The organism is Symbiopectobacterium purcellii, from assembly GCF_052050035.1.
GTDB classification, from domain to species: Bacteria; Pseudomonadota; Gammaproteobacteria; order Enterobacterales; family Enterobacteriaceae; genus Symbiopectobacterium; species Symbiopectobacterium purcellii_A.
This window is the reverse complement of the sequence record NZ_CP189882.1, coordinates 4,954,167-5,009,097: the sequence shown is the minus strand read 5'-3', so window position 1 is coordinate 5,009,097 and position 54,931 is coordinate 4,954,167. Positions and strand designations below refer to the sequence as shown.

At 50.0% G+C, this 54,931-nt stretch carries 53 protein-coding genes and 25 pseudogenes (2 of these 78 only partly in view); 45 read left to right on the top strand and 33 right to left on the bottom strand.

The genetic code is table 11. The features are described 5' to 3' along the window. The 7 genes and pseudogenes from ACQGXV_RS33885 to ACQGXV_RS33855 form a co-directional block, all read left to right on the top strand. Positions 1-13, top strand: the 3' end of a protein-coding gene (locus tag ACQGXV_RS33885) for a hypothetical protein (RefSeq protein ID WP_440864452.1). It extends 242 nt beyond the left edge of the window; only the last 13 of its 255 coding nucleotides appear in the window; the start codon falls outside the window, past its left edge; it ends in the stop codon at positions 11-13. A gap of 23 nt (positions 14-36) precedes the next feature. Next, on the top strand, positions 37-816 hold the full coding sequence (locus ACQGXV_RS33880; protein WP_440864451.1) for a helix-turn-helix domain-containing protein: 780 nt from the start codon (positions 37-39) through the stop codon (positions 814-816). Then, complete coding sequence (locus ACQGXV_RS33875) at positions 813-2,219, top strand: DnaB-like helicase C-terminal domain-containing protein (RefSeq protein WP_440864450.1); 1,407 nt, start codon at positions 813-815, stop codon at positions 2,217-2,219. Before ACQGXV_RS33880 ends, ACQGXV_RS33875 begins: the two co-directional genes overlap by 4 nt. A 102-nt stretch (positions 2,220-2,321) precedes the next feature. After that, positions 2,322-2,759: a recombination protein NinB gene (locus tag ACQGXV_RS33870; RefSeq protein WP_440867790.1), complete on the top strand. Its 438-nt coding sequence runs from the start codon at positions 2,322-2,324 to the stop codon at positions 2,757-2,759. Continuing rightward, a pseudogene (locus tag ACQGXV_RS33865) lies at positions 2,756-3,271 on the top strand (phage N-6-adenine-methyltransferase). The gene ACQGXV_RS33870 and the pseudogene ACQGXV_RS33865 overlap by 4 nt, the downstream one beginning before the upstream one ends. 2 nt (positions 3,272-3,273) lie before the next feature. Continuing rightward, a complete protein-coding gene (locus ACQGXV_RS33860) occupies positions 3,274-3,735 on the top strand; it encodes a hypothetical protein (RefSeq protein WP_440864449.1) in 462 nt (153 codons plus the stop codon). 151 nt (positions 3,736-3,886) lie between these two features. Further along, positions 3,887-4,231, top strand: coding sequence for an antiterminator Q family protein (locus ACQGXV_RS33855; protein WP_440864448.1), 345 nt, complete (start codon positions 3,887-3,889; stop codon positions 4,229-4,231). Between the two features lie 2 nt (positions 4,232-4,233). On the opposite strand, the gene ACQGXV_RS33850 is transcribed toward ACQGXV_RS33855, so the two are convergent. Further along, on the bottom strand, positions 4,234-4,599 hold the full coding sequence (locus ACQGXV_RS33850; protein WP_440864447.1) for a hypothetical protein: 366 nt from the start codon (positions 4,597-4,599) through the stop codon (positions 4,234-4,236). 319 nt (positions 4,600-4,918) lie between these two features. Between ACQGXV_RS33850 and ACQGXV_RS33845 the strand changes: the two genes are divergently transcribed. Beyond that, the gene (locus tag ACQGXV_RS33845; RefSeq protein ID WP_440864446.1) at positions 4,919-5,674 is read left to right on the top strand and encodes a BRO-N domain-containing protein; all 756 of its coding nucleotides are present in this window, start codon (positions 4,919-4,921) and stop codon (positions 5,672-5,674) included. 283 nt (positions 5,675-5,957) lie between these two features. Here ACQGXV_RS33845 and ACQGXV_RS33840 read toward each other — a convergent pair whose 3' ends face one another. After that, entirely contained in the window at positions 5,958-6,170 is a 213-nt protein-coding gene (locus ACQGXV_RS33840) for a YdiH family protein (RefSeq protein WP_440863188.1), read from the bottom strand. Positions 6,171-6,335: 165 nt separating this feature from the next. Here ACQGXV_RS33840 and ACQGXV_RS33835 point away from each other — a divergent pair, with 165 nt between their 5' ends. Next, the gene (locus tag ACQGXV_RS33835; protein ID WP_440867789.1) at positions 6,336-6,590 is read left to right on the top strand and encodes an HP1 family phage holin; all 255 of its coding nucleotides are present in this window, start codon (positions 6,336-6,338) and stop codon (positions 6,588-6,590) included. Next, positions 6,587-7,033: a lysozyme gene (locus ACQGXV_RS33830; RefSeq protein WP_440864445.1), complete on the top strand. Its 447-nt coding sequence runs from the start codon at positions 6,587-6,589 to the stop codon at positions 7,031-7,033. The genes ACQGXV_RS33835 and ACQGXV_RS33830 overlap by 4 nt, the downstream gene beginning before the upstream one ends. 4 nt (positions 7,034-7,037) lie before the next feature. Here ACQGXV_RS33830 and ACQGXV_RS33825 read toward each other — a convergent pair whose 3' ends face one another. After that, entirely contained in the window at positions 7,038-8,012 is a 975-nt protein-coding gene (locus tag ACQGXV_RS33825; RefSeq protein ID WP_440863602.1) for an IS30 family transposase, read from the bottom strand. Between the two features lie 551 nt (positions 8,013-8,563). Here ACQGXV_RS33825 and ACQGXV_RS33820 point away from each other — a divergent pair. Further along, a pseudogene (locus tag ACQGXV_RS33820) lies at positions 8,564-8,731 on the top strand (IS5/IS1182 family transposase); the annotation flags it as partial. Positions 8,732-8,791: 60 nt separating this feature from the next. Here the strand turns inward: ACQGXV_RS33820 and ACQGXV_RS33815 are convergent. Then, positions 8,792-9,775 carry a hypothetical protein gene (locus tag ACQGXV_RS33815; protein ID WP_440864444.1) on the bottom strand — a complete coding sequence of 328 codons (984 nt, stop codon included), beginning with the start codon at positions 9,773-9,775 and terminating at the stop codon, positions 8,792-8,794. A gap of 394 nt (positions 9,776-10,169) precedes the next feature. Between ACQGXV_RS33815 and ACQGXV_RS33810 the strand changes: the two genes are divergently transcribed. Next, on the top strand, positions 10,170-11,069 hold the full coding sequence (locus ACQGXV_RS33810; protein WP_440862939.1) for a transposase family protein: 900 nt from the start codon (positions 10,170-10,172) through the stop codon (positions 11,067-11,069). 12 nt (positions 11,070-11,081) lie between these two features. On the opposite strand, the pseudogene ACQGXV_RS33805 reads toward ACQGXV_RS33810, so the two are convergent. After that, positions 11,082-11,395, bottom strand: a pseudogene (locus tag ACQGXV_RS33805) (IS5/IS1182 family transposase); the annotation flags it as partial. Between the two features lie 235 nt (positions 11,396-11,630). Here ACQGXV_RS33805 and ACQGXV_RS33800 point away from each other — a divergent pair. Beyond that, positions 11,631-12,083, top strand: coding sequence for a hypothetical protein (locus tag ACQGXV_RS33800; RefSeq protein WP_440864443.1), 453 nt, complete (start codon positions 11,631-11,633; stop codon positions 12,081-12,083). 181 nt (positions 12,084-12,264) lie between these two features. On the opposite strand, the gene ACQGXV_RS33795 is transcribed toward ACQGXV_RS33800, so the two are convergent. From ACQGXV_RS33795 to ACQGXV_RS33775, 5 genes are all read right to left on the bottom strand, one after another. Continuing rightward, positions 12,265-13,476 (bottom strand): IS256 family transposase, encoded by a 1,212-nt coding sequence (locus ACQGXV_RS33795; protein WP_440864442.1) that lies wholly within the window; start codon positions 13,474-13,476, stop codon positions 12,265-12,267. Positions 13,477-13,548: 72 nt separating this feature from the next. Continuing rightward, positions 13,549-13,872, bottom strand: coding sequence for a hypothetical protein (locus ACQGXV_RS33790; protein WP_440864441.1), 324 nt, complete (start codon positions 13,870-13,872; stop codon positions 13,549-13,551). Positions 13,873-13,945: 73 nt separating this feature from the next. After that, a complete protein-coding gene (locus ACQGXV_RS33785) occupies positions 13,946-14,260 on the bottom strand; it encodes a single-stranded DNA-binding protein (protein WP_440864440.1) in 315 nt (104 codons plus the stop codon). A gap of 15 nt (positions 14,261-14,275) precedes the next feature. Next, complete coding sequence (locus ACQGXV_RS33780; protein WP_440867788.1) at positions 14,276-14,809, bottom strand: IS630 family transposase; 534 nt, start codon at positions 14,807-14,809, stop codon at positions 14,276-14,278. After that, positions 14,733-15,098, bottom strand: a complete 366-nt coding sequence (locus ACQGXV_RS33775) for an IS630 transposase-related protein (RefSeq protein ID WP_440862584.1) — start codon at positions 15,096-15,098, stop codon at positions 14,733-14,735. The genes ACQGXV_RS33780 and ACQGXV_RS33775 overlap by 77 nt, the downstream gene beginning before the upstream one ends. A 108-nt stretch (positions 15,099-15,206) precedes the next feature. Between ACQGXV_RS33775 and ACQGXV_RS33770 the strand changes: the two genes are divergently transcribed. Continuing rightward, positions 15,207-15,356 carry a hypothetical protein gene (locus ACQGXV_RS33770; RefSeq protein ID WP_440864439.1) on the top strand — a complete coding sequence of 50 codons (150 nt, stop codon included), beginning with the start codon at positions 15,207-15,209 and terminating at the stop codon, positions 15,354-15,356. Between the two features lie 131 nt (positions 15,357-15,487). Here ACQGXV_RS33770 and ACQGXV_RS33765 read toward each other — a convergent pair whose 3' ends face one another. The 6 genes and pseudogenes from ACQGXV_RS33765 to ACQGXV_RS33740 form a co-directional block, all read right to left on the bottom strand. Next, on the bottom strand, positions 15,488-16,456 hold the full coding sequence (locus ACQGXV_RS33765; protein ID WP_440862981.1) for an IS110 family transposase: 969 nt from the start codon (positions 16,454-16,456) through the stop codon (positions 15,488-15,490). A 223-nt stretch (positions 16,457-16,679) separates the two neighbouring features. Further along, entirely contained in the window at positions 16,680-17,198 is a 519-nt protein-coding gene (locus tag ACQGXV_RS33760; RefSeq protein WP_440864438.1) for a BRO-N domain-containing protein, read from the bottom strand. Between the two features lie 248 nt (positions 17,199-17,446). Continuing rightward, a complete protein-coding gene (locus ACQGXV_RS33755) occupies positions 17,447-18,421 on the bottom strand; it encodes an IS30 family transposase (RefSeq protein ID WP_440862690.1) in 975 nt (324 codons plus the stop codon). 119 nt (positions 18,422-18,540) lie between these two features. Then, a complete protein-coding gene (locus ACQGXV_RS33750) occupies positions 18,541-18,807 on the bottom strand; it encodes a hypothetical protein (RefSeq protein WP_440864437.1) in 267 nt (88 codons plus the stop codon). 62 nt (positions 18,808-18,869) lie between these two features. After that, positions 18,870-19,793 (bottom strand): IS5 family transposase, encoded by a 924-nt coding sequence (locus ACQGXV_RS33745; protein ID WP_440864436.1) that lies wholly within the window; start codon positions 19,791-19,793, stop codon positions 18,870-18,872. A 241-nt stretch (positions 19,794-20,034) separates the two neighbouring features. After that, positions 20,035-20,340: pseudogene (locus ACQGXV_RS33740) on the bottom strand (Rpn family recombination-promoting nuclease/putative transposase); the annotation flags it as partial. Positions 20,341-20,550: 210 nt separating this feature from the next. Here ACQGXV_RS33740 and ACQGXV_RS33735 point away from each other — a divergent pair. From ACQGXV_RS33735 to yeiB, 3 genes and pseudogenes are all read left to right on the top strand, one after another. Further along, positions 20,551-20,676, top strand: a pseudogene (locus ACQGXV_RS33735) (IS256 family transposase); the annotation flags it as partial. Between the two features lie 183 nt (positions 20,677-20,859). Beyond that, on the top strand, positions 20,860-21,528 hold the full coding sequence (gene folE, locus ACQGXV_RS33730; protein WP_440864435.1) for a GTP cyclohydrolase I FolE: 669 nt from the start codon (positions 20,860-20,862) through the stop codon (positions 21,526-21,528). Between the two features lie 68 nt (positions 21,529-21,596). Beyond that, positions 21,597-22,763: a DUF418 domain-containing protein YeiB gene (gene yeiB / locus ACQGXV_RS33725; RefSeq protein ID WP_440867787.1), complete on the top strand. Its 1,167-nt coding sequence runs from the start codon at positions 21,597-21,599 to the stop codon at positions 22,761-22,763. Between the two features lie 40 nt (positions 22,764-22,803). Here yeiB and sanA read toward each other — a convergent pair whose 3' ends face one another. Both sanA and rimO read right to left on the bottom strand, forming a co-directional pair. Further along, positions 22,804-23,577 carry an outer membrane permeability protein SanA gene (gene sanA, locus ACQGXV_RS33720; protein WP_440867786.1) on the bottom strand — a complete coding sequence of 258 codons (774 nt, stop codon included), beginning with the start codon at positions 23,575-23,577 and terminating at the stop codon, positions 22,804-22,806. 177 nt (positions 23,578-23,754) lie between these two features. Continuing rightward, the gene (gene rimO, locus ACQGXV_RS33715) at positions 23,755-25,092 is read right to left on the bottom strand and encodes a 30S ribosomal protein S12 methylthiotransferase RimO (RefSeq protein ID WP_440864434.1); all 1,338 of its coding nucleotides are present in this window, start codon (positions 25,090-25,092) and stop codon (positions 23,755-23,757) included. A 235-nt stretch (positions 25,093-25,327) separates the two neighbouring features. Here rimO and ACQGXV_RS33710 point away from each other — a divergent pair, with 235 nt between their 5' ends. The 5 genes and pseudogenes from ACQGXV_RS33710 to ACQGXV_RS33690 form a co-directional block, all read left to right on the top strand. Beyond that, positions 25,328-25,693 carry an IS630 transposase-related protein gene (locus ACQGXV_RS33710; protein ID WP_440862584.1) on the top strand — a complete coding sequence of 122 codons (366 nt, stop codon included), beginning with the start codon at positions 25,328-25,330 and terminating at the stop codon, positions 25,691-25,693. Continuing rightward, entirely contained in the window at positions 25,617-26,150 is a 534-nt protein-coding gene (locus tag ACQGXV_RS33705; RefSeq protein WP_440862665.1) for an IS630 family transposase, read from the top strand. Before ACQGXV_RS33710 ends, ACQGXV_RS33705 begins: the two co-directional genes overlap by 77 nt. Before the next feature lie 149 nt (positions 26,151-26,299). Next, positions 26,300-26,806 (top strand): annotated as a pseudogene (locus ACQGXV_RS33700) (PQQ-dependent sugar dehydrogenase); the annotation flags it as partial. A gap of 186 nt (positions 26,807-26,992) precedes the next feature. Next, positions 26,993-27,392: pseudogene (locus tag ACQGXV_RS33695) on the top strand (PQQ-dependent sugar dehydrogenase); the annotation flags it as partial. 87 nt (positions 27,393-27,479) lie between these two features. After that, positions 27,480-27,569 (top strand): annotated as a pseudogene (locus ACQGXV_RS33690) (PQQ-dependent sugar dehydrogenase); the annotation flags it as partial. A 41-nt stretch (positions 27,570-27,610) separates the two neighbouring features. Here the strand turns inward: ACQGXV_RS33690 and ACQGXV_RS33685 are convergent. After that, positions 27,611-28,229: pseudogene (locus ACQGXV_RS33685) on the bottom strand (glutathione S-transferase family protein). Between the two features lie 132 nt (positions 28,230-28,361). Then, positions 28,362-29,206, bottom strand: a protein-coding gene (locus ACQGXV_RS33680; protein ID WP_440864433.1) for an IS5 family transposase whose coding sequence is annotated in 2 segments (ribosomal slippage) — positions 28,362-28,861 and positions 28,861-29,206 — 846 coding nt in all. Because the reading frame shifts where the segments join, the coding sequence is not laid out codon by codon here. A gap of 191 nt (positions 29,207-29,397) precedes the next feature. Here ACQGXV_RS33680 and ACQGXV_RS33675 point away from each other — a divergent pair. From ACQGXV_RS33675 to ACQGXV_RS33660, 4 genes and pseudogenes are all read left to right on the top strand, one after another. Then, positions 29,398-30,247, top strand: a pseudogene (locus ACQGXV_RS33675) (MetQ/NlpA family ABC transporter substrate-binding protein). Between the two features lie 88 nt (positions 30,248-30,335). Continuing rightward, positions 30,336-31,352, top strand: coding sequence for a methionine ABC transporter ATP-binding protein (locus ACQGXV_RS33670; RefSeq protein WP_440867785.1), 1,017 nt, complete (start codon positions 30,336-30,338; stop codon positions 31,350-31,352). Beyond that, a pseudogene (locus tag ACQGXV_RS33665) lies at positions 31,345-32,098 on the top strand (methionine ABC transporter permease). Before ACQGXV_RS33670 ends, ACQGXV_RS33665 begins: the two are co-directional and overlap by 8 nt. A 431-nt stretch (positions 32,099-32,529) precedes the next feature. Beyond that, positions 32,530-33,705, top strand: coding sequence for a serine hydrolase (locus tag ACQGXV_RS33660; protein ID WP_440867784.1), 1,176 nt, complete (start codon positions 32,530-32,532; stop codon positions 33,703-33,705). A gap of 317 nt (positions 33,706-34,022) precedes the next feature. On the opposite strand, the pseudogene deoR reads toward ACQGXV_RS33660, so the two are convergent. Together deoR and ACQGXV_RS33650 are read right to left on the bottom strand one after the other, a co-directional pair. Beyond that, positions 34,023-34,662 (bottom strand): annotated as a pseudogene (gene deoR, locus ACQGXV_RS33655) (DNA-binding transcriptional repressor DeoR); the annotation flags it as partial. 239 nt (positions 34,663-34,901) lie between these two features. Further along, positions 34,902-36,306: pseudogene (locus ACQGXV_RS33650) on the bottom strand (aspartate:alanine antiporter); the annotation flags it as partial. A gap of 57 nt (positions 36,307-36,363) precedes the next feature. Between ACQGXV_RS33650 and ACQGXV_RS33645 the strand changes: the two are divergent. From ACQGXV_RS33645 to ACQGXV_RS33630, 4 pseudogenes are all read left to right on the top strand, one after another. Further along, positions 36,364-36,866, top strand: a pseudogene (locus ACQGXV_RS33645) (IS5 family transposase); the annotation flags it as partial. A 74-nt stretch (positions 36,867-36,940) separates the two neighbouring features. Beyond that, positions 36,941-37,545: pseudogene (locus tag ACQGXV_RS33640) on the top strand (transposase); the annotation flags it as partial. A gap of 192 nt (positions 37,546-37,737) precedes the next feature. Continuing rightward, positions 37,738-38,304, top strand: a pseudogene (locus tag ACQGXV_RS33635) (IS3 family transposase); the annotation flags it as partial. 2 nt (positions 38,305-38,306) lie between these two features. Then, positions 38,307-38,672, top strand: a pseudogene (locus ACQGXV_RS33630) (aldehyde dehydrogenase family protein); the annotation flags it as partial. A gap of 21 nt (positions 38,673-38,693) precedes the next feature. Here ACQGXV_RS33630 and ACQGXV_RS33625 read toward each other — a convergent pair. From ACQGXV_RS33625 to ACQGXV_RS33610, 4 genes and pseudogenes are all read right to left on the bottom strand, one after another. Continuing rightward, complete coding sequence (locus tag ACQGXV_RS33625) at positions 38,694-39,227, bottom strand: IS630 family transposase (protein WP_440867179.1); 534 nt, start codon at positions 39,225-39,227, stop codon at positions 38,694-38,696. After that, positions 39,151-39,363, bottom strand: coding sequence for an IS630 transposase-related protein (locus ACQGXV_RS33620; protein WP_440867783.1), 213 nt, complete (start codon positions 39,361-39,363; stop codon positions 39,151-39,153). The genes ACQGXV_RS33625 and ACQGXV_RS33620 overlap by 77 nt, the downstream gene beginning before the upstream one ends. Before the next feature lie 127 nt (positions 39,364-39,490). Beyond that, the gene (locus ACQGXV_RS33615; RefSeq protein ID WP_440864432.1) at positions 39,491-39,946 is read right to left on the bottom strand and encodes a transposase; all 456 of its coding nucleotides are present in this window, start codon (positions 39,944-39,946) and stop codon (positions 39,491-39,493) included. A 96-nt stretch (positions 39,947-40,042) separates the two neighbouring features. Then, positions 40,043-40,333, bottom strand: a pseudogene (locus ACQGXV_RS33610) (aspartate:alanine antiporter); the annotation flags it as partial. 361 nt (positions 40,334-40,694) lie between these two features. On the opposite strand from ACQGXV_RS33610, the gene ACQGXV_RS33605 reads away from it, so the two are divergent. Next, positions 40,695-41,063: an inner membrane protein YbjM gene (locus tag ACQGXV_RS33605; RefSeq protein WP_440867782.1), complete on the top strand. Its 369-nt coding sequence runs from the start codon at positions 40,695-40,697 to the stop codon at positions 41,061-41,063. 63 nt (positions 41,064-41,126) lie between these two features. Here the strand turns inward: ACQGXV_RS33605 and ACQGXV_RS33600 are convergent, their stop codons facing one another. After that, complete coding sequence (locus ACQGXV_RS33600; protein WP_440864431.1) at positions 41,127-41,390, bottom strand: GrxA family glutaredoxin; 264 nt, start codon at positions 41,388-41,390, stop codon at positions 41,127-41,129. Positions 41,391-41,652: 262 nt separating this feature from the next. On the opposite strand from ACQGXV_RS33600, the pseudogene ACQGXV_RS33595 reads away from it, so the two are divergent. The 4 genes and pseudogenes from ACQGXV_RS33595 to ACQGXV_RS33580 form a co-directional block, all read left to right on the top strand. After that, positions 41,653-42,227, top strand: a pseudogene (locus ACQGXV_RS33595) (nitroreductase family protein); the annotation flags it as partial. A gap of 89 nt (positions 42,228-42,316) precedes the next feature. After that, on the top strand, positions 42,317-43,291 hold the full coding sequence (locus tag ACQGXV_RS33590) for an IS30 family transposase (protein WP_440864430.1): 975 nt from the start codon (positions 42,317-42,319) through the stop codon (positions 43,289-43,291). A gap of 43 nt (positions 43,292-43,334) precedes the next feature. Next, positions 43,335-43,659 (top strand): annotated as a pseudogene (locus tag ACQGXV_RS33585) (hypothetical protein); the annotation flags it as partial. 18 nt (positions 43,660-43,677) lie between these two features. After that, positions 43,678-44,025: pseudogene (locus ACQGXV_RS33580) on the top strand (30S ribosomal protein S6--L-glutamate ligase); the annotation flags it as partial. A 23-nt stretch (positions 44,026-44,048) separates the two neighbouring features. On the opposite strand, the gene ACQGXV_RS33575 reads toward ACQGXV_RS33580, so the two are convergent. Together ACQGXV_RS33575 and ACQGXV_RS33570 are read right to left on the bottom strand one after the other, a co-directional pair. Next, complete coding sequence (locus tag ACQGXV_RS33575) at positions 44,049-44,582, bottom strand: IS630 family transposase (protein ID WP_440867276.1); 534 nt, start codon at positions 44,580-44,582, stop codon at positions 44,049-44,051. Then, positions 44,506-44,871 (bottom strand): IS630 transposase-related protein, encoded by a 366-nt coding sequence (locus ACQGXV_RS33570; protein WP_440863997.1) that lies wholly within the window; start codon positions 44,869-44,871, stop codon positions 44,506-44,508. The genes ACQGXV_RS33575 and ACQGXV_RS33570 overlap by 77 nt, the downstream gene beginning before the upstream one ends. 36 nt (positions 44,872-44,907) lie before the next feature. Here ACQGXV_RS33570 and rimK point away from each other — a divergent pair. The 8 genes and pseudogenes from rimK to rumB all read left to right on the top strand — a co-directional run. After that, a pseudogene (gene rimK, locus ACQGXV_RS33565) lies at positions 44,908-45,457 on the top strand (30S ribosomal protein S6--L-glutamate ligase); the annotation flags it as partial. A gap of 89 nt (positions 45,458-45,546) precedes the next feature. Next, positions 45,547-46,026 (top strand): YbjN domain-containing protein, encoded by a 480-nt coding sequence (locus tag ACQGXV_RS33560; protein WP_440867781.1) that lies wholly within the window; start codon positions 45,547-45,549, stop codon positions 46,024-46,026. Positions 46,027-46,411: 385 nt separating this feature from the next. Next, the gene (gene potF / locus ACQGXV_RS33555) at positions 46,412-47,521 is read left to right on the top strand and encodes a spermidine/putrescine ABC transporter substrate-binding protein PotF (protein ID WP_440864429.1); all 1,110 of its coding nucleotides are present in this window, start codon (positions 46,412-46,414) and stop codon (positions 47,519-47,521) included. A 162-nt stretch (positions 47,522-47,683) separates the two neighbouring features. Beyond that, positions 47,684-48,817 carry a putrescine ABC transporter ATP-binding subunit PotG gene (gene potG, locus ACQGXV_RS33550; RefSeq protein ID WP_440864428.1) on the top strand — a complete coding sequence of 378 codons (1,134 nt, stop codon included), beginning with the start codon at positions 47,684-47,686 and terminating at the stop codon, positions 48,815-48,817. 12 nt (positions 48,818-48,829) lie between these two features. Then, the gene (potH, locus tag ACQGXV_RS33545) at positions 48,830-49,810 is read left to right on the top strand and encodes a putrescine ABC transporter permease PotH (RefSeq protein ID WP_440864427.1); all 981 of its coding nucleotides are present in this window, start codon (positions 48,830-48,832) and stop codon (positions 49,808-49,810) included. Beyond that, positions 49,807-50,652 (top strand): putrescine ABC transporter permease PotI, encoded by an 846-nt coding sequence (potI, locus tag ACQGXV_RS33540; protein ID WP_196906831.1) that lies wholly within the window; start codon positions 49,807-49,809, stop codon positions 50,650-50,652. The genes potH and potI overlap by 4 nt, the downstream gene beginning before the upstream one ends. Before the next feature lie 79 nt (positions 50,653-50,731). Then, positions 50,732-51,208: a YbjO family protein gene (locus ACQGXV_RS33535; RefSeq protein ID WP_440864426.1), complete on the top strand. Its 477-nt coding sequence runs from the start codon at positions 50,732-50,734 to the stop codon at positions 51,206-51,208. A 97-nt stretch (positions 51,209-51,305) separates the two neighbouring features. Further along, a pseudogene (gene rumB, locus ACQGXV_RS33530) lies at positions 51,306-51,569 on the top strand (23S rRNA (uracil(747)-C(5))-methyltransferase RlmC); the annotation flags it as partial. Positions 51,570-51,626: 57 nt separating this feature from the next. Here the strand turns inward: rumB and ACQGXV_RS33525 are convergent. Continuing rightward, positions 51,627-52,391: pseudogene (locus ACQGXV_RS33525) on the bottom strand (IS5 family transposase). 104 nt (positions 52,392-52,495) lie between these two features. Between ACQGXV_RS33525 and ACQGXV_RS33520 the strand changes: the two are divergent. Both ACQGXV_RS33520 and ACQGXV_RS33515 read left to right on the top strand, forming a co-directional pair. Then, positions 52,496-52,861: an IS630 transposase-related protein gene (locus tag ACQGXV_RS33520; protein ID WP_440863104.1), complete on the top strand. Its 366-nt coding sequence runs from the start codon at positions 52,496-52,498 to the stop codon at positions 52,859-52,861. Beyond that, entirely contained in the window at positions 52,785-53,318 is a 534-nt protein-coding gene (locus tag ACQGXV_RS33515; protein ID WP_440862665.1) for an IS630 family transposase, read from the top strand. The genes ACQGXV_RS33520 and ACQGXV_RS33515 overlap by 77 nt, the downstream gene beginning before the upstream one ends. Positions 53,319-53,341: 23 nt before the next feature. Here ACQGXV_RS33515 and ACQGXV_RS33510 read toward each other — a convergent pair. From ACQGXV_RS33510 to artQ, 3 genes and pseudogenes are all read right to left on the bottom strand, one after another. Further along, a pseudogene (locus ACQGXV_RS33510) lies at positions 53,342-53,770 on the bottom strand (transporter substrate-binding domain-containing protein); the annotation flags it as partial. A gap of 174 nt (positions 53,771-53,944) precedes the next feature. Then, positions 53,945-54,613, bottom strand: a complete 669-nt coding sequence (gene artM, locus ACQGXV_RS33505) for an arginine ABC transporter permease ArtM (RefSeq protein WP_440864425.1) — start codon at positions 54,611-54,613, stop codon at positions 53,945-53,947. Beyond that, positions 54,613-54,931, bottom strand: the end of a protein-coding gene (artQ, locus tag ACQGXV_RS33500; protein WP_440864424.1) for an arginine ABC transporter permease ArtQ. The gene runs 398 nt beyond the window's last position; 319 of the gene's 717 nt are visible here — the last part of the coding sequence; the start codon falls outside the window, past its right edge; the stop codon is at positions 54,613-54,615. Before artQ ends, artM begins: the two co-directional genes overlap by 1 nt.

Sequence of the window (54,931 nt, the reverse complement as noted above, 5' to 3'; positions counted from 1 at the left end):
GAAACGCAAATGAGCATGTCATTGATGGCTAAGGCCATGAGTATCAAGGTTGGCAATCCGCTACGCAAGCTGGTTCTCCTTAAGCTGGCTGATAATGCCAACGACAAAGGGGAGGCATGGCCGTCCATCCCCCATATTGCTCAACAATGTGAAATGGCAGAACGCACCGTTCAGGGCCATGTTCAGGCTCTGCAAAAGAGTGGCTTCCTCTGGATAGAAAAACGCAAGGGAAGCAACGGGATTAATCAGTCAAATATTTATCACCTTACTTTAGATAAAGGGGAAAATGAATCACAGAACAGGGGTGATATTCCTGACCCCTCTGATGGTGCATCTGCTGCACCCTATGGTGAATCTCCTGCACCCTATGGTGAATCTCCTGCACCACATGGTGCAAATACTGCACCAGGGGATGGTGCATCTGCTGCACCCAGAACCAGTCACTCTTTTGAACCTGTCATAGAACCTAAAACCCCCTTACCCCCTACCGGGGGCGATGAAGGGTCTTCCCTGCAAAGCAAAAAAACCAAAACAGCACCACCTGACTATCAGGCGGTACTTCAGGCTTACAACGATGCCGCGGGAAATCGCCTGCCCAATGCCTCGACCCTGAACGATGCCCGCCGCCGCGCTATCAAGCGGCTGTTGGGCGAGCTGGCAGAGCCCACGTCAGAGGCCGCCGGAAAGTATTTTCAGTACTTCATGGAGACCGCCAAGCCGTTTTACTTTGGTGAAAATCCCCGTCAGTGGCAGGCCAATTTTGATTACCTGCTACGCAGCGATACCCTGCTGAAAACCCGTGAGGGGGCCTTATGACCCAGAGTATACCGACCGTGCCGTACAGTCTGGATGCCGAAGAAGGGGTGATTGGTAGTCTGCTACTGGATGCGCAGAGCGACAATGCTCAGAGCGTGATGGCTTTTCTCAAACCCGAATCGTTCCACAGCAGTCATTGCCAGGCGATATTTTCCGTGCTGAAGGAGATGAATACACACCGCAAGACCATCGACAGCCTCACGGTGAACGACGAGTTAGAAAACCGTGGTTTGCTCCATCTGGTGGGCGGATTTTCCTACCTGGCCCAGATAGCAAAAAATACGCCCAGTGCCGCTAATGTGGTGGGATATGCCAATGTCGTGCGGGACAAGGCCACAGAACGTTTTGCACTGCGTCAGGCTAACCAGATCACGGCGTTATTTTACGAACGGAACGGCATGAGCGCAGCGGAAAAACTGGACGTTGCCCAACGTTTGATAACCGAAGCAACCGACTATGCTCAAACCGGCAACCGAAAGGGATTACGGCGCATTGACGAGGTTGCCGACCGATGGATACTGGCGATTGAAGCGCGCTGTGATCATCCCGAGGCCCATCGCGGCCTGTCAACAGGGATACCCGACCTAGATAAACTGCTGTACCCGAAATTTATCGTCAAAGGCTCGCTGTTCGTGATAGGTGCGCGACCCAAGATGGGGAAAACGACGGTGATGACCGAGATGGCTCTGCATATGGGGGATGTCGCGAAGCTCCCCGTCGCCATGTTCAGTCTGGAAATGCCAGAAGAGCAGATTTTTGAGCGCATGGTAGGGCAGCAGGCACACGTGAACACCGACATGTTCTATCAGGGAGCGAAAAATCAGGAAGACTGGAAAAAGGTTTACGCGGCGGTTGAACGGATGCGCAATCACCCGCGGATCTGGCTGGACGATCAACCGGGGATGACGCTGGCGCACATCCAGGCAGAGTGCCGGAAACTAAAACGGAGCGAAGGGAAAATCGGCATGATTGGCGTGGATTACCTGACGCTGATGACGACCGATAAAGCCGATACCAATGCGCTGGCGTTTGGCAATATCACCAAGGCGCTGAAGAACCTTGCCAAAGAACTGGATACCGTCGTGGTGCTACTGACCCAGCTAAACCGCAATCTGGAAGAGCGCGCCAACAAACGCCCCATGCCCAGTGACAGCCGGGAAAGTGGTCAGATTGAGCAGGATTGTGATTATTGGTTGGGTATTTACAAAGATCACGTTTACGACGACCACGCCGACGAAACACTTACCGAACTCATTCTTCGCCTCAATCGGCATGGTAAGACGGGGACAGTGTACGTTGACCAACGAGATGTAGAAATTTACCCCTGTGACCAGCAAGAGGCTGAGCGGCGAGCCGGTAAACAGGCGAACAGAAAGCCGCTGAAAGAAGTCATGGGATTTTAATTCAAGGAAAATAGGGATGACAGCATATCTAACAGAATGCATCGTGGGACTGCTGGCAATGGCAGCCCTTTTTGTTTGGGCGGATAAATTCAGAGGTGGGTGATGGATAAAAGACGCTTCCTGCTGCGTGATGAACGAATACGAAAAAAACTGAAAGCGTTTATTGATTCCCTGCCCACCGACCCACACCGCCCCCTCGAAATTACCATCAACGATGCTAAACGGACATTACCGCAGGACGACCTGTTCCATGCGTTATGCACCGATGTCTCGCGTCAGGTGGTGTGGGCCGATAAACCGCGCCCGCTGCTGGACTGGAAGGCGCTGTTTGTCTCGGGACATGCCATCGCTACCGGCAGGCCGGGGGAGGTGGTTACCGGGCTGGAGGGGGAGTTTTGCAGCCTCCGCGAGAGCACGGCTCAGATGGGCGTAAAGCGCATGAACAGTTTGATTGAGTACGCCCTGGCTTGGTCGGTCGGCAACGGCGTCAGGCTGCGCGAGGTGCGTTATTCAGGGGATTATTTTGGGAGAGTCCGATGACACTAAAATCACACACCAGACCAGAGCACAAGGACACATGGCGAACCCCGCCCGAGGTCTTCCAGGCGCTGGATGCGGAGTTTGGCTTCTACCTCGATGCCGCCGCTGACCACGACAATACCCTGTGCCGTCTGTATCTGACGCCAGAGGATGATGCCCTTTCCTGTGATTGGAGTAGCAACGGAGCCATCTTCTGCAATCCCCCGTACAGCAATATCCTCCCCTGGGTTGATAAAGCTGCTGAGCAGAGCCGCAAGCAGAATAAAACGGTCGTTATGCTGCTGCCTGCTGATACCTCGACGGGATGATTCGCACAGGCACAGAAAACGGTTGATGAGGTGCGGTTCATCACCGAAGGCCGATTGTCGTTTATCTGCGCTGAAACGGGCAAAAAAGGCAAGGCGGGTAACAGCAAGGGCAGCGTGTTGTTCATCTGGCGACCGTGGCGCACAACCCCAAAAGGGATGACCGTGGTAAGCAAACACACGCTGATTAACAGGATGTGGAGGTAGCTATGGCACTAAAACGCGATAAGCATGACGCGGTATTTTCCGAGCTTATACGTGAGAGAACCAACTGGCAGTGTGATTATTGCGGTAAATATTTCCATCATGACCACGGCAGTCTCCATTGCTCCCATTTCAAGTCCCGCCGACACAAAGCGACCCGATACCATCCCTTCAATGCGTTCGCACATTGCGCTGGTTGCCACCGTAAATTAGGCGAAGACCCCTATGAGTTCACGATGCACGCCAACATCACTTATGGGGAGATGGTCATTGACCGCGTGGCGCATCTGGCAGCAGTGCCGGTGCGGTTAAAGCCGTGGCAGATGAATGAGATTTATCAGCACATGAAAACTGAGCTCAATCGACTGCGGGAATTACGGGCTGGCGGCAAAATCTGGCGCATCGAGTTCACGCTACCTGCTTGGTATCAGGAGGGCATTACCTATCGCATGGGGGCAGCGGCATGAGACAGCGTGTGCGACTGACGGCGCAAGATATCCCGCTTATCCGGGCGCTACTGGACTCCGGTATGCCGGTAGCGGAGGTGGCGAGGAAATTCGAGACCAGCAAGCAGCATATCTACAGCATCAGGAATGGCAAAAACTGGGGGGCGGTGAAATGGGAGATATTCGATACCTGTTAACGGCATGGGGAAACTGGAGCGGCTCACGTATTGGCACCGAGTACAAGGCAGCATGGCCCCTCGTTACGGCCAGTAGCGATATCCGGCCCATGCTGTCTGATGCCGACGGTGAGATAGTTGACCGGGCGTTAGGGCGGCTCAAGCACTTCGATCAGCTGGGCTACAATATCGTCGTGGCCTATTACAAGGGCAAGGTGTCGTGCCAAATGATAGGTCACGCTATGCAACCACATCGTCACCGCACCTATGTGAGCAAGGTGCTCGAAAGGGCTGAAGCTTACATTGCCGGTCGTGTTGCTGAACTTTTGGAGGCGGCTTGATGTTACACTGAAGCTACAAAAAACGCCTTGATTATTAGCGAAATCATGCCAGCAACAAGTGCGCTAAGCATCCAGCGGATGAGTTTTTGCTCGGAGCGAATACCTGCCATTTCAAGCTGCAAATCTTTGCGCACTAAAGCGATTTGAGAATCTATCTTGGCGTCAGTTTTCTCGAAGCGAGCGTCCATATCTTTACGGACGTCAGCTATATCGCGCTTTACCTCTGCAATATCAGCCTTGGTAGCCACATCCGCCACCTCATGAGATTTGCGTACAGCAATAGAAATCGCCTTGGCCTGGTCTTTCGGCAACCCTGCACTTTCCAGCGTCTCGACGAATTCTTGAGTATCAAACGCGACTTGGCCCATAGCGGATCCTCCTGTGTTAAGCCAAGTGTAACCCAGTAATCTTATTGACGGAAGATCAACCCATGCGCTATAGTCAATCCGCACCTGTAAATCCAGGTGTCAGGTGTAGGAACCTGACTATCTAAGAAGGCGCATAACACGCCAGAAGCGTGTTTTTTTATGCGTCAACCTGCCATATCAGAATAATGGTGGGTTGGATAGGGAAGCCGTAAGGCTGGCCGGGTCCTTCTTAGCCGGTATTCCTACCCCTGTTCAGCTCACCACCCATGAGTGTAGGAACTCCAAGTGGTGATAATCCTTAACTAAGAAGGAAGTCACTATGAATAGCCTAATATTTCGCAATACCGTTCTCGAAACCATCTCCCACAACGAGCAGATCTGGTTTACCTCTGCCGAACTTGCTAAAGCTTTACACTACAAGAAAACAGACGCGATAACTCAAATTTATACTCGTAACCTCGACGAGTTTACATCCCAGATGTCAACGACACTCAATCTGAGGGTCGTTAGAAAAACAGGAACGGTTGAAATGAGTAACCGTATCTTTTCCCTTCGCGGCGCTCATTTAATAGCAATGTTCTCCAACACACCGATCGCCAAAGAATTTCGCAAATGGGTGTTGGATATCCTCGACAGCAAAGTGGGCCAGCCTGTTCATCAGCCTGAGGCGCTAGAGTTATTCACTGACGACGATACATCCCATCTTGCGCGGCTTATCTGGGGCATGGCGAACGGCTTTCGATTTGAGCGTTCGTGTAGCAATGCTATCTGGCATGCACTGCGTTATGCCGCTGGCGTGCCTTCCCCACAGCATTTTGGCGTCAGTCATATCCCGATACTTGCGGAAGAGTGCCAACGTATCTACAGTTTCACTAATGCGCTGAAAGAAGTCATGTACGATGCTGAAAAGCAAGCTGTCCGACGAGTTCTCAAGAATCGTGAGGATGCTGACGCCGTAGTATCTGAAATGAAACAGCTGCTTGATGAAACCAATCAATCGCACAATCTGTTGCTGACGAATACCTTAGCACGATGGCAACAAGCGGATATCCAGCAGTTTCTACAACGCCATTAACTCTTGACGTTAAATAACTGATCAAACGATCAGTTAAATTCTTGACGTGAGCACCTGAGCTACATATAATTTGCCCATGCTGCGGCAAAAGCGCGCAGGACATGAAGCCTCAACTCCCTCTGGTGGTTGGGGCTTTTGTCTATTGACAACAACTAATTGTTAAATAAAATCAGTCGGGTCGCATATCTGAATTTGTTGGTTTGTCCATATCAGTTTGGCTCAGCTGTGCGATAAGGCCCCGGTTAATTCCGGGGCTTTTCCTTTCTAAAAGTTTCAGCGTTGACTATTTAGTGTTGCATTTTGATTTTGGACAAAAGCGCGACAGAAATTCACAAAGCGCTGTTGTTTTATCATTGGAGCCTGATGAGTGAAGTAATGCGCTGAATTCTGATTCCAGCTGTTCAAATCTCTTCAGGTAATCGGTAGGGCTTAGCTCCTCGGACAGTCTGCGAAGATATTCAAACGCAAGTTGGCGGGCTGTTGGTTTATTGTTCATTGCGGTGTCCTTCTCGTTATGACTCGGCAGTTTGGTGCAGCACTCCACAGTAACACGACTTAATCATAATTCTTGTTTAATAAATATCCTAAGGCTGAGCCATTGCTCGGTCTTTTTTATTCCCTTCAATCACACAGCGCCATCCGAAAAATCGGCGGTGAGGCTATGACACGAATGAGCACGCTCTACAGCAGGCTTTCATACGGAAGCGGAACGGGGCTAATGGGCCTTGGCGCGTCTGCCCGAGCCTACGCCCAGGCAACTAAAGAAAGCGTATGGCTGCTGGCGGACAAAATGGCCGGGTTAAGCCTTGGCGACTGGGCTATTATTGTCGGTATGGTCTGCACAATAGGCACCTTTGCTATCAACTGGTACTACCGCAGGAAGGAATACTGTTTTAGGACGAAACACGACCAATGAATCCCGAACTCCGTAAACGATTGATAAAAGCCACAGCAGGCGGCGCTATAGCATTAGCGACCGTGCTAATCCAATGGCACGAAGGCGTACGCTACACACCCTACCGGGATTCCGGCGGCGTGTTGTCGGTCTGCTATGGTCATACCGGTAGCGATATCGTTCCAGGTAAGCGCTACACCGCTGCTGAATGCCAGGCCCTACTGGATAGCGACCTGAAAGCGGCAATGGCCGTCGTTGACGCCAATGTCACTGTACCACTGACGGAGAGCCAGAAAGCCGCACTCGCCTCCTTCGTTTACAACGTGGGGAGCGGGGCATTTGAGCGCTCAACGTTGCTGAAGAAGCTCAACGCCGGAGACACATCAGAAGCTTGTGATGAACTAAAGCGCTGGGACAAGGCAGGCGGTAGCCCCATTCCCAGCCGAAACGCAACAAAACGGTAGGGCATTATGCCGCCTGTAAGTGCGTTAAAAATACCTCATTTGGAGAACGATAACCCAGCGATTTTCGGCCTCGCGTATTGAGCAGGTGTTCGAGTGCTGCAACCTTGCGATGGGTGACATAATTGAAGTCCGTTCCCTTCGGGTAAAAACGCCGTATCAGCCCGTTGGTATGCTCATTCAACCCGCGTTCCCAGGAATGATATGGCCGGGCAAAGTAGACCGGTGCCCCCGTGACTTTTGTAATTTCCCCGTGCTGGGAAAATTCAGAACCGTTGTCAGCAGTCAGGGTTTTAAACTCGCAGAAGGTATTGGCAACGATGTCCCTGAAGGCCGCTACCACTGTCTCTGCTCGCTTGTTGGGCAGTTTGCGAATGATGACCAGCTTGACGGCTTTATCGACCACCGTCAGCAGGAATGATTTCTGATCTTTGCCAAAGATGGTGTCAATCTCGAAATGCCCGGGTTCCTGCTTGAGGTCAGCAACGGCCGGCCGCTGCTCAATGCCAACACGGTTGGGAATAGGACCGCGTTTGTTCTCATCGGTCTGATAGTTATACCGTTTACCCCGATGAGGGAGCTGCTGATACAGCTCACCGCCGGCCCGGCGCTCCTGCTGGATATAGCGATAGAGCGAGTTCTTGCTGACGGACAGGCCAAATTCCAGGACCAGGCGCCCACTGATGACCTCAGGTGAGGTGTGGGTAGACAGCGCCGTTATGATAAAGTCCTGAATGTGCGGTTCAAGCTGGTTAATCACGCTGTCCGGCCGTGTTTTCTGCCGCCGCCCTCTGGCCAACGTTTCGGCCCTTCTGCAGGAATAGACCCCGTTGAAAGCGGCGTCGGTATTGCGTCTGAGTTCCCTGCTGATGGTAGAACGAGGAAGCTCCAGTTCCCGGGCGATGGTGGCCTGGTTAACCCCATCACCACGCCGCTTTTCGATGTAGAACCGTTCTTTGTGAGTCAGATGTTTTCCCTGCATGCAACGGGATCTCCAGTAGGGCCAGAACGGTGATTTTATCCGACTCTGGCCAGTGGGTCACTTTGTTGCGTTTCGAGTGGGAATGGGGCGTATTTGAACTACTCACCACCAAGAGACGCTAACCTCTGATTGGTGGTGAACTGAATGGAGTTAGCGTTACCGGATACAACCAACCGGCCAGCCTTTCGGCTGCCCCATCCAGTCCACCATAGAGATGTAGCTGGATTGCGACGTAAAAAAACACGCTCGCGGCGTGTCATGTTGTCGCGGTTGTATCTGTCGGAACGCTAATCCCGGCACCTGAATTTGCAGATGCAGAGCGACTATAGCGCATGGGTTCTCCTTGCGTCAATAACGGCTTTGTTGAATAATTTAAGATGCTGATTTATATAAGCATTATAAAATTTCAACGACTAATTTTTCCTCTCGGAATGCTTTTTATTGTGCTAACTATTTGATTTGTCGTTCTAACAAAATACATTCTCTGTAAATGCATTCTAACTAAAGAAGATGTAAATCAAACGGTTAAATTATTCAACAAAGCCGTCAATAACCGCCGTTCAGTGGCAGAAACAGCGATGTTCCGCATCAAAACTCTGTTGGGTGGCCACCTGAGCCTGCGTGACTATGAGGCTCAGGTAGGTGAAGCAATGGCGATGGTCAAAGCACTGAACCGTATGACGTTGTTGGTTATGCCACACAGCGCCAGGATCGGATAACAGGTATAGCAGAGGGAGCCATCCTGTCGGCTAATTGTGATTTATTCAACAAAGACTATATTAGGAAGGCCTTGTAATTGCTTTCGCACATGAGGAGATTGTGGGCATCATGTAACCCTTGCCTGATACTGCGTCGAGAATCTTCTTCTCTTTCGTCGAGCGAGTAATACGAGCCTTATTATTGCTTGATCTATTGCTGGCGTTAGTCTGCGGATCTAACGATGCTTGATGGGACTGTGATGTTGGCTTAACAATCGTGGCCCTTTTTCTTTTGACATTGACCACCGTAACCGGCAGCGCTGAAGAGACGCTGGGCAAGGCCGTGCTCTGAATCGGGGTCTGTGATGTTGCCTGGAGATCGTCAGTCAAACGCGAGTAGTGTTGATAATTGCCCTTGGACCTGATGCGTTGACTGAACTCTGCCATGGTGGCGTGATGTTTTTCCGCAAATGTTTGCAACGTTGCGCTTTTCTCTGCGAGTCGATGTTGCATTGCCCGTATTTGTTTGCCGTTCTTCTCTAAGCTTTTTACTATATTTTTAGTTTTGACGACTATTTCAGTTATCTGCGCACTGCTCTGCGGGTGGATAAGTCCTTTGTGCGTTGGTTTACATGCGTCGTTCATGGTGCTATTGGATAGCGAAGAAGGTGAATTCTTTAATGCATTAAGACCAGGATGTGTGGACCAATTGATGGGTGGCAGCTCTTCATCAGTATGCAGCAACGTTTTAGCAAATTCAATGGAAGCAAGGTCGTTGGCCTCAGATCTAGTAAGAGCAGATGATATATCCGCGAGGGAGTGGTTATTATCTTGGCAAATATTTTTGGCCAGCTGCAGTGCTTTATCTTTGTTAACAGCCTCGCCTAAGTCTTTCGGCGTTGACGTTCCGATATTTAACTTGCCTCTGGGGCTACAAATACTGGGTTTAAACATGACATTCGAATTATTGCCGCACACAAAAGTTTGAGATAATCTCCCATGCCGGTTGATTAATGGCGGTGTTTTATTTACCTCTCGGGTTACGCTGGTATGAGAAGAATTCATCGACTGATGAAAATAAGTTATGCCTGGCATAAAATTTACCTTTTAAAAGTAATGAATCTAGAGATTATGGAACAACGAGCTATATGTTTACGCATAGACACGTGCCTTTAATATCAATTTTCGCTCATTTACGCTTTAAGCGCCTCTATCTCCGCCTGCTGCACTTTCACTTTCGCAGACAGGTCTTTTATCGCTTCAATCGGCTTTGTTGAATAAATCACAATTAGCCGACAGGATGGCTCCCTCTGCTATACCTGTTATCCGATCCTGGCGCTGTGTGGCATAACCAACAACGTCATACGGTTCAGTAAACTAGTTGCTGAATAGAGACTTGCATTTTTTGTCAGGCTATTGAGAATAAAAAGAGGTTTAACTTAGAGAATAAAGGTTTGAAATGATCAACAAAGAGCGGTTGTTACGAGATAATCGTTTATGTAAAGCAATCATTGGATTATCAGTCGAAGAATTGAAAAATTTAGCCGCTGAATTTTCAGCTTGTTATTTGATTTATCGGAAAAAGAATCGAAAAGATCACGAGCGTCAGATGGGTGCAGGGCAGAAAGGATTTATCCCAACCCCATTAGATAAACTGCTTTTTATTTTATTGTATTTAAAATGTTATCCGACCTATGATTTGCAAGGACTTCTTTTTGGTTTAGATAGAACACGGGTATGTCGCTGGGTAAAAATATTATTACCGGTTTTAGAGATGACCTTGGGGCGAGAATGTGTTTTGCCCGCTCGTCAAATTCGCTCTGCTGAGGAATTTTTTCGCGCCTTTCCTGGAGTTAAAGACGTCTTTATTGATGGGACAGAGCGACCTGTCCAAAAGCCTAAGAATCTGCGTCGGCGAAAAAAAATGTATTCGGGAAAGAAAAGACAGACCACTCGAAAAGGGCTTATTATGACTGACGAAACAAGGCAAATTGGATTTATCCCCATGAGCAAAAATGGGCGCCGTCACGATAAACGCTTACTCGATAAAGTCGATATAATTCGCCATATTCCTCCTGAGGTAACCATCTGGGCAGATACCGGTTTTCAAGGTATAGATAAACAGCATCCTAATACACAAATTCCAAAAAAAGGAACTCGAAAAAGACCTTTATCGCCTGAACAAAAACAAGAAAATAAAATAATCTCGGGCATCCGTATTACAGTTGAACACGCCATCGCGGGTATCAAGCGCCTCGGTTGCATGACCCAAATTTTACGGAATCGTAGACCCTTTATTGATGATACCTTCTTACTCCTTAGCGCCGGTCTTTGGAATTTCCATCTCAGAACAGCGTAAAATTTACTTCAATCACCGAAACACCCTTATTTCACTATTAAGCAACACGCTTAGTGCTTTGACCATCGCCATTGCTTCACCTACCTGAGCCTCATAGTCACGCAGGCTCAGGTGGCCACCCAACAGAGTTTTGATGCGGAACATCGCTGTTTCTGCCACTGAACGCCGGTGATAACCCACTTTCTTTTTCAACATATCATTACTCCCGCTCAGACGCTGATTCGCCACCGCATGGTTACGTTCATGGTACCTGTACGGCCAGTATTGCGCCCCGCTTCGGGTGGGATAAGGGGCCTGATTTTCTTTCTCAGCAACGCATCGTGGCATTTTCAATGACAACTAATTTAGACATATAGCCAACCGACTTAAAAATGATTACATCCTATGCCCTGATATGCGGCAAAGAAGCATAGCTGGCTGTTATCAAAATAATGTCGCTTGGCTATAACGATTTCTCCATAGTTAAACGGATGTGGTTAAAGGTATTAGCAGACTCACTTGTAAAATTTTGCAGATTGGCGGTCAGATCGCTTACACTTGGCTTAACACAGGAGGATCCCTATGGGCCAGGTTGCATTTGATACTCAAGAGTTCGTCGAGAAGCTGGAAAGCTCTGGTCTTAATAGAGAGCAGGCAAAGGCTATAACCCTTGTCGTGCGTCAGTCCCATGAGGTTGCAGACCTTGCTACCAAGCGTGACCTTGAAGACGTGCGCAAAGATTTAACTGTTCAGATAGCCGATGTGCGTAAGGATATTGACGCTCGCTTCGAGAAGAACGAAGCTCAGATGCAGGCTCGCTTCGAGAAGAACGAAGCTCAGATGCAGGCTCGCTTCGAGAAAACTGAAGCTCAGATAGCCGATGTCCGTAAGGATATGCAATTAGTCCGCAAAGACTTGCAGCTTGAGATGGCCGGTATCCGCTCTGAGCAGAAGTTAATTCGCTGGATGCTGAGTGCTGGAATTTTGGGTATTCTCTCTCTGGTTGTGAAAGCTTTTCTCGTCACGGCTCTCTAATTAATTATGCCACTACGGGTTGTTAGCTCATATGCGGGATCAACTAAAATATGCAGTAGAAAGAAAAATGAGCAGGAGCAATGAAAATATGCAGGTGGTGCCCATATCGGGAGGTGTGCAGATCCTGCACAACCCACAATATTGGAGTCTGTAAAGAATTTTGTGTAAATGGCTCCATTGCTTAACCGGAGATTCGTTCTCCATACATCAACATGAATTGGCTCATAGCAGGTTTCCAGTCTCTGATTGGCAAGGTCCATTTAGCAGAGATATTATGCAAGGCTAGATAGAGTAATTTTATCACCGAGTCATCCGTTGGAAATATTCGTCGCGTTTTCGTTATCTTGCGCAATGAAGCATTTAACGACTCTATTGCGTTGGTGGTGTAGATAACCTTGCGGATCTCCGGCGGAAAGTCAAAAATGACGATGAGACGTTCCCAATTATTTCTCCACGACGGGCTGATCGTCGGGAACTGCTCATCCCATTTGGCCGCGAAGGCATCCAGGGCCTCTTCAGCGCCCTCTAGCGTTGCGGAACTATAGATGGTGCGCAGGTCAGCAGCAACGGCCTTACGCTCTTTCCAGCCGACGTAGCGCAGCGAGTTCCGCACCTGATGCACAATGCAGAGCTGTACCCGCGTATGCGGGTAAACAGCTTCAATGGCATCAGGAAAGCCTTTCAGGCCATCGCAGCAGGCGACGAAGATGTCCTTTAGCCCACGATTTTTCAGTTCTGTCATCACAGATAACCAGAACTTGGCCCCCTCAGTTTTGGCTATCCATAGCCCCAGCAGCTCTTTTTCGCCCTGGCCGTTGACGCCGAGGGCCAGATAAACAGACTTGTTGGCCACGGCTCCGCCGTCCTGGCTTTTGACAACAATACAGTCAAGGTAAACAATGGGATAAAGCGCATCCAGCGGCCGTTGCTGCCAGCGCTTAACTTCATCCATCACAGCATTGGTCACTTGAGAAATGAAGCCAGCGGAAACATCGACCCCGTAGACTTCTTTAAAGTGTGCCTGAATATCACTGGTTGATAACCCTCTGGAATAGAGAGAAATAATGCGGTCATCGAAGCCGTTAAGCTGTTTTTCGTGCTTACCGATCAGTGTCGGCTCGAAGGTACTGTTGCGGTCGCGCGGAATATCGAGCTCGATCTCCCCATTTTGGCTACGTACGCTCTTGGATGTCTTGCCATTGCGGGATTTGCCTGAATGATTACCTGCCGGGTCATGCTTAGCATACCCAAGGTGCATCTCCATCTCAGCTTCAAGAACCCGTTCCGCCAGTCTTTTAGTCAGCACCTTGAGTAGGCCTGATTCACCCAGCAGATCCTGAGGGGAGTGACAATCTTGAAGCAGTTGGTCAATAAGTTCGTTGCTGATAGGCATTTTGTTATCCTTTGAAGGTTTTCCTCAAAATGCCATTTACACAGATTATTTTACAGTCTCCAATATTGGGGATTAGTCGCTTCTGACAGCACCGTAACGCCCTCTGTAATTCTTAAAGCGTTCGTCTTTAGAGGGGTCAATTTCTACTTTGGCATAAACTCTATTGGCTTGGGCTGCGATCCGCTTCTCTTCGGCTAATATCACGCGATTTTCCCATGCCACCCGTTTTTCTTCCCAGTAAATTAACCGTGGGTGAGGCTGTCCTTTTTCTCCAGCGTCTACCGCTTCCATTGCGCCTCTGACTATAGGAATAGTCTTTAGGTAGCGTTCCTTTCCCCACGGGTCTAACCGGTCGTAATATTTCCTTTCGTCGGGCGTTAATTCTTCGTAGGTCATAACGTCACCTGAAATTTAGGCAGCACAAATCCTTCCATGTTGGATATAGCGCTGCGGTGATGGTTGGGTTAAATCAGAATGGTGGCTCGTCGTCGAAATTCATCGGCGGTGTTTGCTGCTGGCGTCCATTGCCGTTTGTTTTCTGGCGCTGATTGCTTTGCTGACCTGATGCGCCAAAGTCGATATCGTTGATGATGATTACGGGTGCTGTACGCTTGTTTCCCTGCTGATCCGTCCATTCGTCCAGAACAAACTCACCAGTTACCGTAACCTTTGTTCCTTTAGTCAGGAACTGAGGAAGCTTTTCAGCCTTGGGTCCAAACAAGCGGCATTGCACCCACGATGTTTTTTCATGCTCTCCATAGCCTTGCTTCACGGGTATAGCCAAGCGACTTAATTTTGATTACACCATATGGACTGAGAACAAACTCTCTGTATCGCAACCCATCTCTCTTTTTTTGCTTTTTGCTTGTGCCCATTTATGCTCAATTGGGTTAAGCTCTGGCGAATATGTAGGCAAATACTCCACCATATACCCTGCATCGATGATGACTTGTTGAATATTATGTTTTTTGTGAAAAGTGGCATTGTCCATCATGATTACACTGTTTTTAGGGAGTACTGGGATAAGGACTTGTGTGACCCAGGCATAGAAAACATCGCTGTTAATATTGATATCAAATAATCCGATAGCAAACAGCGTTGTGCCTAATAAAGCGCCGATAACATTTGTTCTTCCCCTAGCTCCCCAGTTCTTCAGGCCAAAACACCGTTGACCTTTTGGGGAATAGCCGTGAGTCCGTGGGGTATCGTGTGAAAAACCACTTTCATCAATAAAAACAATAGGTTTACCTTCTTTTTCATACTGTTGTTTTTTTTGTTGAAATCCCTGCCGGGCGTTTTCGTCGGCTTTCGGATGACGTAGAGTTTTTTTTATAGGTCAATCCCAGCTTTTTAAGCGCTTGCCAAATGGCCTTCTGACAAACGCCAAAACGCTCTGCACGTTCTTTTTGGTAAGCATCTGGATATTGTTCAACATCTTTTATCAACTCGGATTTATCGATCTTTCGCTGACGCGTGGTCGATGCTTTTGACTCTATTTGATTAATCCAACGCGATACAGAGGCAGGGCCAATCCGAAATTGCTTCGCTGTTTCTCGGATACTCAACCCTTCGTTTTTCCGTGTAGATATCACTTTACGTCTAAAATCAATTGAATAGCTCATTTAAATAATGTAATCAAAATTAAGTCGTTTAGCTATAGTTCGAAATGCTGGGAATAGGGCACAAAAACCCCGGCGCGATACCGGGGCGGGATTACTGGGTTAGTGGCGTTGCAGGAACTGGCTAACGTTCGCCTGTTGCCATTTTTCGAGCGCGTGGGTCATGACGCCGTAATGCTGCTGAGTGCTCTCCTCGAGCATCTGTTGCATTTCAGCAAGCACGATAGCTTCATCTTCACGGTGTCGGAGAACACGGCGTAGCGTCTGCTTCTCTGCGTCGAAGATGGCACATTTAAGCTGGTTGGTAATGCTGTAGATACGGCGGCACTCTTCGGCCAGCAGGGGGATTTGCCGGATTTCGAAGTGCTGAGCAACTGTCTTGAACGATAAAATTATGGAGCTACATGATGGTACGACTCATCCCATTCTTCGTTTTTTCTGAGCATCGCATTCAGGATGGTCAGCAGCTTGCGCATACAGGCAACCAGCGCCACTTTTTTGGGTTTTCCTGCTGTAACCAGCCGCATGTAAAACGCTTTTATCACTGGATTGAAGCGGGTTGCTACGAGTGCAGCCATATAAAGCGCGCTCCGCACTCCCGACCGACCACCAAAGATGGTTCGTCGGCCTCTCATGGTGCCAGAGTCCCGATTGACTGGGGCTACTCCCACGAGAACGCTAATTTCTCGTCTCGAGAGCCGACCCAACTCAGGAACCTCTGCCAACAATGCCGCCACGGTCATAGTGCCGACGCCCTTAATGCTACTCAACCGCTCAGAAAGCTCTTTGAAGTGGTTGCTGATGTGGGTGTTCATGTCCTTATCGATCCGCGCAAGTTCATCTTCCAGCGCTTTGATGATGATATTAATGCTTTTTCTGCTTTGCTGATGAGCCAGATACAACCTGTTTCGTTCAGCAACCAGCATTGCAATCAACTGCCGTCTGCGAACTACCATGGAATTGAGAACCTGACGTTCAGTATCCGGCAAAGCCCGAATAAAGCGGCCTCGTTCCGGATGGCGATTAATAACCTCGGTCATCTGCGCAAGTGCTCTCGCATCAATACGGTCAGTCTTCGCCAGATACCCCATAGCACGGGCAAAGTCACGAGCCTGCCTGGGGTTGACCACAGCGAGCTCAAAACCTTCGGCCTGAAGCGCACAAGCTACGGCAGCTTCAAGCCCTCCGGTGGCTTCCATCAGCACAAGCGCAACGTCGTGCTTCTTCAGCTCAGCAATAATGGAATCAAAGCCGTCAGCATCATTGGCAACAGAAAATTGCGCAATCGTGCTGCTGGCGGCAATGTCCAGCGTTGCTTTCGAAACATCGATACCTACACAGAGTGGACTTGGCAGACTCATTATTACCCATCCTTGCAAATGCGTTATGGAGTACGGACAACTGTTCGGGTTTCAGATGAGTGGCTCAACGTATGCGCCAGTCGCTCAGTAACGGGCTTTTAACCCAAGGGGAAATCGGGCTGCATACGCTGTGCCAAATCTAATCGTAGTTATTTTAACCAACTTTTAAGATACAAGGGGAAATCGGGCTGCATACGCTGTGCCAAATCTAATCGTAGTTATTTTAACCAACTTTTAAGATACAAGGGGAGGGTACGCCCGTTACACGGCGCAGGGCATACCAAATGGCGTTGCTCCATGCACGGTCGAAGTGAAAACCATTTGCCATGCTCCAGACGAGGCGGGTAAGGCTGTCGATATCATGGCTACTGAATAGTTCGGCTGCTTCGGGTTTGTATTGTGGGATACTGGTTTCTTTGTCGAGAATATCCAGCACCCATTTGCGGAACTCTTTGGCGATCCGCGTGTTGGCGAACATCGCTATCAGATGTGCGCCGCGTAGGGAGAAAATACGGATTTTTCGCAAAAGGTTATCGTAAGTGTTTGATTTTATCGAGACACTCAAATTGAGGGTCTCGGTCATGCACGGGCTAAACTCGTCTACGTTGCGAGTATAAATTTGGGTGATAGCATCAGCTTTCTTGTACTCGAGCGCTTTAGCAAGCTCCGCAGAAGTGAACCAGATCTGCCCGTTGTGCGCGATGGTTTCAAGAACGGTATTGCGGAACATTAAGGTTGTCATAGTAATGATTTCCTTGTTAGTTAAGGAACATCACCACCTAGAGGTACTAAGCTCTGTATGGTGGCGAGCTGGATAGGGTTAGTACGACCGGCTAACAAGGACCCGGCGAGCCTTGCGGCTCCCCCATCCAGCCCACCATTATTTTGATATGGAGGACTGACGCATAAAAAAACACGCTGTAGGCGTGTTATGCGCCTTGTTAGTTATCCGCCCCATTCCCAGTCGAAACGCAACAAAACGGTAGGGCATTATGCCGCCTGTAAGTGCGTTAAAAATACCTCATTTGGAGAACGATAACCCAGCGATTTTCGGCCTCGCGTATTGAGCAGGTGTTCGAGTGCTGCAACCTTGCGATGGGTGACATAATTGAAGTCCGTTCCCTTCGGGTAAAAACGCCGTATCAGCCCGTTGGTATGCTCATTCAACCCGCGTTCCCAGGAATGATATGGCCGGGCAAAGTAGACCGGTGCCCCCGTGACTTTTGTAATTTCCCCGTGCTGGGAAAATTCAGAACCGTTGTCAGCAGTCAGGGTTTTAAACTCGCAGAAGGTATTGGCAACGATGTCCCTGAAGGCCGCTACCACTGTCTCTGCTCGCTTGTTGGGCAGTTTGCGAATGATGACCAGCTTGACGGCTTTATCGACCACCGTCAGCAGGAATGATTTCTGATCTTTGCCAAAGATGGTGTCAATCTCGAAATGCCCGGGTTCCTGCTTGAGGTCAGCAACGGCCGGCCGCTGCTCAATGCCAACACGGTTGGGAATAGGACCGCGTTTGTTCTCATCGGTCTGATAGTTATACCGTTTACCCCGATGAGGGAGCTGCTGATACAGCTCACCGCCGGCCCGGCGCTCCTGCTGGATATAGCGATAGAGCGAGTTCTTGCTGACGGACAGGCCAAATTCCAGGACCAGGCGCCCACTGATGACCTCAGGTGAGGTGTGGGTAGACAGCGCCGTTCTGATAAAGTCCTGAATGTGCGGTTCAAGCTGGTTAATCACGCTGTCCGGCCGTGTTTTCTGCCGCCGCCCTCTGGCCAACGTTTCGGCCCTTCTGCAGGAATAGACCCCGTTGAAAGCGGCGTCGGTATTGCGTCTGAGTTCCCTGCTGATGGTAGAACGAGGAAGCTCCAGTTCCCGGGCGATGGTGGCCTGGTTAACCCCATCACCACGCCGCTTTTCGATGTAGAACCGTTCTTTGTGAGTCAGATGTTTTCCCTGCATGCAACGGGATCTCCAGTAGGGCCAGAACGGTGATTTTATCCGACTCTGGCCAGTGGGTCACTTTGTTGCGTTTCGAGTGGGAATGGGGCATAGGATGTAATCATTTTTAAGTCGGTTGGCTATAACTTCCGGGTATTGTCCGTCAGCGGCGAGTGATATTTCTCAACCATTCTCGCGGCATAAGCAAGTGCGTCCTCGCGCTCGGAGAAATCGCCAATGGTCTGTAGCAAGCCGTCGCCGCCACGGATGTAAACACTAAAGAAATCAGGATTATCATTCTCTTGTATGAGATAACCACAGTCGTCTACAACGCCCGACAGGATAATTTCAGTAACAATCGTCCCCGGCGCTATCAGGTGGTCGAATTCGTCAATGAGCTTTTGCATTGTGACGGCTTTGTTGAATAAATCAGAATTAGCCGACAGGATGACTCCCTCTGCTACACCTGTTATCCTATCCTGACGCTGTGTGGCATACCCAACAACGTCATACGGTTCAGCGCTTTGACCATCGCTATGGCTTCACCTACTTGAGCCTCATAGTCACGCAGGCTCAGATGGCCACCCAGCAAAGTTTTTATGCGGAACATCGCTGTTTCTGCCACTGAACGCCGGTGATAACCCACTTTCTTTTTCCACATATCATTACTCCCGCTCAGACGCTGATTCGCCACCGCATGGTTACGTTCATGGTACTTGTCCGGCCAGTATTTGGCTCCGCTTCGCGGCGGGATAAGGGGCCTGATTTTCTTTCTTAGCAACGCATCGTGGCAGTAACGGGCGTCATAAGCACCGTCTGCTGACACTTCCCTGATTTTTCGGTGGGTTTGGTTAATCAGGCCCGGCAGTGCCTGCGCATCTGTCGTTCCGCTGAGCGATAAGTCTGCACAGATAATCTCATGCGTCGCACTGTCTGCTGCCAGATGAAGCTTGCGCCACACTCTTCGTCTGTCAGCCCCATGCTGCCTGACTTTCCATTCACCTTCGCCAAAGACCTTCAGACCGGTAATGTCGATGACCAGATGCGAGATTTCACCACGCGTTGGCGTTTTTATGCTGATACTGACGGTTTTTGCCCGCCGACTGACCAGAGAGTAGTCCGGGCAGCGCAGTGGCAGGCTCATCAGTGTAAAAACCGAGTCGACAAAGCCCTGTAATGCCCGGAGCGACAGGTTAAACACGCGCTTTATCATCAAAACCGTGGTAACAGCCATATCGGTGTAGTAAAGCGGCCGACCACGACCTTCAGGCGAAGAACTGTCAGTCCATGCAGCGATGGCCGACTCATCAAGCCAGACCGTCAGGGAGCCGCGTTGTCTGAGTGCTTTGTTGTAGGTGGGCCAGTTGGTGATTTTAAACTTTTGCTTTGCCATGGGGAGCTGCTATCGGGAGCGATGATAGTGCTTTGATCCGGCGATCCCCTGAAAGTTCGATTTATTCAACAAAGCCACTTCAATTATGTCACCCATCGCAAGGTTGCAGCACTCGAACACCTGCTCAATACGCGAGGCCGAAAATCGCTGGGTTATCGTTCTCCAAATGAGGTATTTTTAACGCACTTACAGGCGGCATAATGCCCTACCGTTTTGTTGCGTTTCGACTGGGAATAGGGCCCATGGCTGCCACACTGTACCGTAGCAGCCTGAATGCCATGAGCTTTTCTGGCCTGCTCTGGTGCTCGATGAGTGTATAAATGTAGCCTTTCCCCGCATTCGTCTGCACGGAATAGAGCATATCCGAACACTGGGTGCGCAGGTCGTCTTCGATAAAGCTGCCCGACTCCATTGCCAACGTACTGAAGTCGCAGCGTTCACGCAGGTGGGGCGGCAGATGGATTTCCAAAAAGTCTCGGGCCACAGCGATATCGCCGAGAAACTTTTTGAACAGCGAATCGTGTTGTGAGAGTGAGGATGTTGTCATTGGCGCAGTATACCTTGCTCAGGTTACGGTATGCCATCGAAATCCCCCTCCCTCAAGTCTGTCAAATTTGGGCGATTCTGGCGTAGCTAGCAAGTCGAAATGGACGGTAACGTATTGATAAAAATGTCGTGTATTGTTGTGTTTTGTCGCCTGTTTTTTGAGCAGGAAAAACAATTATGATATTGATATTTATGGTTTTCATGTGTTTTAAGTCTGCTACAATTATTCTATCTAGCCTTGCATAATATCTCGGCTAAATGGACCCTACCAATCAGAGACTGGAAACCGGCTATGAGCCAATTCATGTTGATGTATGGAGATCGGATTTCCGGTTAAGCGATGGAGCCATTTACACGAAATTCTTTACAGACTCTAACGCTTTGCTTTCAACCCGCTTTAAATCTACATCATCAAGCTTTCACTTTTCCCCCGCCGTTAAGTACAATCACTGGATAATCCTGCGTCACTCCTCTAGAGTGAACGCGCTTGGAATGTCACACCTGCCGGAGAAGAAAGAGAATGCCCCCCACGTTGAGTCGCGAAGCGGCGCTGGTTCATGAAGCGTTGCTGGCGCGCGGTCTGGAAACCCCGCTGCGCTGCGCGCTGCTGGATGCCGCCACTCGTAAGGCACGCATCGCCGAACACATGACCGAAATCATGAATCTGCTGAGCCTCGATCTGCAAGATGACAGTTTGGCCGAAACTCCGCATCGCATCGCAAAAATGTATGTGGATGAAATTTTCGCCGGGCTGGACTATGCCAATTTCCCTAAAATCACCATCATTGAAAACAAAATGAAAGTGGATGAAATGGTGTCGGTGCGAGATATCACACTGACCAGCACCTGCGAGCACCATTTTGTTACCATCGATGGCAAGGCAATCGTCGCGTATATCCCGAAGGAAGGGGTGATTGGCCTGTCGAAGATCAACCGTATCGTGCAGTTTTTTGCACAGCGTCCGCAGGTACAGGAGCGTTTGACCCAGCAGATTCTTGTCGCGCTGCAAACCCTGCTGGGTACCAGCAATGTTGCAGTATCGATTGATGCTGTGCACTACTGTGTCAAAGCGCGCGGTATTTGTGATGCGACCAGTGCGACCACTACCACATCGCTGGGTGGTCTGTTCAAATCGAGTCAGAATACGCGTCAGGAGTTCTTGCGCGCTGTGCGTCACCACCAGCACTGATCGTTGTGCCGCAGCCACCGGGTGTGGCTGTTGGCGGCATGCGTCCCATTGGATTGGCACAAACGCCTATGAAGTCTCTCTCTCCGTCATCGTCTCACCGTATCGCCACGTTGGATTTCGTGCGCGGCGTTGCCGTATTGGGCATTTTATTGCACAATATCACCGCATTCGGCCTGCCCAAGGCCGCTTATCTCAACCCCGCTTATGCCGGTTACCCTGCATTGCATGATGCCCTGACCTGGGCTGTGATGGATCTGCTGGCGCAGGCAAAGTTTCTGACCGTGTTCGCTCTGTTGTTTGGAGCCGGCTTACAGTTGCTGCTGCCGCGCGGTACGCGTTGGGTGCATGCGCGTCTGTTTTGGTTGATGCTTATTGGGTTGTTGCACGGTATTTTCCTGTGGGATGGCGATATCTTGCTGGATTACGGCCTGATCGAACTGCTCTGCTTTACCATGATCCGACAGGCGGACAGTAGCCGCATGCTGATGCGTATGGGCGTGGTGATGTACGCCGTAGGCGTTGGCATGCTGGTGGTGTTAAGCCAGATTCTCAGCCCGGAGCCGGGGCGTTACTGGTTGCCAGGTGACGCTGACATGGCGTACGAAGCCTATTGGCTCCAACTGGGGGGCGTAGAGGCGTGGCGCAACCGCGTGGATCTGTTGGTCGAGAGTTTATTGTCGCTGGGTGTGCAATATGGCTGGTTGCTGGCAGGCTCATTGCTGCTGGGAGCGGGGTTAATGCGCAGCGGTTGGCTACGTGGTGAATTCAGCACGGCGCATTATCGCAAGGTTGCGCTGTGGTTCATCGCTGGGGGAGTGCTGATTGATGCTGTCGGCATCGTGTTACAGTGGCATCTTGCCTGGGAGTACCGCTGGAGTGGGCTGTTGTTGCAAATTCCTCGCGATATTGCCGCGCCAAGTCAGGGCATCGGTTATCTGGCGCTCTGCTACGGGTATTGGTCAACGCTGCGGCAATGGCGAGTGTCCTCCTGGATAAGTGACATCGGACGGATGGCGTTAAGCAGCTATCTGTTGCAGACGCTGATCTGTACTCGGCTCTTTTATCACTGGGGCGGCTTTATGCAGTTCGACCGTTTGCAATTGCTGGGCATCGTGCCGTTTATCTGGTTGATTAACGGTTTGGCGGCGCACTACTGGCTGCGTAATTTCGAACAAGGCCCACTAGAATGGGGATGGCTACGCTTAACCAGGCTGATTGCCGGGCCTTCGCATTAATCTGGCCCGATAACCTCGTCTGCTAGCGCCGGCACCGGTATTACGGCTGCTGTGGTGCTGACGTGCCTTTCGCGTCGACGCTGCAGTCATGCTCTTTTTCAGCGGGTGGATTGTCTAACGTGCTGAGCAATTCGGGCGGTACAGCAGGATAATCAGGCTCATCCTTGGCAATTTTATGCTCTGCCGGGATGGGCAGAAGCGGGCCCAGGAAGCGGGGTTCGCGTTTGAGAATATAGAGATCGAACAGCGTCCCAAGTCGGGCACCGATCTCACGCAGCCGAATCGTCATCATGTTTTTCGGTGAGGGTACCGCATAACATTGTGCCTGAATACCCATATGCATAGCGATAAACAGCGCACGTTCGCAGTGGAAGCGTTGGGTAATAATCGTGAAATCGTTGGTATCAAACACTTTGCGCGTGCGCACAATCGAGTCCAGCGTGCGAAATCCCGCGTAATCCAACACAATGTCGCTGGGTGAAATGCCCGCCGCGATCAAATCGCGCCGCATGGTCATCGGCTCATTGTAACTTTGTAGCGCGTTATCGCCGCTGAGCAGCAAATAGCTGACTTTCCCGCCGTTGTAAGCATTGATAGCCCCCTGAATACGAAACAGGTAGTACTGATTCAATGAGCCAACGCGGTAATATTTTGCCGTGCCCAGCACTACTCCCACTTGACGCTCCGGCAGCGTCGCTAAATCGTCATAGATGTAGGGTGCCGTTTTCCAACCAATCCACCGGTCCAGAGCGAATGCTGACAGTAATGATACGCAAAGAACAATACCTGAACCGACTATCAGGCGTTTCCATATGCTCATACGGGTATCAAAATGAGAAAAATGATCATGAGCAAAGGCTACTTTACCCGTCTGGCGTAAGCAAGCCATAGCCAAGCTAATAGCCGATTATTGATTGTTTGTTGTGCGATTGCGCGAAAAGCAGGCAAAAAAAACCGGCCAACGGGCCGGCTTGTGCGGTGTGCGAGCCGGTTAGCTTACCCGGCTGCCCCACAGATCGTATTCATCGGCGTGTTCGATAAGCACCTGCACAACATCACCCACTTTGACGCTTGTTTCGCCGTTAAGGTAGACACTGCCATCGATTTCCGGTGCGTCGGCCATGCTGCGTCCAATCGCGCCTTCGTCATCCACTTCATCGATCAGCACGCGCAATGTGCGGCCGATTTTCTCCTGCAAGCGTTCTGCAGAGATACGCTGTTGCAGCGCCATAAAGCGGTGGAAACGGTCTTCTTTGATCGCGTCCGGCACTTGATCCGGCAGGGCGTTTGCCGTTGCGCCTTCTACCGGGCTGTATTGGAAGCAGCCCACGCGATCCAGCCGCGCTTCGCTCAGAAAATCGAGCAGCATTTGGAAATCGTCTTCGGTTTCACCGGGAAAGCCGACAATAAAAGTAGAACGCAGTGTCAGCTCGGGACAGATTGCACGCCACTGTTTGATGCGCTCCAGCGTACGTTCTACCGCACCGGGGCGTTTCATCAGCTTGAGAATTTTTGGGCTGGCGTGCTGTAACGGAATATCCAGATAGGGCAGGATCTTGCCCTCGGCCATCAACGGAATCACGTCATCCACATGTGGATAGGGGTAAACATAGTGCAACCGCACCCACACGCCCAGTGAGGCAAGCTGTTCACACAGACTGACCATGCTGGTTTTTACCGGTTGTCCGTTCCAAAACCCAGTGCGCTGCTTCACATCGGCACCGTAGGCCGAGGTATCCTGCGAAATCACCAGCAGCTCTTTCACACCGGCTTCGACCAGACGTTTGGCTTCATCCAGCACGCTACCAATGGGGCGGCTATCTAAATCGCCACGCATCGACGGAATGATGCAGAAGGTGCAGCGATGGTTGCAGCCTTCAGAAATTTTCAGATAGGCATAGTGCTTGGGGGTCAGTTTGACGCCCTGCGCCGGTACCAGACTGGTAAAGGGATCGTGCGCCGGTTTGGGAACATAATGATGCACATGCGCGATCACCTGCTCATAGCTGTGGGGCCCAGATATTTCCAGCACTTTTGGATGCACTTCGCGGATTTGGTTCTCTTTGGCACCGAGGCAACCGGTAACGATCACTTTGCCGTTTTCGTTCAGCGCTTCGCCAATGGCTTCCAGCGACTCTTGCACCGCGCTGTCGATAAAACCACAGGTATTGACGATAACCACTTCGGCGTCATCGTAGGTTGGCACAACCTGATAGCCCTCATTACGCAATTCGGTCAGGATACGCTCGGAATCGACCAGGTTTTTCGGGCAACCGAGACTGACAAACCCGACTTTCGGCGCGGCGGCAGGTGTTTTTGTGTGGGACATTCAACGTTACTCACTTTGCATCAATGGCGCGGGATTTTATAGCCAACCGACTTAAAAATGATTACATCCTATGCCCTGATATGCGGCAAAGAAGCATAGCTGGCTGTTATCAAAATAATGTCGCTTGGCTATAATGACAATACGACAAACATTATACATCTAAGTGTGGGGTTAATGCGAGAACGTGGCGACATGCGCTATAGCTAAACGACTTAATTTTGATTACATTATTTAAATGAGCTATTCAATTGATTTTAGACGTAAAGTGATATCTACACGGAAAAACGAAGGGTTGAGTATCCGAGAAACAGCGAAGCAATTTCGGATTGGCCCTGCCTCTGTATCGCGTTGGATTAATCAAATAGAGTCAAAAGCATCGACCACGCGTCAGCGAAAGATCGATAAATCCGAGTTGATAAAAGATGTTGAACAATATCCAGATGCTTACCAAAAAGAACGTGCAGAGCGTTTTGGCGTTTGTCAGAAGGCCATTTGGCAAGCGCTTAAAAAGCTGGGATTGACCTATAAAAAAAACTCTACGTCATCCGAAAGCCGACGAAAACGCCCGGCAGGGATTTCAACAAAAAAAACAACAGTATGAAAAAGAAGGTAAACCTATTGTTTTTATTGATGAAAGTGGTTTTTCACACGATGCCCCACGGACTCACGGCTATTCCCCAAAAGGTCAACGGTGTTTTGGCCTGAAGAACTGGGGAGCTAGGGGAAGAACAAATGTTATCGGCGCTTTATTAGGCACAACGCTGTTTGCTATCGGATTATTTGATATCAATATTAACAGCGATGTTTTCTATGCCTGGGTCACACAAGTCCTTATCCCAGTACTCCCTAAAAACAGTGTAATCATGATGGACAATGCCACTTTTCACAAAAAACATAATATTCAACAAGTCATCATCGATGCAGGGTATATGGTGGAGTATTTGCCTACATATTCGCCAGATCTTAACCCAATTGAGCATAAATGGGCACAAGCAAAAAGCAAAAAAAGAGAGATGGGTTGCGATACAGAGAGTTTGTTCTCAGTCCATATGGTGTAATCAAAATTAAGTCGCTTGGCTATATCTGGCGCGTGTTTTGCGTATTCTGGTCGCGCTAACGTCAAGAAAAGTAAAACGCCGCTGCTTTTTTTGCGTGCCGTGGCGGTGCTGCCTACAGTTAGTGAAATGCCTTGCCAAGGAGTCCTACCATGCTGTTTTCATTGACCCGCATCGTTACTGCTCTTGCTCGCGGTTTGCTGCTGCTTGTACTTACCGTTGCCACGCCGTTGCTGGCGGCGCAGCCTGCGGTGACCGAGTTACAAGATCAACTGAACCACCCTTGGTCACTGGTTTTTTTACCGGGAAATAACGGCATGCTGATCACCGAACGCGCCGGACAATTGCGGCACTGGCAGGAGGGAAAAGGGCTTTCCGCACCGATTGAGGGCGTACCGGCGGTATTCGCCAAATCTCAGGGGGGCTTGCTGGAGGTCGCTCTGGCTCCGGATTTTGCACAAAGCCGTCGTATTTATTTGAGTTTTGCTGAAGTGGGCGATGACGGTAACGCGGGCACTGCCGTGGGGTATGGGTGTTTATCTGAGGATTATCGCCATTTGGAGCAGTTCACCGTATTCTTCCGCCAACAGCCCAAACTCTCCACCGGCAATCACTTTGGCGGCAAGTTGGCTTTCGATAAAAACGGTATGCTGTTTATCGGCTTTGTTGAATAATTTAAGATACTGATTTATATAAGCATTATAAAATTTCAACGACTAATTTTTCCTCTCGGAATGCTTTTTATTGTGCTAACTATTTGATTTGTCGTTCTAACAAAATACATTCTCTGTAAATGCATTCTAACTAAAGAAGATGTAAATCAAACGGTTAAATTATTCAACAAAGCCCTGTTTATCTCGCTCGGTGAAAATAACCAACGCCCCACCGCGCAGGATCTGGATAAGCTGCAAGGGAAGCTTGTGCGGCTGACGGCGGAAGGCAACGTCCCAGTCGATAATCCTTTTGTGAACAAGGCCGGGGCGCGACCGGAAATATGGTCTTATGGGCACAGGAATCCGCAGGGGCTGGCCTTTAACCCGGTTACTGGAACGCTGTGGGAGCACGAACATGGTCCGCGCGGTGGTGATGAAATCAACTTTCCCGCCGCAGGAAAAAATTACGGTTGGCCGCTGGCGACACACGGTATCAACTACTCTGGGCTGAAAATTCAGGAAGCGAAGGGAACCCGCGTGCCGGGCATGGCCTATCCGGCGCACGTTTGGGAAAAATCGCCCGGTATAGCCAAGCGACATTATTTTGATAACAGCCAGCTATGCTTCTTTGCCGCATATCAGGGCATAGGATGTAATCATTTTTAAGTCGGTTGGCTATATCCGCGAAGTCAGGGTGGGGCCGGATGGTTACCTGTACCTGCTGACCGATGACAGCGATGGCAAATTACTACGTGTCGGGCTGCAATAACCGGCGCACATCCGTTAAAGAATGACGCCGAATAAATCGCATCAGGTTAACGGTAGCATGACCGTGTCGCGGAAGGCGGGGCGAGCGGTCAACTGCTGATACCAGCGTTCCAGATGTGGCAATGACGTGCGTACTATGTCCATGTTAAACCAGCCATAGGCGATACATCCCAGAGGAATATCGCCAATACCGAATGCCGACCCAGACAGCCAGGGTTGGCGGGAGAGCGCATCGTCAGCGATAGCCAGCAGGCGTTCGCACTCTGCTTTCTGTTTGGTAATCAGGGCAACATCACGCTGTTCAGGCGCAATGCGCACCAGGCCAATAAATACGGTGCCAAACGGTTCGGCCAACGATATTGACCAGTCCATCCACTTTTCTGCATTGGCGCGCTGACCATGATCGGCCAGATACAGGCTCTGCTGACCGTATTTGGCGGCCAGATAACGAACGATGGTGTTGGATTCCTACAACACCAGGTCATCGTCTTGCAGGCAGGGGATTAGCCCGTTGGGGTTCATGGCCAGATAATCCGTCTCGCGATTACGGCCAAACTGACCGCCTGCTGGAATGTGCTGATAACTCAACCCCAGTTCTGCGGCGAGCCAGCGGACTTTTTTGACATTACTCGAATTCTCTCGGCCCCCATAAAGTAAGCATGATAACCCTCTGATGACTAATGGGAGGACGCGCCTTGACGCCCCGGCAGCAACAGCAATTACCACTATACCGTTTTTTCAACAGCGCGGGAGATAAGAAAAGGGAATTATCGCCCTGATTAGGCTGTGTCCCTTAATTACGTAACCGGGCGTAAAACAAGCGGATGCAGCCCAGTTTCACCATTGCTAGATAGTTTCTTGCCGTTTTTTCATAACGTGTGGCAATCCGTCTATATTCCTTTAAACGGCCAAAACATCTTTCTACAACGTTGCGACGGCGATAAGCATCACGATAAAGTTGTGAGCGTCCATCTGAAGCCAGTTTTTCATTTGATGTTCGGGGAATAACCGCTCTTATCCCTTTTCTTTTCAACTCGTTACGGAGTGCATTGCCAGAGTAGGCTTTGTCAGCCAGTACCGCATGACCACGACGCTTCATGCTACCGTTCTGCCGTTGCACGCCAATGCCGTCCAGGAGTCGTAACGCGAACAGGCTTTCGTGAGCCTGCCCAGCACTCAGTACGATATTTAGCGGGATGCCGCTTCCGTCAGTCGCCATGTGGATTTTGGTGCCATAACCACCTCGTGAGCGACCCAGGCTGTTATCGTTGGTAATATAGGGATGTTTTTTTGAGCGCCAGCCGCACATTTGAGCGCACGGATATTGCTGCCATCCAGCGCAGTGGCTGACCAGTCAACAAGTCCATGAGCATCAAGAAGTGAAAGTAACTTATTAAAAATAATGTTAATAACTCCAGACTTTGACCATCTATTGAAACGGTTATAAACGGTTTTCCATGGGCCGTAACGTTCAGGTAAATCACGCCATGGGGCACCTGAACACAGTATCCAGAACATGCCGTTGACGATTTTGCGATGTTCTGCCCATGGCCGGCCTGCCTGCGGAGATGTCAAAACGGTTTGTAACAAGGGCTCAATGATTGCCCATGCTTCATCAGAAAGATCGTAGCGAGCCATAATCCAAAGTGTCTTAGAAACAGATGGATACTATAGCTCAAGCAATTAAGGGACACAGCCTATCATGCTGTTTTGATCCTGCCTTGCCTGTGTTAACGTGTCGCCGACATAAAGATATGCCAATTTAATATTTATCATCCCAAAGCGGATTTTTCATAATGCAGTACACAATATAAAACAGGGAAACCACAATGACTTTGACCCATCGTTTTCGCGCGTTGCTGGGCGCGGCGCTTCTTTCCGCACTGCTGTTTGTGGCGGGCACTTCCACGGCATTGGCCAGCACCGATCCGCAGACGCTGACGTTTGGTGTGGCACCCGGCCCTTATGGCGACATGGTAAATCAGACCATCAAACCGCAGCTCGAGAAAAAAGGCTACAAAGTGGTGGTACGTGAGTTTAGCGACTACGTGAGCCCAACCTGGCGCTGGCGAACGGCAGAATTGGTGCCAACCTGTTCCAGCACTCACTCTATCTGGAAAAGTTTGCAGCTGACAAATGCTTGAAGCTGGAGAAACTGATCATCGTGCCGACGGCGAGCATGGGGTTCTACTCTAAAAAATCCACTAGCTGGACGAGTTGAAAAAAGGCGATGTGATTACGCTGTCCAACGATGCAACCAATCTGGCACGCGGACTGCGTTTTTTGCAATCGATTGGGTTGATCACCATCAAACCGGAGCTTGATGCCACCAAGGCATCAGAAAAAGATATTGTTGATAACCCACGTGGTCTGGTATTCAAACCGCTGGAAGCAGCCCAACTGCCGCGTACGCTGGGTAGCGTAACCGCATCGTTGGTTAACGGTAACTTTGCGTTTGCCGCCGGACTGAAACTGTCTAGCGCGCTCAAGCTGGAAACGTTGGACGAAAACCTGAAAAACGTGATTGCCGTGCGCGCGGACGATATTGATAAACCGTTCGCCAAAGATATCAAAGCCGCAGTGGAATCCGAGGAGTATGCTGCTGCGATCAACGTACCGGGCAGCGTGTTCAGTGAATTCCAGAAGCCAGAATGGATGAAGGCGCGTGCCGCACAGTAAGTCGGTATAAGCTACTGCGACAGCGTGTTATTATCCCGGCCTTTGGCCGGGATAATATTTTTGGCCGGGATAAAACAGAGAATACGTGATGATAGAACTCAACGCGATTAGCGTGAATTTTTCACAGGGCAAAGCGGGCGCAACGGCGGCGGTGGATAACGTCAGTTTGCGTATCCAGCAGGGTGAAATTTTCGGTATTGTGGGCACCAGCGGTGCGGGAAAAAGTACCCTGTTGCGTACCATTAACCTGTTGCAACGCCCGACGAGCGGCAGTGTCACGGTGAATGGCGTCACGATCAGTGATTTAAGCGGCAGTGAACTGCGCCGTGCCCGTCAGGGCATTGGCATGATTTTTCAGCATTTCAACCTGATGCAAACGCGTACCGTGGCGGAAAACGTCGCGTTCAGTTTGAAAGCAGCGGGCAAATCTGCGCAGGAAATAGCCCAGCGCGTGCCTGAAATGCTAAGCCTTGTCGGATTGTCCGATAAGGCCGATGTTTATCCTTCCCGCCTGAGCGGTGGGCAGAAACAGCGCGTCGGTATTGCACGCGCGATTGCCAACCATCCCGAAGTGCTGCTGTGCGATGAGCCGACCTCGGCGCTCGATCTGGAAACCTCTGCCGCCATTCTGGTGCTGCTCAAAGAGATTAATCAGCGCCTGGGCATCACCATTGTGCTGATTTCTCATGAAATGAGCGTCATCAAAACCGTATGCGATCGCATGGCGGTGATGACGCAAGGCCGCGTAGTGGAAGAGGGGGATGTGTTCGATGTATTTGCTGCACCGCAACATCCGTTCACGCAACAACTGGTCTCCCACACGCTGAATCTGGAATTGCCCGCTCGTCTGAAAGAAGAGCTGCAAGGCACGTTGCTGAAAATTCTGTTTATCGGTGATTCCGCCGAGCAGCCCGTGTTATCTGATGTGGCGGTGCGTTATGGCATTTTGGTCAATATGTTGCACGGCAAGATTGAATATATCGGCAACCGTGCGTTAGGTATTCTGGTGGTGTTGCTGACCCACCCGACGGACAGCGAACAACTGGCCGCCGCTATCCATTATGTTCAGACCCGCACCGCGCGCGTGGAGGTGTTACATGGGTGATTTTTGGCTCGACCTGACCGTTGAGTTTGGCGAAACCTTTAAGATGGTCAGCATTGCAACGCTGTGCGCCATTGTCTGTGGCCTGCCTTTGGGCCTGCTGATTTTTGTCACCGACAGAAACCTGTTTTGGCAAAACCGGGCGGTGTATTTATCTAGCACCATTCTGGTCAACATAATCCGCTCTATCCCGTTTGTCATCCTGTTGGTGCTGCTGTTGCCGCTTAGCCAAATTCTGCTGGGCAACACCATCGGCCCGTTGGCGGCATCGGTGCCGATGTCGGTGGCTGCGATGGCGTTTTATGCGCGTCTGGTGGACAGCGCCCTGCGCGAAGTCGATCCCGGCATTGTCGAAGCAGCGGAAGCGTTTGGCGCCAGCCCAATGCGCATTATTGCGACCGTTCTGTTGCCGGAAGCCAAGGCGGGTTTGCTGCGCGGACTGACCATCACGCTGGTCAGCCTGATTGGCTACTCTGCGATGGCAGGTATAGCCAAGCGACATTATTTTGATAACAGCCAGCTATGCTTCTTTGCCGCATATCAGGGCATAGGATGTAATCATTTTTAAGTCGGTTGGCTATATTGTGGGCGGTGGTGGCGTCGGTGATTTAGCGATCCGCTTTGGTTATTACCGCTATGAAACGCAGGTGATGGTGGTGACCGTGGTGGCGCTGGTTATTCTGGTGCAAGTCGTGCAGATGCTGGGTGACTGGTTTGCCAAGCGCGCGGATAAACGCGCTCGTCGCTAACGGTCTGTTACCGGCGAGCGGTCCGTGCCGCTTGCCGGTTTTCCATTCCTTCCATGAGAAAACTCTCATAACGTATTTATAAATCAGCGTATTTTCTAGACGTTTGCATTTCTTTGAGTATCTTTACAGAGTAGGGCGTTTTAATGTCGGGCGGCGGACGGTAACGTCTATACCCGTCATACTTCAAGTTACAGGTGCGTTGGCTACGCGTGTTCACCCGAATCACTTACTTATGTAAGCTCATCGGGATTATCTCCCTTGTCTCCTGCCTGTAACTCGACGTATTTAGGGTACACAGCTTATTGCCATTCGTTGCAAAAAATATCGAAATCTGATCAGATTAACTGCACGACTTACGACATGGAGGACGCATGAACACTACGGCCCATTTCCCCCAGGCTCGATTTCCCAAGGCCGCATGCTCCCGCTTGATGCTATGCAGCGCAACGCTGCTGTGGCTGACGCTAACCCTAACCCCAAACGTACATGCCGAACAGGCACCTGCTGCACCGCAGATTGAGGCCAAAGCCTTTATTCTCATGGATTACCACAGTGGCGTGGTGCTGGCGGAACAGCGAGCGGATGAGCGACTGGATCCCGCGAGCCTGACGAAAATGATGGCAAGCTACGTTATCGGTCAGGCGATAAAAACGGAAAAAATTAAACCCGACGATCTGGTTACCGTCGGTAAAGATGCCTGGGCAACGGTTAACCCGGCGCTACGAGGATCGTCGCTGATGTTTCTGAAACCCGGCGATAAAATTCCGGTGTTGGAACTGAATAAAGGCATCGTTATTCAATCGGGCAACGATGCCAGCATTGCGTTGGCCGACTATGTGGCAGGCAGTCAGGATGCGTTTGTCAGCCTGATGAACAATTACGTCAAATCACTTAACCTCACCAATACCCATTTCCTCACCGTGCACGGATTGGATGCTGCTGGCCAATACAGTACGGCGCGTGATATGGCGCTGTTGGGGCAGGCGTTGATACGCGATGTACCGGAAGAGTACGCCCTACATAAAGAAAAAGAGTTCACTTTTAATAACATCAAACAGCCCAATCGCAACCGTTTGTTGTGGAGCAGCAACCTGAATGTTGATGGCATCAAAACCGGACATACCAACGGTGCCGGACATAATCTGGTGGCTTCCGCAACGGAAGGCAACATGCGGTTAATTTCTGTGGTACTGGGCGCACCGACGGATGCCATTCGTTTTCGCGATAGTGAAAAGCTGCTGACCTGGGGTTTCCGCTTCTTCGAAACGGTCACGCCGGTTCAGGCCAATACCACGTTTACCACCCAGCTTGTCTGGTACGGCGCGCGGAGTGAAGCGCGGTTAGGGGTTGCAGACGATGTCGCACTCACGGTGCCTAAAGGGCAAATGCGCAATCTGAAAGCCAGTTTTACGCTGACATCGCCACATTTACAGGCACCGTTGGCAAAAAATCAGGCCGTCGGTACTGTGGATTTCCAATTGGATGGCAAAGTGATCGCCCAGCGACCGCTGGTGGTGCTGGATGAGGTGCCTGAGGCCGGTTTGTTCGGGCGGCTGTGGGATGCCATTTGGTTAACCCTGACCAAGTGGTTTGGCGGTTGGTTTTAACAACCGGGATAGATCAGCATAATGCCGTTGTCGAGCGTGAAATCCTGATAGGTGACTTGCGGGGCGCAGTTGGTCACCAGCGTATCGAACTGCGTCAATGCGCCGATAGCGGCAGGCTGTATTCGGCCAAACTTGGGCTTTGTTGAATAATTTAACCGTTTGATTTACATCTTCTTTAGTTAGAATGCATTTACAGAGAATGTATTTTGTTAGAACGACAAATCAAATAGTTAGCACAATAAAAAGCATTCCGAGAGGAAAAATTAGTCGTTGAAATTTTATAATGCTTATATAAATCAGTATCTTAAATTATTCAACAAAGCCCCAAACTTGCTGCTGTCGGCCACCAGAATAGCGCGCTGCGATAGCGCCATCGCCCGGTGTTTGATATCCAGTTCGGCAAAATTAAAGCAGGTCGCCCCCCCGCTTGAGGTCGACCCCTGCCGCCGAGATAAAGGCTTTGTTGGTGCAGATCGGGTCCAGTTCGCTCTGCCGCGTCAGCGGCGTGAAAATGGCATTATCGGGGTGGAATTCTCCGCCGCATAAAATGACTTTGGCTGCGGGTTTGGCTTGCAGCGCCAGAAAGGTGTTCAGGGAATAGCAGACAGCGGTAAACGGCAGATCTTCGTCGATAGCATCAATAACAAAGGGCAGGGTGGTGCCACAGTCAAAAAAAACGGTATCACCCGCCTCGACCAGTTGCGCCGCCACACGTTTTTCCTGTACCTGCTGGTTCTGCTGATCGGACACAAAATAGTGACCGATAGCGCTGCTCTGCGGATCGTTAACCACATATCCGCCCAACAGAATCACACTGGCTGACGTGGCGTTCAGATCGCGGCGCACGGTCATTTAGGATACGCCTAGCAATTCTGCTGCTTGTTTCAAGTGCAGCCGATCGCCATTTTTCAATGCCTGAGTCAGTTTGTTAATCCGTGCTGCGCGCCGTGTTTCCATCGTGTGGTTATCCCCTGTGAGTCCGGCGTAAATAGTACCATCCAATAGAATCGGGTCGCAAAGAGAAGTCTGGTCGGTAAGAAAAGAAAATGCCCATCATTCTTGAACCTAAAAAGGCGGGAACGACGGGCTCCTCAATAAGGGGATTTCAAAGAAAAGCAGCGGCACTTATTCAGACGCTCTGCATGCGAAAAAGTTCGGTTTTATTTAAAGAATAGTGACAATTTTTTTTAACCCGCTTAAAACGGCAGTTCAGGCCAGATAATGACAATCAACGAACCGGCCAATGTCAGCAACACGTTGGCGATGGCATAAGTGCCCGCATAGCCGAGCGCCGGGATATTACTGCGTGCGGTATCGCTGATGATATCCATGGCGGGCGCACAGGTACGCGCGCCCATAATGGCGCCAAACAACAACGCTCGATTCATGCGTAGTACATAGGCACCAAACAGGAAACAGATAACTACCGGTATCAGGCTGATCGCTAGCCCGGCAAACAACATTTGTATCCCCACCGAGCCAAAACTGGTGCCGATGGTGCTGCCAGCGCTCAGCCCAACGCCTGCCATAAACACCATCAGACCGAATTCTTTTACCATATTCAGCGCCCCCTGCGGGATATAGCCAAAGGTCGGGTGGTTGGCGCGTAAGAAGCCCAGCATGATCCCGGCAAACAGCAACCCGGCTGCGCTGCCAATGGCAAAATTGAAGTTACGGAACTGGAAAGTGATAAGCCCGACCATGATGCCGATGATAAAGAAAGCGCAGAACGCGAGCAGGTCGGTAACCTGACTGTGGATGGAAATAAATCCGATGCGATCGGAGATGCTTTTCAACCGCCGGGCATCGCCGCTCACCTGTAGCACATCCCCTTTGTTCAGCACTACGCCGTCATCAATCGGCATTTCATTCTGGTTGCGCACGATGCGATTTAAAAAGCAGCCATGGTCGGTCAGTTTCAACTGGCTGAGGCGTTTGCCGACGCCGTTGTTGTTTTTGACCACAATTTCTTCGGTAACGATACGCATATCAAGCAGCTCGCGATCGAACACTTCTTTGCCGTCACGGAAATTGGAGTTGAGGCGTGCATTGGCATCGGGATAACCCACCAGCGCAATTTCATCGCCCAGTTGCAAGGTTGCATCCCCATCGGGCGTGGCGAGAATGCCGTTACGGCGCAAACGCTCAATGGAGCAGCCGGTTTGCCGGTAAATGCCCAGTTCGCGCAGGTTTTCCCGTCAGCCCAGGCCACCAGCTCTGGCCCGACGCGATAAGCACGGATAATAGGCAGATACACTTTACGTTGGCTGTCAGGGGCAAGACCGCGTTCACGCGCGATTTGTTGCGCTCTGGTTGGCAGATCCTGATTTTGCAGTTTTGGCAGGTAGCGTGCGCCAAAGATCAAGCTCACCAACCCGACCAGATAGGTAAGCGCATAGCCAAGGCTCAGGTGATCCAACTCGACGCTGAGCTGTGGATTGACGCTGTTGGCATTGCGCAGCGCATCGCATCGCCCGCCCCGACCAGCAAGGGTGTTGAGGTCATTGCACCAGCCAGCATGCCTGCCGTCAGCCCTATATCCCAGCCGAAAAGCTTACCCAACAGCAGTGCCAGCACCAACGATGAACTGAACAACACTAAGAACCTATCCCAAAAGGAATTGTCAGTTAATAAGTAATGGCAATTTCTGAGGGAAGTATGGCAAGCAATAAGTGGCAGATCAGCGATGAACTCTGGGGGAAAATGGTTCCGTTGCTCGCGGAACACAAAACCCACCATCCGCTGGGTACGCATCGCAGGCGGGTTGATAATCGTGCCGCAATGAACGCCATTCTCTTTGTGCTCAGAACGGGTTGCCAGTGGAATGCCCTGAATGCCACCGGGATATGCTCGTCAAGCTCCGCTCACCGCCGCTTCCAGGAGTGGCGGGATGCAGGAGTTTTTGAACGGTTCTGGCAGAACGGGTTGCTGGCCTGCGAGCAGCTGGATGCTATCGACTGGTCATTGCTGTCGATGGATGGTTGTATGACGAAGTCACCGCTGGCAGGCTCAAAAAAACAGGACGGAATCCCACAGACCGGGGGAAATAGGGTGTAAAGCGTAGCCTGATGACCGATGCGAACGGGCTTCCCCTCTCTCTGGTTGTCTCAGGGGCAAATACCCACGACATAAAGCTGGTTGCTGATACTCTCGACGCCCTTCTGTAGTGGCATACTGAATTTGGCCACCTAAGTAGAGGTGATATGCTTACCTCATAATTTTTATAGGTGCCAAAATGAGTAAAATAATTACTGCTGAATTTAAATGTGAAACCGCCAAATTAGTCCTTGACCAAAATTATACCTAACAGGAAGCCGCGAAAGCCATGAACGTCAGTCTTTCAGCGATTAGCCGGTGGGTAAGAGCCCTTCGTTTAGAACGTCAAGGGAAAACATCGCCTGGTCTGCCATTAAAACCTGAACAAATTGAGTTCAGAGAAATGAAGAAAAAAATCCACCGACTGGAAATGGAGAATGCCATCTTAAAAAAGGCTACTGCGCTCTTAATGTCCGACTCACTGAAAAATTCTCGGTAGTTGAAAAGCTAAGAGCGCTTTATCCAGTGAAAGCGTTGTGTCGTATTTTTAATGTTCACCGAAGCAGTTATCGCTATTGGTGTCGACCTAAGGAGCCAGATATTGAGCGGACGATAAAACGTAGCCTGGTCAGCGAAGCGTGGAACGTTAGTGGCGGGTCTGCGGGCGCAAGGACTATCGCCACGATGGTTACCAATACACACGACGTGAAACTTGGGCGGTGGTTAGCGGGTAAGTTGATGAAAGAATTAACCCTCGTTAGTTGCCAAACAAGAAAACATCAATACAACCGCGGTGGAAATGAACGTATTGATAGGCTTTGTTGAATAATTTAAAATACTGATTTAAATGGGTATTATAAAATTTTAACGACTAAATTTTACTACCGTAATGCTTTTTATTGTGCTAACTATTTGATTTATCGCTCTAACAAAATACATTTTCTGTACATGCATCCCACCTAAAGAAGTTGTAAATCAAAACGTTAAATTATTCAACAAAGCCGTATTGATATTCCAAATCTGCTCAATAGGCAGTTTGCTGTTACCAAGCCTGACCAGGTTTGGTGCGGCGATGTAACCTATATTTGGACAGGCGACCGATGGGCGTATCTGGCGGTGGTATTAGATTTATTTGCCCGAAAACCCGTGGGTTGGGCAATGTCGTTTTCGCCAGATTCAGAATTAACAGCCAAAGCACTACAAATGGCTTGGGAACTGCGTGGGCATCCCAAACAGGTCATGTTTCATAGTGACCAAGGAAGCCATTACACCAGTCGTCAGTATAGGCAGGCATTGTGGCGTTATCAGATGACCCAAAGTATGAGTCGCAGAGGAAATTGTTGGGATAATAGTCCGATGGAGCGATTCTTCCGTAGTCTGAAGACTGAATGGGTGCCAACGACTGGCTACCAAAGCTTTAGTACTGCTCAATCATCCATTATTCGCTACATAACCCATTATTATAGCGATGTCAGACCTCACTGGTATAACGGTGGGTTAACACCAAATGAATCAGAACGGCTGTTCCATCAACAGTCAGGTAGGGTGGCCAAATTTAGTTGACCACTACAATGGGGGCACAGGTATCGGAAGGCAAGTTGAAAACCATCCTTGATTATATCGAGGTGGGTAAGCAGTAAGGCGCACGGATCCTGACAGGTGGGCGGCGCAAAGCGTTGTCGGACTCACTGACGCAGGGCTATTATCTGGAGCCGACCGTGTTGTTCGGAAAGAACAGCATGCGCGTGTTTCAGGAGGAAATTTTTGGTCCGGTACTCGCGGTCACCACGTTTAAAACCATGGATGATGCGCTGGAGATCGCCAACGATACCCACTATGGATTGGGCGCTGGGGTGTGGATCCGTAATAGCAACATCGCCTATCGTATGGGGCGCGGTATTCAGGCGGGGCGCGTGTGGACCAAGTGCTATAGCCAAGCGACTTAATTTTGATTACACCATATGGACTGAGAACAAACTCTCTGTATCGCAACCCATCTCTCTTTTTTTGCTTTTTGCTTGTGCCCATTTATGCTCAATTGGGTTAAGATCTGGCGAATATGTAGGCAAATACTCCACCATATACCCTGCATCGATGATGACTTGTTGAATATTATGTTTTTTGTGAAAAGTGGCATTGTCCATCATGATTACACTGTTTTTAGGGAGTACTGGGATAAGGACTTGTGTGACCCAGGCATAGAAAACATCGCTGTTAATATTGATATCAAATAATCCGATAGCAAACAGCGTTGTGCCTAATAAAGCGCCGATAACATTTGTTCTTCCCCTAGCTCCCCAGTTCTTCAGGCCAAAACACCGTTGACCTTTTGGGGAATAGCCGTGAGTCCGTGGGGTATCGTGTGAAAAACCACTTTCATCAATAAAAACAATAGGTTTACCTTCTTTTTCATACTGTTGTTTTTTTTGTTGAAATCCCTGCCGGGCGTTTTCGTCGGCTTTCGGATGACGTAGAGTTTTTTTTATAGGTCAATCCCAGCTTTTTAAGCGCTTGCCAAATGGCCTTCTGACAAACGCCAAAACGCTCTGCACGTTCTTTTTGGTAAGCATCGGCTTTGTTGAATAATTTAACCGTTTGATTTACATCTTCTTTAGTTAGAATGCATTTACAGAGAATGTATTTTGTTAGAACGACAAATCAAATAGTTAGCACAATAAAAAGCATTCCGAGAGGAAAAATTAGTCGTTGAAATTTTATAATGCTTATATAAATCAGTATCTTAAATTATTCAACAAAGCCGGTTTTCGGCATTGTACCTGTAACGTTTTCCCCGATGAGGAAGTTGCTGATATAGCTCTCCGCCAGCCTGCCTCTCCTGCAGGATATAGCGATATAGCGTATTCTTGCTGACAGATATACCGAATTCCAGGTGCAAACGGCCACTGATGATTTCAGGTGAAGAGTGAGTGGAAAGCGCCTGCCTGATGAAGTTCTGAATGTGTGGCTCCAACGGGTAAAAAGCATTGTTTGGCAGAGGCTTATGACGGCGTTCCCGGACCAGAGTGTCCGCCCTTCTACAGCAGTAGACACCATTGAAAGTAGGGTCGGTATTGCGTCTGAGTTCCCTGCTGATGGTCGAGCGAGGCAGAGCAAGCTCTCTGGCGATGGTAGCTTGGTTGACACCTTCACCACGCCGCTTTTCGATGTAGAACCGTTCTTTCTGAGTCAGATGTTTTCCCTGCATGCAACAGGCTCTCCAGTATGGCCAGAACGGTGATTTTATCCGACTCTGGCAAGTGGGTCACTTTGTTGCGTTTCGAGTGGGAATGGGGCTAGGCCCTAAGGCCAGGGCGAAATAGTTTTTACCGTCACGAAAAAAAATAGAGAAAAAATTGGGTCCCGCTTCGATTCCAACGCAAAAAATAAACAGCATAAAACCAAGATTCAGCGCATCGGTATTTATAGCAAAGTGTTGCTGCCCTAATAATAACGACACCACTAAAACACCAATAGAATTACCCAGTTGAACGCTGCCTAGCCGTATTTTCCCTAGGCATAGCCCCAACGCAAGCACCACAAATAACAGCAGTATGTAATTCCCGTTTAACAACTCAGCGACGTTTATATTCATGGCCTGTAACGTGTTGTTTACTAGTAATCTCTTGATATTAATGAAGGTAAGGGCTAAATTTATTGCCATTCACTCAGAATACTCACTGTAGGGCAATAGTGGAACAGGGCGTGAAGAATCCGGCAAGGAAAATGCGTGATTCGGCACAGGTGCCACCCGTTTTCTGAAAATAAATTGCCCGACGCGTAGCAAGAGTGCTGCCATTTTAGTTGGGTGTTTGTGTTACAGCCAGCCTTTATTTTATAAAAAATGATGCCGCCTTGCTTGTTGTTATATCAGGGATATTCCGATGTTGTTCCGATTAAATACGCCTCACTCGACCTCGTCTTGCGACGTGGGTGTGGGGCAAAGAGAGGCGAATATTGGAAGCAATAAGGGGTGGGTCGGTGCAACCTGCTGTTTTTTGTTGTTTACCGTGGTGTTTTTGAGTCAAAAAATGGATGTCTTTTCCGCAACGGAAACGGGATTTCGGGGAGAACCTGGAATGCTGTTATTTTTGTTGCCCGGCATTGTAGCCAGCGGTTTATCGGCGCGTGGTCGTTTGCGTTATCCCTTTCTTGGCGCACTGATGGCCATGCCGCTGTGCCTGATTATTCTGCACTTTTGGCGCACGCCGATGAACGCGTTCTGGCAGGAACTGGCCTACGTGATGAGTGCGGTGTTCTGGAGTCTGATGGGAGCGTTGGGCTTTTTGTTCGTCTATGTGTCGTGCCAGCGGTATTTTCGCTAAAGATAAAAACACCAAAGGCGCAGAGTGCGCCTTTGGTTAGAGTGTTGTCGAGGCGTTGCCGTTTTACTGAAACAGGTTCAGATTCGCTTTGGCATAGGCTTCGAAATCGGTGCAACCGCCGATGTGTTTTTCGTCCAAAAAGATCTGCGGAACCGTCTCAACGGGCTTACCCACGGTTTTAGACAGGTCATCTTTAGTGATCCCTTCTGCGTTAATATCAACGTAGCGGAAACTGAAGTCGTGACGTTGTTCAGTCAGTTTTTCTGCCAGCGCTTTGGCGCGAACACAGTAAGGGCAGCCAGGGCGGCCAAAAATAACAGCAAACATGTTAACTCCTTATCAAAACAAAAGGCTGTAAACGATAGTGTTCTCGTCGTTCTGTATGGGTACTATGCCCCCATCCGCTATGAAAAAAAACAGTAAATTCCTGTTACATTAATATGTAATGGCTATCAAGCCGCATAACATACGCTGAGCAGCATTGGTCAGTTGCGACGGCTGGCTTATACTGCCTGTTAAGCGCCTGGCTATCTGGTTCACAGAGTAACCCCCGCGATCTTCAGGACATACCATCATAAGGACACGAAGTGTGACGCCAACTATCGAATTGTTGCAAAACCACCGCTCCATTCGTGCTTTTAGCACACAGCCTATTGCGACGGAAGCGCGCAACGCCATTATTGCCGCTGCCCAGAGCGCATCCAGCTCGAGTTTTTTACAATGCAGCTCCATTATTCGCATTATAGCCAACCGACTTAAAAATGATTACATCCTATGCCCTGATATGCGGCAAAGAAGCATAGCTGGCTGTTATCAAAATAATGTCGCTTGGCTATACCTATCCCACGCTGCGCCAGACGTTAGCCCATTACAGTGGCGATCAGCAGCATGTGGCCGATGCTGCCGAGTTTTGGGTGTTTTGCGCCGATTTCCATCGTCACTTGGACATTTTTCCGCAGGCGCAAATCGGGATGGCTGAGCAATTGTTGCTGGGATGCGTGGATACGGCGCTAATGGGGCAGAACGCACTGATCGCGGCGGCTGGGCGGCGTGTTCATTGGCGGTATTCGTAATCAAATTGCCGATGTCACCACGCTGTTGTCGTTACCACAGCAGGTGCTGCCGCTGTTTGGCCTCTGTCTGGGCTACCCTGCGGCGACGCCTGCCCCATTCCCACTCGAAACGCAACAAAGTGACCCACTTGCCAGAGTCGGATAAAATCACCGTTCTGGCCATACTGGAGAGCCTGTTGCATGCAGGGAAAACATCTGACTCAGAAAGAACGGTTCTACATCGAAAAGCGGCGTGGTGAAGGTGTCAACCAAGCTACCATCGCCAGAGAGCTTGCTCTGCCTCGCTCTACCATCAGCAGGGAACTCAGACGCAATACCGACCCTACTTTCAATGGTGTCTACTGCTGTAGAAGGGCGGACACGCTAGCCCGGGAACGCCGTCATAAGCCTCTGCCAAACAATGCTTTTTACCCGTTGGAGCCACACATTCAGAACTTCATCAGGCAGGCGCTTTCCACTCACTCTTCACCTGAAATCATCAGTGGCCGTTTGCACCTGGAATTCGGTATATCTGTCAGCAAGAATACGCTATATCGCTATATCCTGCAGGAGAGACAGGCTGGCGGGGAGCTATATCAGCAACTTCCTCATCGGGGAAAACGTTACAGGTACAATGCCGAAAACCTCAAATCAGGCCCTATTCCCAACCGTGTTGGTATTGAGTATCGCCCAGCTCAAGCCGAGCTTAAACAGGAGCCTGGCCACTTCGAAATTGACACTATTTTTGGCAAAGACCAGAAGTCATTCTTGTTAACCATCGTAGATAAAGCATTGAAAACCGTCATCATTCGCAAACTGTCTAATAAGCGTGCGGAGACTGTGGTTGCTGCTTTCAGGGACATTGAAGCTAATACCTTTTGCAAGTTTAAGACCCTAACAGCTGATAACGGCCCTGAATTCGCTCTGCACGAGCAAATTACTCAAATCACAGGGGCGCAGGTCTACTTTGCCCATCCTTATCATTCCTGGGAGAGGGGCTTGAATGAGCACACCAACGGGCTGATACGACGTTTTTACCCAAAGGGAACAGACTTCAGTCAGGTCAGTCATCGTAAGATTGCCGAACTCGAACACATACTCAATACAAGGGGCAGAAAATCGCTGGGCTATCGTTCTCCCAATGAGGTATTTTTAACGCACTTACTGGTGGCATAAGCCTCTACCGTTTTGTTGCGTTTCGAGTGGGAATGGGGCCCTTGACCTCAAACCGCGCCTGCCCGCTTCGCTGGTGGTGCATGAGAATGGCTATCAACCGTTAGATAAGGCCGCGCTGGCACAGTATGACCAGCAATTGGGCGATTACTACCAGCAGCGTGGCAGTAATCGTCGCGGCGATATAGCTAAGCGACATTATTTTGATAACAGCCAGCTATGCTTCTTTGCCACATATCAGGGCATCGGTTGTAATCATTTTTAAGTCGGTTGGCTATACCTGGAGTGCGCACGTGCAGCGCACGCTGCAAAAAGAGCTGACGCCCTTTATTCTGGACTATTTGCATCAGCAAGGTTGGGCAATCCGCTAAAGCGTGGGTGAGGAACTGATGAAGATCGCCATTTTATCTCGGGACGGCAGCCTGTACTCCTGCATGCGGCTGCGTGAGGCGGCAGAAGCGCGCAAGCACGTTGTCGATATTATTGACCCGCTCTCGTGCTACATGAACATCAACTCTGCTGCGCCCACGGTGCATTATCGCGGTCGCCAGTTGGTAAAATACGATGCGGTAATTCCACGCATCGGTTCGCAAATTACTTTTTACGGCACCGCAGTGTTACGGCAGTTTGAAATGCTGGGAAGCTTTGCGTTGAACAATGCGCTCTCAATCACCCTCGCGCGCCAGCAGTTGCATTCGCTGCAACTGCTGGCGCGCGAGGGCATCGATTTGCCTATTATAGCCAAGCGACTTAATTTTGATTACACCATATGGACTGAGAACAAACTCTCTGTATCGCAACCCATCTCTCTTTTTTTGCTTTTTGCTTGTGCCCATTTATGCTCAATTGGGTTAAGATCTGGCGAATATGTAGGCAAATACTCCACCATATACCCTGCATCGATGATGACTTGTTGAATATTATGTTTTTTGTGAAAAGTGGCATTGTCCATCATGATTACACTGTTTTTAGGGAGTACTGGGATAAGGACTTGTGTGACCCAGGCATAGAAAACATCGCTGTTAATATTGATATCAAATAATCCGATAGCAAACAGCGTTGTGCCTAATAAAGCGCCGATAACATTTGTTCTTCCCCTAGCTCCCCAGTTCTTCAGGCCAAAACACCGTTGACCTTTTGGGGAATAGCCGTGAGTCCGTGGGGCATCGTGTGAAAAACCACTTTCATCAATAAAAACAATAGGTTTACCTTCTTTTTCATACTGTTGTTTTTTTTGTTGAAATCCCTGCCGGGAGTTTTCGTCGGCTTTCGGATGACGTAGAGTTTTTTTTATAGGTCAATCCCAGCTTTTTAAGCGCTTGCCAAATGGCCTTCTGACAAACGCCAAAACGCTCTGCACGTTCTTTTTGGTAAGCATCTGGATATTGTTCAACATCTTTTATCAACTCGGATTTATCGATCTTTCGCTGACGCGTGGTCGATGCTTTTGACTCTATTTGATTAATCCAACGCGATACAGAGGCAGGGCCAATCCGAAATTGCTTCGCTGTTTCTCGGATACTCAACCCTTCGTTTTTCCGTGTAGATATCACTTTACGTCTAAAATCAATTGAATAGCTCATTTAAATAATGTAATCAAAATTAAGTCGTTTAGCTATACCGGTTTTGCGCATTCACCGGACGATACCAGCGATTTGATCGATATGGTGGGCGGTGCACCGCTGGTGGTTAAACTGGTGGAGGGCACTCAGGGGATTGGTGTGGTGTTGGCGGAAACGCGTTAGGCGGCTGAGAGCGTGATTGATGCGTTTCGCGGCCTGAATGCACATATTCTGGTTCAGGAGTATGTGCGCGAGGCGCAGGGTAGGGATATCCGCTGTCTGGTGATTGGCGATAAAGTGGTTGCGGCCATCGAACGTCAGGCCAAAGAAGGGGATTTCCGTTCCAATTTGCACCGCGGCGGCACCGCGCGCCCGGTGATTATCACCGAGCCTGAGCGTGCCATTGCGGTGAAAGCGACGCAAACGCTGGGGTTGAGCCTGGCGGGCGTGGATATTTTGCGCGCAACGCGTGGGCCGCTGGTGATGGAGGTAAACGCCTCTCCCGGTTTGGAAGGGATTGAACGCACCACCCAACTGGGATATCGCCGACATGATGATGGCGTTCATTGAGCAGCATGCATGCAACGGAGTATCGCCAGCAAGATAGGCAATCCCGCTTTTCTATTGGTATCGCGCGCAAATTTTACGTAAGCTAGTAAGGTTTTTACGTTACAGGTGCAAATGAGGCAAATTATGATGGATTCACTCATCGTTCCGGATCTGAATCTGCTGCGGCGGTGGTTGGATCAACTCAATATTCTCTATTTTGAATGTGACTCCTGTCAGGCGTTGCATTTGCCACATATGCAGAATTTCGATGGCATTTTCGATGCCAAGGTCGATCTGGTCGACGGCGTTGTTTTATTTTCTGCATTGGCCGAGGTGAAGCCCAGCGCCTTGATTTCGCTGGCGGGCAACCTGAGCCAAATCAATGCCAGTTCCTTGACGGTGAAGGCCTTTCTTGATGTGCAAGACGATAATCTGCCAAAACTTATCGTTTGTCAGACCCTCGATGTGGCGGCCGGCGTGGTCATTGAGCAGTTCCGCCACTTTATGCAGCAATCAGAAGAGCAGATCTCCATGGTTATTCTGGAAGCCTGTGCTAACAATATGCTGTTTATCGGTGAAGAAGAAGAGACCTCTCCTGCGCGCACTCTGTCACACAGTCTGCATTGATTCTGTTGCTGCCTGTGGGCAGCAATCATTTTTTCTTATTTTTCCCTTACCTTTGGTTTGTTCTGCCGAAAAGCTTTTTCTCGATATATTCCACCGCCCAGAGTAAAGACTTCCCGTTCACCGCGCCAACTCCTGCATAATTAATCGATAAAAGCCGTTTTTTACGTTGTACATATAGCACCGCGAACACGAGGCGGTTATGCTAACTTCCTGTGACCGTCAGGCGATGACAATGCATTTATGTCTGTGTGTACTATGATTATTTTTTAGTGCATAGCCATTCAACATCCCCGTCCGTCGGCGCGATAAATTCAGGTATGTGTCCGGTATCGTCCTGATACGGATTTTATTCCATGATTCACCCCTGGTATGGAGGAAGGAACGGATGTTCACCCAACGTAAAACATGGCTCTCGGGTGTTGTTGCCGGCTTAATGATGGCCGCGTCCGTCACCGCATCTGCGGAAGAAAAAACGCTGCATGTGTATAACTGGTCAGATTACATTGCGCCGGACACCCTGAGCAATTTCCAGAAAGAAACAGGCATCAAAGTCGTTTATGACGTGTTTGACTCCAACGAAGTGTTGGAAAGCAAATTGATGGCAGGCAGCACCGGTTTTGACCTGGTCGTGCCTTCTGCCAGCTTTCTTGAGCGCCAACTTGCCGCCGGCGTTTTCCAGCTGCTGGATAAAAGCAAGCTGCCCAACTACAAAAACCTCGATCCTGAGCTGATGAAGCTGATTGCTCAGCACGATCCTGATAACAAATATGCGATTCCCTACCTGTGGGCTACCACGGGCATCGGTTTTAACATCGATAAAGTCAAAGCGGCGTTGGGTGCAGATGCGCCAATCGATAATTGGGATCTGGTGTTGAAGCCGGAAAATCTGGAAAAACTGAAAAGCTGTGGCGTTGCTTTCCTGGATGCACCAGAAGAGATTTTCGCGACGGTGCTGAATTATCAGGGTAAAGATCCGAACAGCACCAAGGCTGATGATTACAGCAAAGGCGCGACTGACCTGTTGCTGAAATTGCGCCCGAGCATCAGCTATTTTCACTCTTCGCAGTACATTAACGATCTGGCCAACGGCGACATTTGCGTGGCTATCGGCTGGGCCGGAGACGTGAAACAGGCGGCTAACCGCGCCAAGGAAGCAAATAACGGTGTGAACATCGGCTACAGCATTCCGAAGCAAGGCGCTCTGGCATTCTTTGACGTGCTCGCCATGCCAACAAATGCCAAAAATAAAGAGGAAGCTTACCAGTTCCTTAACTACCTGATGAAACCGGAAGTGATTGCCAATATCAGCAATTACGTCTTCTATGCCAACGGTAACAAAGCTTCCGTTCCGCTGGTTGATGAAGCGGTGCGTAACGATCCGGGCATCTTCCCGCCGGATGACGTGCGTGCCAAGCTGTTCACACTCAAAGTGCAATCACCGCAGATTGACCGCGCGCGTACACGTGCCTGGATCAAGGTAAAAAGCGGTAAGTAACTGTTTTTGTACATAGAGATTATGTGATAATCCGCAGGCGGCTAATCCCCGCCTGTTTGCGCTGTATGTGGTGTAACGCACGGAGAGAGAGGGTGGCTGTCGTAGATCCTTCTCCACCGTGGGTTATTCGTTTGTTCTGCTTTTGCCGGAGAGCAATGCTAAGTGAATGATGCAATTTCCCGTCCCCAGCCTAAAACGCAAAAGGCCGTAACGCCACTGTTGGAAGTGCGCAATTTGACCAAATCCTTTGACGGTCAGGCGGCGGTGGATGATGTGAGTCTGACAATCTACAAAGGTGAAGTTTTCGCGCTGCTCGGGGCTTCCGGCTGCGGTAAATCCACCTTATTGCGTATGTTGGCCGGTTTTGAACACCCCACGCAGGGGCAGATTGTGCTGGATGGACAGGATCTGTCGCTGGTGCCGCCCTATCAGCGCCCTATCAATATGATGTTTCAGTCGTATGCCCTGTTTCCGCATATGACGGTTGAGAAGAATATCGCCTTTGGTTTGAAGCAGGACAAGCTGTCGCGTGCTGAAATTAAATACCGTGTGGAAGAGATGCTGACGCTGGTGCATATGCAGGAGTTTGCCGGACGCAAACCCCATCAGCTGTCCGGTGGTCAGCGCCAGCGCGTGGCACTGGCGCGCAGTTTGGCGAAACGCCCGAAACTGCTGCTGTTGGATGAACCGATGGGCGCACTGGACAAAAAGCTGCGCGACCGTATGCAACTGGAAGTGGTTGATATTCTTGAGCGTGTCGGCGTGACCTGCGTGATGGTGACCCACGATCAGGAAGAAGCGATGACCATGGCCGGGCGCATCGCCATCATGAATCGCGGAGAATTTGTACAAATTGGTGAGCCGGAAGAGATTTACGAACACCCAACCACGCGTTTCAGCGCCGAATTTATCGGCTCGGTCAATATGTTTGAAGGGTTGCTGAAAGAGCGCCAGGACGATGCGTTGATCATTCAGAGCCCTGGGCTGGTACATCCGCTGAAAGTGAATACCTATGTGTCTGTGGTGGATGGCGTTCCGGTGCATGTTGCATTGCGCCCCGAAAAAATCATGCTGTGTGAAGAGGTGCCCGAAGACGGCTGTAACTTCGCTGTCGGTGAAGTGGTGCATATCGCTTATCTGGGCGATTTGTCGATTTACCACGTGCGTCTCAACAGTGGGCAGATCATCAGTGCCCAGTTGCAAAATGCTTACCGCTATCGCAAAGGCGCACCCACCTGGGGTGATGAAGTGCGCTTGTGTTGGGAAGCGGACAGCTGTGTGGTGTTGACGGTGTGATAGGGCGAGATAATGACCATGTTTCCTGAACATAACCTTTCGGATGGCAAAGCGGCGGAACCACCGGATGTGCCGCGCAGTCCTCTGCGCCGGCTGTTGACACAGTGGCACCTGAAATACGGGCGCAAACTGGTGATTGCGCTGCCCTATATCTGGCTAATTTTGCTATTTATGCTGCCGTTCCTGATTGTTTTCAAAATCAGTCTGGCAGAAATGGCGCGCGCGGTGCCACCCTATACCGATTTGCTCTCCTGGGCGGATGATAAGCTCGATATCACCCTCAATCTGGGCAACTATCTTCATCTGCTCGATGATCCGCTCTATTTCGAAGCCTATTTGCAGTCGCTGAAAGTCGCTGCGGTGTCGACGGTGCTCTGCCTGATCATTGGCTATCCGCTGGCATTGGCGGTCGCGCACAGCCAGCCCTCCACGCGAAACATTTTGCTGCTGTTAGTTATCCTACCTTCTTGGACCTCATTTCTTATCCGCGTATATGCCTGGATGGGGATACTGAAGAACAATGGGATATTGAATAATTTCCTGCTGTGGTTGGGTGTCATTGATGAGCCGTTGATCATCCTCCATACCAATCTGGCGGTGTATATCGGTATCGTCTACTCCTATCTGCCGTTTATGGTGTTGCCCATTTATACCGCGTTGACCCGACTGGATTATTCGCTGGTGGAAGCCTCACTGGATTTGGGCGCGCGTCCGTTGAAAACCTTTTTCCACGTAATTGTGCCGCTGACAAAGGGTGGTATTATCGCCGGTTCCATGCTGGTGTTTATCCCGGCGGTCGGGGAGTACGTGATCCCTGAGCTGTTAGGCGGTCCAGACAGCATTATGATTGGCCATATCCTATGGCAGGAGTTCTTTAACAACCGTGACTGGCCGGTAGCGTCTGCGGTAGCGACCATTATGCTATTGCTGCTGATTGTGCCCATCATGTGGTTCCACAAGCATCAGAACAAAAGTGCGGGAGATCAGGCATGAATAATTTACCTGTGGTTCGTTCTCCGTGGCGTACCCTGATTCTGGTTATCGGATTTACCTTTCTGTATGCGCCGATGCTGATGCTGGTGATTTACTCTTTCAACAGTTCCAAATTGGTGACGGTGTGGGCGGGGTGGTCTACCCAGTGGTACAGCGCACTGTTCCATGACAGCGCCATGATGACCGCCGTGGCATTAAGTCTGACTATTGCTGCCGCCTCCGCCACCATGGCGGTGGTGCTAGGCACGCTGGCGGCGGTGGTGATGGTGCGTTTTGGCAGTTTTCGCGGCTCTAACGGCTTTGCGTTTATGCTGACGGCACCGCTGGTAATGCCTGATGTAATTACCGGCTTGTCGTTGCTGCTGCTGTTTGTTGCCTTGGGGCATGCTATTGGCTGGCCCTCCGAGCGCGGCATGCTGACCATCTGGCTGGCCCATGTGACTTTCTGTACTGCCTACGTCACCGTGGTCATTAGCGCGCGACTGCGTGAACTGGATCGCTCCATTGAGGAAGCCGCAATGGATTTGGGCGCGGCGCCGCTTAAAGTGTTTTTCATCATCACCGTGCCGATGATTGCGCCGGCGCTGGTTTCAGGCTGGCTGCTGGCGTTTACGCTGTCGCTGGACGATCTGGTGATCGCCAGTTTCGTTTCCGGACCGGGGGCTACCACGCTGCCGATGCTGGTGTTCTCCAGTGTACGAATGGGCGTTAATCCACAAATTAACGCGCTGGCATCGCTGATATTATTGGTGGTAGGTGTGATTGGCTTGATTGCCTGGTGGTTTATGGCACGCGCGGAGAAGCAGCGCATTCGTGATATGCAGCGAGCCAGGCACGGTTGAGCTAAGTGGTAAGGATATAAACTGCACAGCGCCACCCCTTCGGTGGCGCTGTTGTCTCTGTAAAGGAAACCGATTAACGATGCTGCCAAGCAAGAAGACACTGGTTGCTCAAGGCAATTATGCCCCTGTCGCTGTGACAGTCGCGGGCATCGGTATTATCGCCACCTGTGTACTGAGCCTGGTGATGCTGCTGTGGGATCTGGGATTAAGCAGTTTTGGTGGCTGGATTGGTAGTAGTGCCGAGTCTTGGGACTCAACGCTGGTGCTATTGGCCGCACTGGTGATTCTCTGTTTCGAGGTGCGCTGCGGTGTGGCGGTGATGGCAGGGAAAAACTGGGGGCGTTGGGGCTACCTTATTGCTCAGGGGGCGATCTCTGGCTACATGCTGCTGGCCTCTTTTAGCGATTTTTTGCCTGATATTTTCCACTTTAGTGGAGAGACCAATTGGGACGTTCTGCACCAGTTCGCCACACAGCGTCTGCCCGACGTATTGGTGGTTTTTTTGCTTTTTGTGCCCCATCGCAGCCGCCGCTATTTTCAACGTCGCGCCGTATAGCGCTGTGGCACGATACGACATAGTGCTGTGGCACTATAAGACATCGTGCCTGACGGTGCTATAATGCCGCCCCGACTTTATTGACTCCTCTTCTCCTATGCAGTGTGCACGATATACCGAAGGCAGTTGCCGCTCCTGCCAGTGGCTGGAAAAACCTTATACGCAGCAGCTTTCTGACAAGCAGCAACAATTGGCTGAACTGCTAGACCAACAGACGGTGGGTGCTTGGCTGCCCGTGGTTCCCTCGCCGCAGCAGGCCTTTCGCAACAAGGCCAAAATGGTGGTGAGCGGCAGCGTTGAACGCCCGGTATTCGGTATCCTGCGTCAAGACGGCAATGCGGTCGATTTGTGTGACTGTCCACGGCTTTGTTGAATAAATCAGAATTAGCCGACAGGATGACTCCCTCTGCTACACCTGTTATCCTATCCTGACGCTGTGTGGCATACCCAACAACGTCATACGGTTCAGCGCTTTGACCATCGCTATGGCTTCACCTACTTGAGCCTCATAGTCACGCAGGCTCAGATGGCCACCCAGCAAAGTTTTTATGCGGAACATCGCTGTTTCTGCCACTGAACGCCGGTGATAACCCACTTTCTTTTTCCACATATCATTACTCCCGCTCAGACGCTGATTCGCCACCGCATGGTTACGTTCATGGTACTTGTCCGGCCAGTATTTGGCTCCGCTTCGCGGCGGGATAAGGGGCCTGATTTTCTTTCTTAGCAACGCATCGTGGCAGTAACGGGCGTCATAAGCACCGTCTGCTGACACTTACCTGATTTTTCGGTGGGTTTGGTTAATCAGGCCCGGCAGTGCCTGCGCATCTGTCGTTCCGCTGAGCGATAAGTCGGCACAGATAATCTCATGCGTCGCACTGTCTGCTGCCAGATGAAGCTTGCGCCACACTCTTCGTCTGTCAGCCCCATGCTGCCTGACTTTCCATTCACCTTCGCCAAAGACCTTCAGACCGGTACTGTCGATGACCAGATGCGAGATTTCACCACGCGTTGGCGTTTTTATGCTGATACTGACGGTTTTTGCCCGCCGACTGACCAGAGAGTAGTCCGGGCAGCGCAGTGGCAGGCTCATCAGTGTAAAAACCGAGTCGACAAAGCCCTGTAATGCCCGGAGCGACAGGTTAAACACGCGCTTTATATAGCCAACCGACTTAAAAATGATTACATCCTATGCCCTGATATGCGGCAAAGAAGCATAGCTGGCTGTTATCAAAATAATGTCGCTTGGCTATAGCTAAACGACTTAATTTTGATTACATTATTTAAATGAGCTATTCAATTGATTTTAGACGTAAAGTGATATCTACACGGAAAAACGAAGGGTTGAGTATCCGAGAAACAGCGAAGCAATTTCGGATTGGCCCTGCCTCTGTATCGCGTTGGATTAATCAAATAGAGTCAAAAGCATCGACCACGCGTCAGCGAAAGATCGATAAATCCGAGTTGATAAAAGATGTTGAACAATATCCAGATGCTTACCAAAAAGAACGTGCAGAGCGTTTTGGCGTTTGTCAGAAGGCCATTTGGCAAGCGCTTAAAAAGCTGGGATTGACCTATAAAAAAAACGCTACGTCATCCGAAAGCCGACGAAAACGCCCGGCAGGGATTTCAACAAAAAAAACAACAGTATGAAAAAGAAGGTAAACCTATTGTTTTTATTGATGAAAGTGGTTTTTCACACGATGCCCCACGGACTCACGGCTATTCCCCAAAAGGTCAACGGTGTTTTGGCCTGAAGAACTGGGGAGCTAGGGGAAGAACAAATGTTATCGGCGCTTTATTAGGCACAACGCTGTTTGCTATCGGATTATTTGATATCAATATTAACAGCGATGTTTTCTATGCCTGGGTCACACAAGTCCTTATCCCAGTACTCCCTAAAAACAGTGTAATCATGATGGACAATGCCACTTTTCACAAAAAACATAATATTCAACAAGTCATCATCGATGCAGGGTATATGGTGGAGTATTTGCCTACATATTCGCCAGATCTTAACCCAATTGAGCATAAATGGGCACAAGCAAAAAGCAAAAAAAGAGAGATGGGTTGCGATACAGAGAGTTTGTTCTCAGTCCATATGGTGTAATCAAAATTAAGTCGCTTGGCTATATCAGTCATGTACTTCTGGTGGGTGGTGCAGTTTTCCATCCCGATACGCTTGCCCTTCATGGCGGCAAAATCACTGAACTTGCCTTTCTGTGCGATAACCACGGCCGAATTGGCATAATAGGGTTGGGTAAACGCCACTTGCTTACTGCGTTCTGGCGTGATGTCCATTCTGGAGATCACGGCATCGTAACGACGGAATTTCAGCGCAGAGATCAGACTGTCGAAAGCCTGGTTGGTGAAGGTGCAGTTAGCTTGCATTTGTTTGCACAGGGCTTTCGCCAGATCCATATCGAAGCCGACGATCTCGTTGTTGGCATCGAGAGATTCAAACGGTGGGTAGGTGGCTGAGGCGGCAAAACGAATAGTGTCTGCGGCGTTAGCGCCGAATGCCATACCTGCAAGTAACGTGGCGACCACGAATTTTTTCATGTTGTGATCCAATGATTTTTTTAATTTTTCCTGCGGCATGCTTCCCGCTCAACGGCAATTACATTGCCATTGAGTGAATTTCCATGCAAATAAAATGATTAAAAATACATTTGAGTGATGATAAAACAGACAAAAAAAGCAGGCCGAAGCCTGCTTTTTGTCGTACAAGCTGGATCAGTTACGGTGTTCAAACGCCAGTGCGCGTCGTTCGATAAGTTGCATCAGCAATGTCAGCAACCCATTGACACAAAAATAAATAATCCCTGCGGTGCCGAACACGGCCACATCATAGGTACGGCCATACATCAGTTGACTATACCCCATCACCTCCATCAGCGTGATGGTGTAAGCCAGTGAGGTGCTTTTAAACACCAACACCACTTCGTTTGAATAGGACGACAGAGCGCGTTTAAAGGCATAGGGCAGCAAAATACGCAACGTTTGTGCAGGCGACATACCCAGCGCCGCGCAGGATTGCCACTGCCCGGAAGGGATGGCGCGCACTGCACCGTAAAACAGTTGTGTAGTGTAGGCCGCGCTGTTCAATGCCAGCGCAATCATGGCGCACAGCCAGGGCTGGGAGAGTAAGTGCCACAACCAAGGGATCTGCTGGATTGCCGGAAACTGGCCCGGACCATAGTAGATCAGGAAGATTTGCACTAGCAGCGGTGTACCGGTAAACAGGGTGATGTACGCCCGTGACTGCAGGGACAACACCGGTGTTTTTAACGCAAGCACTGCCGTTAACACCAAAGAGATAACCAGTGCAGCAATCAGCGCCACCAGCGTAAGGCTCAGACTGGTGTGCAACCCTTTGAGCAATTCAGGTAAGTAGGCGAGCATCAGGACGGCCTCCGTTCAAAGCGCGTAGTATGCAGTTCGATACGTTTGAGGACGTATTGACTCAACAAGGTAATTACCAGATAAATCGCTGCCGCAATCACATACCAGGTAAAGGGCTCCTGGGTGCGTGTGGCGATGCTCTTGGTTTGCAGCATCAGATCGTTCACGCTAATCAATGACACCAATGCGGTATCTTTCAGTAATACCAGCCATTGGTTGCCGAGGCCGGGCAGGGCATGACGCCACATTTGCGGCATGTTCAGGCGAAAGAAAATGGCCGCTTTACTCAAACCCAAAGCTTGCCCTGATTCGCGCTGC

Coding starts and splice junctions, on each gene's coding strand:
- ACQGXV_RS33880 (WP_440864451.1), top strand. CDS start 37: ATGAGTATCAAGGTTGGCAATCCGCTACGCAAGCTGGTTCTCCTTAAG.
- ACQGXV_RS33875 (WP_440864450.1), top strand. CDS start 813: ATGACCCAGAGTATACCGACCGTGCCGTACAGTCTGGATGCCGAAGAA.
- ACQGXV_RS33870 (WP_440867790.1), top strand. CDS start 2,322: ATGGATAAAAGACGCTTCCTGCTGCGTGATGAACGAATACGAAAAAAA.
- ACQGXV_RS33860 (WP_440864449.1), top strand. CDS start 3,274: ATGGCACTAAAACGCGATAAGCATGACGCGGTATTTTCCGAGCTTATA.
- ACQGXV_RS33855 (WP_440864448.1), top strand. CDS start 3,887: ATGGGAGATATTCGATACCTGTTAACGGCATGGGGAAACTGGAGCGGC.
- ACQGXV_RS33850 (WP_440864447.1), bottom strand. CDS start 4,599: ATGGGCCAAGTCGCGTTTGATACTCAAGAATTCGTCGAGACGCTGGAA.
- ACQGXV_RS33845 (WP_440864446.1), top strand. CDS start 4,919: ATGAATAGCCTAATATTTCGCAATACCGTTCTCGAAACCATCTCCCAC.
- ACQGXV_RS33840 (WP_440863188.1), bottom strand. CDS start 6,170: ATGAACAATAAACCAACAGCCCGCCAACTTGCGTTTGAATATCTTCGC.
- ACQGXV_RS33835 (WP_440867789.1), top strand. CDS start 6,336: ATGACACGAATGAGCACGCTCTACAGCAGGCTTTCATACGGAAGCGGA.
- ACQGXV_RS33830 (WP_440864445.1), top strand. CDS start 6,587: ATGAATCCCGAACTCCGTAAACGATTGATAAAAGCCACAGCAGGCGGC.
- ACQGXV_RS33825 (WP_440863602.1), bottom strand. CDS start 8,012: ATGCAGGGAAAACATCTGACTCACAAAGAACGGTTCTACATCGAAAAG.
- ACQGXV_RS33815 (WP_440864444.1), bottom strand. CDS start 9,775: ATGAATTCTTCTCATACCAGCGTAACCCGAGAGGTAAATAAAACACCG.
- ACQGXV_RS33810 (WP_440862939.1), top strand. CDS start 10,170: ATGATCAACAAAGAGCGGTTGTTACGAGATAATCGTTTATGTAAAGCA.
- ACQGXV_RS33800 (WP_440864443.1), top strand. CDS start 11,631: ATGGGCCAGGTTGCATTTGATACTCAAGAGTTCGTCGAGAAGCTGGAA.
- ACQGXV_RS33795 (WP_440864442.1), bottom strand. CDS start 13,476: ATGCCTATCAGCAACGAACTTATTGACCAACTGCTTCAAGATTGTCAC.
- ACQGXV_RS33790 (WP_440864441.1), bottom strand. CDS start 13,872: ATGACCTACGAAGAATTAACGCCCGACGAAAGGAAATATTACGACCGG.
- ACQGXV_RS33775 (WP_440862584.1), bottom strand. CDS start 15,098: ATGAGCTATTCAATTGATTTTAGACGTAAAGTGATATCTACACGGAAA.
- ACQGXV_RS33765 (WP_440862981.1), bottom strand. CDS start 16,456: ATGAGTCTGCCAAGTCCACTCTGTGTAGGTATCGATGTTTCGAAAGCA.
- ACQGXV_RS33760 (WP_440864438.1), bottom strand. CDS start 17,198: ATGACAACCTTAATGTTCCGCAATACCGTTCTTGAAACCATCGCGCAC.
- ACQGXV_RS33755 (WP_440862690.1), bottom strand. CDS start 18,421: ATGCAGGGAAAACATCTGACTCACAAAGAACGGTTCTACATCGAAAAG.
- ACQGXV_RS33750 (WP_440864437.1), bottom strand. CDS start 18,807: ATGCAAAAGCTCATTGACGAATTCGACCACCTGATAGCGCCGGGGACG.
- ACQGXV_RS33745 (WP_440864436.1), bottom strand. CDS start 19,793: ATGGCAAAGCAAAAGTTTAAAATCACCAACTGGCCCACCTACAACAAA.
- folE (WP_440864435.1), top strand. CDS start 20,860: ATGCCCCCCACGTTGAGTCGCGAAGCGGCGCTGGTTCATGAAGCGTTG.
- yeiB (WP_440867787.1), top strand. CDS start 21,597: ATGAAGTCTCTCTCTCCGTCATCGTCTCACCGTATCGCCACGTTGGAT.
- rimO (WP_440864434.1), bottom strand. CDS start 25,092: ATGTCCCACACAAAAACACCTGCCGCCGCGCCGAAAGTCGGGTTTGTC.
- ACQGXV_RS33710 (WP_440862584.1), top strand. CDS start 25,328: ATGAGCTATTCAATTGATTTTAGACGTAAAGTGATATCTACACGGAAA.
- ACQGXV_RS33670 (WP_440867785.1), top strand. CDS start 30,336: ATGATAGAACTCAACGCGATTAGCGTGAATTTTTCACAGGGCAAAGCG.
- ACQGXV_RS33660 (WP_440867784.1), top strand. CDS start 32,530: ATGCTATGCAGCGCAACGCTGCTGTGGCTGACGCTAACCCTAACCCCA.
- ACQGXV_RS33615 (WP_440864432.1), bottom strand. CDS start 39,946: ATGCAGGGAAAACATCTGACTCAGAAAGAACGGTTCTACATCGAAAAG.
- ACQGXV_RS33600 (WP_440864431.1), bottom strand. CDS start 41,390: ATGTTTGCTGTTATTTTTGGCCGCCCTGGCTGCCCTTACTGTGTTCGC.
- ACQGXV_RS33590 (WP_440864430.1), top strand. CDS start 42,317: ATGCAGGGAAAACATCTGACTCAGAAAGAACGGTTCTACATCGAAAAG.
- ACQGXV_RS33570 (WP_440863997.1), bottom strand. CDS start 44,871: ATGAGCTATTCAATTGATTTTAGACGTAAAGTGATATCTACACGGAAA.
- ACQGXV_RS33560 (WP_440867781.1), top strand. CDS start 45,547: ATGGATTCACTCATCGTTCCGGATCTGAATCTGCTGCGGCGGTGGTTG.
- potF (WP_440864429.1), top strand. CDS start 46,412: ATGTTCACCCAACGTAAAACATGGCTCTCGGGTGTTGTTGCCGGCTTA.
- potH (WP_440864427.1), top strand. CDS start 48,830: ATGACCATGTTTCCTGAACATAACCTTTCGGATGGCAAAGCGGCGGAA.
- potI (WP_196906831.1), top strand. CDS start 49,807: ATGAATAATTTACCTGTGGTTCGTTCTCCGTGGCGTACCCTGATTCTG.
- ACQGXV_RS33535 (WP_440864426.1), top strand. CDS start 50,732: ATGCTGCCAAGCAAGAAGACACTGGTTGCTCAAGGCAATTATGCCCCT.
- ACQGXV_RS33520 (WP_440863104.1), top strand. CDS start 52,496: ATGAGCTATTCAATTGATTTTAGACGTAAAGTGATATCTACACGGAAA.
- artM (WP_440864425.1), bottom strand. CDS start 54,613: ATGCTCGCCTACTTACCTGAATTGCTCAAAGGGTTGCACACCAGTCTG.